The organism is Acuticoccus kalidii (assembly GCF_021556395.1).
GTDB lineage: Bacteria > Pseudomonadota > Alphaproteobacteria > Rhizobiales > Amorphaceae > Acuticoccus > Acuticoccus kalidii.
The window spans coordinates 115343-173013 of the sequence record NZ_JAKGCS010000007.1; the positions used below are offsets into that span (position 1 = coordinate 115343).

At 66.4% G+C, this 57671-nt stretch carries 45 protein-coding genes and 1 tRNA gene (2 of these 46 running past the window's edge); 27 read left to right on the forward strand and 19 right to left on the reverse strand.

The features are described from left to right. From L1787_RS04115 to gmd, 3 genes are all read right to left on the reverse strand, one after another. On the reverse strand, positions 1–739 hold the 5' end (the start) of the coding sequence (locus L1787_RS04115; protein ID WP_235707266.1) for a glycosyltransferase family 4 protein. 1811 nt of this gene lie to the left of the window's left edge; only the first 739 of its 2550 coding nucleotides appear in the window; its start codon is at positions 737–739; its stop codon lies off the left edge, out of view. A gap of 114 nt (positions 740–853) precedes the next feature. Beyond that, positions 854–1792 (reverse strand): GDP-mannose 4,6-dehydratase, encoded by a 939-nt coding sequence (locus L1787_RS04120; protein WP_235707267.1) that lies wholly within the window; start codon positions 1790–1792, stop codon positions 854–856. 58 nt (positions 1793–1850) lie between these two features. Continuing rightward, positions 1851–2828, reverse strand: a complete 978-nt coding sequence (gene gmd, locus L1787_RS04125) for a GDP-mannose 4,6-dehydratase (protein ID WP_235707268.1) — start codon at positions 2826–2828, stop codon at positions 1851–1853. A 245-nt stretch (positions 2829–3073) separates the two neighbouring features. Here gmd and L1787_RS04130 point away from each other — a divergent pair, with 245 nt between their 5' ends. From L1787_RS04130 to L1787_RS04145, 4 genes are read left to right on the forward strand one after another with little or no spacing between them, the layout of a single operon-like run. Next, positions 3074–3871: a sulfotransferase family protein gene (locus L1787_RS04130; protein ID WP_235707269.1), complete on the forward strand. Its 798-nt coding sequence runs from the start codon at positions 3074–3076 to the stop codon at positions 3869–3871. Further along, entirely contained in the window at positions 3871–4722 is an 852-nt protein-coding gene (locus L1787_RS04135) for a hypothetical protein (protein WP_235707270.1), read from the forward strand. Before L1787_RS04130 ends, L1787_RS04135 begins: the two co-directional genes overlap by 1 nt. Next, positions 4719–5798: a hypothetical protein gene (locus L1787_RS04140; RefSeq protein WP_235707271.1), complete on the forward strand. Its 1080-nt coding sequence runs from the start codon at positions 4719–4721 to the stop codon at positions 5796–5798. The genes L1787_RS04135 and L1787_RS04140 overlap by 4 nt, the downstream gene beginning before the upstream one ends. After that, on the forward strand, positions 5795–6832 hold the full coding sequence (locus L1787_RS04145; protein ID WP_235707272.1) for a glycosyltransferase family protein: 1038 nt from the start codon (positions 5795–5797) through the stop codon (positions 6830–6832). Before L1787_RS04140 ends, L1787_RS04145 begins: the two co-directional genes overlap by 4 nt. Positions 6833–8561: 1729 nt before the next feature. Here L1787_RS04145 and L1787_RS04150 read toward each other — a convergent pair. The 5 genes from L1787_RS04150 to L1787_RS04170 form a co-directional block, all read right to left on the reverse strand. Continuing rightward, positions 8562–9074, reverse strand: a complete 513-nt coding sequence (locus L1787_RS04150; protein ID WP_235707273.1) for a methylated-DNA--[protein]-cysteine S-methyltransferase — start codon at positions 9072–9074, stop codon at positions 8562–8564. 565 nt (positions 9075–9639) lie between these two features. After that, positions 9640–11085, reverse strand: coding sequence for a pyruvate dehydrogenase complex E1 component subunit beta (locus L1787_RS04155; RefSeq protein ID WP_235707274.1), 1446 nt, complete (start codon positions 11083–11085; stop codon positions 9640–9642). 111 nt (positions 11086–11196) lie between these two features. After that, positions 11197–12222 (reverse strand): pyruvate dehydrogenase (acetyl-transferring) E1 component subunit alpha, encoded by a 1026-nt coding sequence (pdhA, locus tag L1787_RS04160; protein WP_255720234.1) that lies wholly within the window; start codon positions 12220–12222, stop codon positions 11197–11199. 416 nt (positions 12223–12638) lie between these two features. Further along, positions 12639–12992 carry an FtsB family cell division protein gene (locus L1787_RS04165; protein ID WP_235707275.1) on the reverse strand — a complete coding sequence of 118 codons (354 nt, stop codon included), beginning with the start codon at positions 12990–12992 and terminating at the stop codon, positions 12639–12641. A gap of 250 nt (positions 12993–13242) precedes the next feature. After that, positions 13243–14184, reverse strand: a complete 942-nt coding sequence (locus L1787_RS04170) for a glycine--tRNA ligase subunit alpha (protein ID WP_235707276.1) — start codon at positions 14182–14184, stop codon at positions 13243–13245. Between the two features lie 140 nt (positions 14185–14324). On the opposite strand from L1787_RS04170, the gene L1787_RS04175 reads away from it, so the two are divergent. Beyond that, positions 14325–14585: a hypothetical protein gene (locus L1787_RS04175; RefSeq protein WP_235707277.1), complete on the forward strand. Its 261-nt coding sequence runs from the start codon at positions 14325–14327 to the stop codon at positions 14583–14585. A gap of 17 nt (positions 14586–14602) precedes the next feature. Here L1787_RS04175 and L1787_RS04180 read toward each other — a convergent pair whose 3' ends face one another. The 4 genes from L1787_RS04180 to glmU all read right to left on the reverse strand — a co-directional run bounded on the left by L1787_RS04180 (position 14603) and on the right by glmU (position 19350). Beyond that, a complete protein-coding gene (locus L1787_RS04180) occupies positions 14603–15424 on the reverse strand; it encodes a DUF502 domain-containing protein (RefSeq protein WP_235707278.1) in 822 nt (273 codons plus the stop codon). A 59-nt stretch (positions 15425–15483) separates the two neighbouring features. Then, a complete protein-coding gene (gene glmS, locus L1787_RS04185) occupies positions 15484–17310 on the reverse strand; it encodes a glutamine--fructose-6-phosphate transaminase (isomerizing) (protein WP_235707279.1) in 1827 nt (608 codons plus the stop codon). Positions 17311–17555: 245 nt separating this feature from the next. Next, on the reverse strand, positions 17556–18008 hold the full coding sequence (locus L1787_RS04190; protein ID WP_235707280.1) for a hypothetical protein: 453 nt from the start codon (positions 18006–18008) through the stop codon (positions 17556–17558). Continuing rightward, positions 17953–19350, reverse strand: a complete 1398-nt coding sequence (glmU, locus tag L1787_RS04195) for a bifunctional UDP-N-acetylglucosamine diphosphorylase/glucosamine-1-phosphate N-acetyltransferase GlmU (protein WP_235707281.1) — start codon at positions 19348–19350, stop codon at positions 17953–17955. The genes L1787_RS04190 and glmU overlap by 56 nt, the downstream gene beginning before the upstream one ends. 171 nt (positions 19351–19521) lie before the next feature. Here glmU and L1787_RS04200 point away from each other — a divergent pair, with 171 nt between their 5' ends. The 3 genes from L1787_RS04200 (at position 19522) to L1787_RS04210 (ending at position 23264) form a co-directional block, all read left to right on the forward strand. Beyond that, entirely contained in the window at positions 19522–20667 is a 1146-nt protein-coding gene (locus L1787_RS04200) for an aq_1923 C-terminal domain (RefSeq protein ID WP_235707282.1), read from the forward strand. Next, positions 20664–21641, forward strand: coding sequence for a P1 family peptidase (locus L1787_RS04205; protein ID WP_235707283.1), 978 nt, complete (start codon positions 20664–20666; stop codon positions 21639–21641). Before L1787_RS04200 ends, L1787_RS04205 begins: the two co-directional genes overlap by 4 nt. Before the next feature lie 408 nt (positions 21642–22049). Then, positions 22050–23264 (forward strand): acyltransferase family protein, encoded by a 1215-nt coding sequence (locus L1787_RS04210; RefSeq protein WP_369415055.1) that lies wholly within the window; start codon positions 22050–22052, stop codon positions 23262–23264. Between the two features lie 84 nt (positions 23265–23348). On the opposite strand, the gene L1787_RS04215 is transcribed toward L1787_RS04210, so the two are convergent. Next, entirely contained in the window at positions 23349–26813 is a 3465-nt protein-coding gene (locus tag L1787_RS04215) for an indolepyruvate ferredoxin oxidoreductase family protein (protein ID WP_235707285.1), read from the reverse strand. A gap of 114 nt (positions 26814–26927) precedes the next feature. Between L1787_RS04215 and L1787_RS04220 the strand changes: the two genes are divergently transcribed. Next, on the forward strand, positions 26928–27416 hold the full coding sequence (locus tag L1787_RS04220; RefSeq protein ID WP_235707286.1) for an Lrp/AsnC family transcriptional regulator: 489 nt from the start codon (positions 26928–26930) through the stop codon (positions 27414–27416). On the opposite strand, the gene L1787_RS04225 is transcribed toward L1787_RS04220, so the two are convergent. Both L1787_RS04225 and L1787_RS04230 read right to left on the reverse strand, forming a co-directional pair. Then, complete coding sequence (locus tag L1787_RS04225; protein ID WP_235707287.1) at positions 27396–27548, reverse strand: hypothetical protein; 153 nt, start codon at positions 27546–27548, stop codon at positions 27396–27398. The genes L1787_RS04220 and L1787_RS04225 overlap by 21 nt on opposite strands. Before the next feature lie 129 nt (positions 27549–27677). After that, complete coding sequence (locus L1787_RS04230) at positions 27678–29288, reverse strand: peptide chain release factor 3 (RefSeq protein ID WP_235707288.1); 1611 nt, start codon at positions 29286–29288, stop codon at positions 27678–27680. A 210-nt stretch (positions 29289–29498) separates the two neighbouring features. On the opposite strand from L1787_RS04230, the gene L1787_RS04235 reads away from it, so the two are divergent. After that, positions 29499–30407, forward strand: a complete 909-nt coding sequence (locus L1787_RS04235) for a DUF1932 domain-containing protein (RefSeq protein WP_235707289.1) — start codon at positions 29499–29501, stop codon at positions 30405–30407. 486 nt (positions 30408–30893) lie between these two features. Continuing rightward, positions 30894–34700: a vitamin B12-dependent ribonucleotide reductase gene (locus L1787_RS04240; protein WP_235707290.1), complete on the forward strand. Its 3807-nt coding sequence runs from the start codon at positions 30894–30896 to the stop codon at positions 34698–34700. Between the two features lie 82 nt (positions 34701–34782). Here the strand turns inward: L1787_RS04240 and L1787_RS04245 are convergent, their stop codons facing one another. Continuing rightward, positions 34783–35439 carry a hypothetical protein gene (locus L1787_RS04245; protein ID WP_235707291.1) on the reverse strand — a complete coding sequence of 219 codons (657 nt, stop codon included), beginning with the start codon at positions 35437–35439 and terminating at the stop codon, positions 34783–34785. 201 nt (positions 35440–35640) lie between these two features. Between L1787_RS04245 and L1787_RS04250 the strand changes: the two genes are divergently transcribed. Then, complete coding sequence (locus L1787_RS04250; RefSeq protein WP_235707292.1) at positions 35641–37317, forward strand: methyl-accepting chemotaxis protein; 1677 nt, start codon at positions 35641–35643, stop codon at positions 37315–37317. A gap of 232 nt (positions 37318–37549) precedes the next feature. Here the strand turns inward: L1787_RS04250 and aspS are convergent, their stop codons facing one another. Then, positions 37550–39325: an aspartate--tRNA ligase gene (gene aspS, locus L1787_RS04255; protein WP_235707293.1), complete on the reverse strand. Its 1776-nt coding sequence runs from the start codon at positions 39323–39325 to the stop codon at positions 37550–37552. A 222-nt stretch (positions 39326–39547) separates the two neighbouring features. Here aspS and L1787_RS04260 point away from each other — a divergent pair, with 222 nt between their 5' ends. Beyond that, positions 39548–40081, forward strand: a complete 534-nt coding sequence (locus L1787_RS04260; protein ID WP_255720235.1) for a 2'-5' RNA ligase family protein — start codon at positions 39548–39550, stop codon at positions 40079–40081. Here L1787_RS04260 and L1787_RS04265 read toward each other — a convergent pair. Then, complete coding sequence (locus L1787_RS04265) at positions 40071–41228, reverse strand: reprolysin-like metallopeptidase (RefSeq protein WP_235707294.1); 1158 nt, start codon at positions 41226–41228, stop codon at positions 40071–40073. The genes L1787_RS04260 and L1787_RS04265 overlap by 11 nt on opposite strands. A 229-nt stretch (positions 41229–41457) precedes the next feature. Here L1787_RS04265 and secG point away from each other — a divergent pair, with 229 nt between their 5' ends. From secG to kdsA, 3 genes are all read left to right on the forward strand, one after another. Further along, positions 41458–42048, forward strand: coding sequence for a preprotein translocase subunit SecG (secG, locus tag L1787_RS25930; protein WP_235707295.1), 591 nt, complete (start codon positions 41458–41460; stop codon positions 42046–42048). 94 nt (positions 42049–42142) lie between these two features. After that, positions 42143–43771 (forward strand): CTP synthase, encoded by a 1629-nt coding sequence (pyrG, locus tag L1787_RS04275; RefSeq protein WP_235707296.1) that lies wholly within the window; start codon positions 42143–42145, stop codon positions 43769–43771. Further along, complete coding sequence (gene kdsA, locus L1787_RS04280) at positions 43772–44602, forward strand: 3-deoxy-8-phosphooctulonate synthase (protein WP_235707297.1); 831 nt, start codon at positions 43772–43774, stop codon at positions 44600–44602. Positions 44603–44605: 3 nt separating this feature from the next. Here kdsA and L1787_RS04285 read toward each other — a convergent pair whose 3' ends face one another. Further along, entirely contained in the window at positions 44606–45544 is a 939-nt protein-coding gene (locus L1787_RS04285) for a LysR family transcriptional regulator (RefSeq protein ID WP_235707298.1), read from the reverse strand. A 181-nt stretch (positions 45545–45725) separates the two neighbouring features. Here L1787_RS04285 and L1787_RS04290 point away from each other — a divergent pair, with 181 nt between their 5' ends. The 11 genes from L1787_RS04290 to L1787_RS04340 all read left to right on the forward strand — a co-directional run. Continuing rightward, positions 45726–46820, forward strand: coding sequence for an ABC transporter substrate-binding protein (locus L1787_RS04290; protein WP_235707299.1), 1095 nt, complete (start codon positions 45726–45728; stop codon positions 46818–46820). Positions 46821–46910: 90 nt separating this feature from the next. Next, a complete protein-coding gene (locus tag L1787_RS04295; RefSeq protein WP_235707300.1) occupies positions 46911–48635 on the forward strand; it encodes an ABC transporter permease in 1725 nt (574 codons plus the stop codon). Next, positions 48628–49710 carry an ABC transporter ATP-binding protein gene (locus tag L1787_RS04300; RefSeq protein WP_235707301.1) on the forward strand — a complete coding sequence of 361 codons (1083 nt, stop codon included), beginning with the start codon at positions 48628–48630 and terminating at the stop codon, positions 49708–49710. The genes L1787_RS04295 and L1787_RS04300 overlap by 8 nt, the downstream gene beginning before the upstream one ends. Before the next feature lie 22 nt (positions 49711–49732). Beyond that, complete coding sequence (locus tag L1787_RS04305) at positions 49733–50950, forward strand: CaiB/BaiF CoA transferase family protein (protein WP_235707302.1); 1218 nt, start codon at positions 49733–49735, stop codon at positions 50948–50950. Further along, on the forward strand, positions 50947–51843 hold the full coding sequence (locus L1787_RS04310; protein WP_235707303.1) for an HpcH/HpaI aldolase/citrate lyase family protein: 897 nt from the start codon (positions 50947–50949) through the stop codon (positions 51841–51843). Before L1787_RS04305 ends, L1787_RS04310 begins: the two co-directional genes overlap by 4 nt. After that, a complete protein-coding gene (locus L1787_RS04315) occupies positions 51840–52697 on the forward strand; it encodes an HpcH/HpaI aldolase/citrate lyase family protein (protein WP_235707304.1) in 858 nt (285 codons plus the stop codon). The genes L1787_RS04310 and L1787_RS04315 overlap by 4 nt, the downstream gene beginning before the upstream one ends. Positions 52698–53006: 309 nt before the next feature. Beyond that, positions 53007–53082: transfer RNA gene (locus L1787_RS04320), tRNA-Lys, on the forward strand. A 323-nt stretch (positions 53083–53405) separates the two neighbouring features. Next, positions 53406–54311 carry an EamA family transporter gene (locus L1787_RS04325; RefSeq protein WP_235707305.1) on the forward strand — a complete coding sequence of 302 codons (906 nt, stop codon included), beginning with the start codon at positions 53406–53408 and terminating at the stop codon, positions 54309–54311. Between the two features lie 135 nt (positions 54312–54446). Further along, complete coding sequence (locus L1787_RS04330) at positions 54447–55895, forward strand: sensor histidine kinase (protein WP_235707306.1); 1449 nt, start codon at positions 54447–54449, stop codon at positions 55893–55895. Between the two features lie 9 nt (positions 55896–55904). Continuing rightward, positions 55905–56366 carry a response regulator gene (locus L1787_RS04335; protein WP_235707307.1) on the forward strand — a complete coding sequence of 154 codons (462 nt, stop codon included), beginning with the start codon at positions 55905–55907 and terminating at the stop codon, positions 56364–56366. Positions 56367–56546: 180 nt separating this feature from the next. Beyond that, on the forward strand, positions 56547–57671 hold the 5' portion of the coding sequence (locus L1787_RS04340) for a pyridoxal phosphate-dependent aminotransferase (protein ID WP_235707308.1). It continues 93 nt past the right edge of the window; the window shows 1125 of its 1218 coding nt (coding positions 1–1125); it begins with the start codon at positions 56547–56549; its stop codon lies beyond the right edge, outside the window.

The window sequence follows — 57671 nt, forward strand, 5'->3', positions numbered from 1 at the left end:
GCAGCGGGCGGCGGTTGCCGCCATAATGGTCGATATACCAGCGCAGATACGCGTTCTTGGCGGCTTCCGATCCGTCGAGCGGATGGGTCTCGTCCTTGCGCAGGCGCTTGTGGGTGAAGTCGAGATAGGGCGAGATCGCGCGCCGCTCGTCCCCGCGCGCGCCCTCGAAGGAGAACATCCGCTCGTGGAGCGGGAAGCGGCCGGGCTCGCGCTTGTCGGGCCGGAGGGCGCCACCTTCGAGCGCGGTGACGGCGCTCGCGACGACGGCGGCCTCCAGCGTCGCGCGCATCGCATCGCCGAGCGAGGTGGTGATCGTCGGATCCTTGCGCAAAGTGAGGCTCGTCAGCCATTCCCGCTCGCCGCCATGGCCCAGAACGGCGACGTCGATCACACGGTCGCTCTGCGTCGCGGCCTTCGCGACCGCCTTCGGCACGGTCCACGAGAAGCCGCACACCCGCGGCCCGCGACCCGCGCGCTCCACGTCGGCGCGCACGAGATCGGCCTTCGCAACGCCGATCGGAATGCCGTCGACGAGGAACTCGATCGTCAGGGCACGCGACAGATCGTGCGTGTCGGCAACCCAGCCAGCGATCTCCGCGGCGGTGAATCGGTCGACATGGAAGTTGAAGCGCGGCTCGGCGCGGCTCTGATCGGGCACCGCCTGGGACGCGGTCTCGGGTGTCGCCCCCTCCCCGCCCGCCGTCGGATCCTGCGGCACGATCGAATGCTGGTCAGCCATGACGGCCTTCTCCTTCGCATGTGCGAGACACGCGCACATCTCGCCCCCGTCCGGGCCGATCAATGGTCGTACAACGCCAATTTTGTAAAGTCATCGAGGCATCGACGCCTCCGTTCAACCCGGAACGACGACCTTCAGCCGCTTTCGCTGGTCGTCGAGCACTTCTTTCAACGTTTCGATGATGGGCCGGTGCGGCGGCCAGTCCATCAAGGTCGAAAGGAAGGCCGTCGATGCCGTCGCCACCGGGATCTCGTTGGGACGCAGCCGCGACGGATCGATCTCGACCGAAACCTCGACTTTAGCGAGTGAGCACAGCAAGTCGAGGATTTCGCGGATCGACATCGCCTCGCCGCGGGCGACGTTGACGATCGCCCGCTTCGGCAGCCTGTCGGCCGCCTTGAGGATCCCGATATAGGCGTTCGCCACGTCGCGAACGTCGAGGAAATCGCGCTTGGCGTCGAGATTGCCGACGCTGATCGTCGGCGGGACGAGGCCGGCCTCGATCCGGGCGAGCTGCGCGGCGAAGGAGGCGACGACGAACGTTTCCATCTGGCCGGGGCCGGTGTGGTTGAACGGGCGCGCGATGAGGAGCTGATTCGTGTCGGTGAGGATCTCCTCGAAGACGAACTCCGAGGCGAGCTTGGAATTGGCGTACGGCCCGTGCGGCATCGGCGGGGTCGTCTCGTCGGCCGGGCCGTGCTTGAGGTTCGAGCCGTAGACCTCGGCGGTCGAGGCGAGGAACACCGTCGCCTCCGGCGCGTGCCGGGCGATCGACTTCGCGAGCCAATAGGACCCGTCGCGATTGTCCCGCCAGACGCTGCTCGGCGAGCGGTTGGCCTTCGCGACCGAGGAGTGGGCCGCGAGGTGGACGACGATGCCCGGCTTGACCGTGCGAATGAGGTCGTCGGTCGCCGACGGATTGGTGAGCTCCACCGCGTACCCGCCTTCGGGCACCGGCGCGAGACGCACCAGCTTGACGAGCGCGCGGCCCGGAAAGGTCGCTTCGAGCCGCGCAGCCACGTAAGGCGCGACGAACCCGGCACTCCCAGTCAACAGTATCGGGCCATTGCTCACGCCGTCGGTCCTCGTCTCTCTCAATGGTCGGTCCGGACTAGGCGCGCATGTGGCGTTTGATGTCGGCTTCGACCATCTCGTGGATCATGTCTTCGAGCGACGTTTTCGCCTCCCAGCCGAGCGTCGAGCGGGCCTTGGTCGCGTCACCGAGAAGAATGTCGACTTCGGCGGGCCGGAAGAGCTCGGGATCGATCACCAGGTGGTCGTCCGGGTTGAGTTGGACGTACTCGAACGCGATCTTGACCATGTCGCGAACCGACGTGGTCCGGCCGGTCGCGACGACATAATCGTCGGGCCTCTCCTGCTGCAACATCAGCCACATCGCCTCGACATAGTCGCGGGCGTGGCCCCAGTCGCGCTTGGCGTCGATATTGCCGAGGCGCAATTCGTTCGCGAGGCCGAGCTTGATGCGCGCCACGCTGTCGGTGACCTTGCGGGTGACGAACTCGATGCCACGCAGGGGCGATTCGTGATTGAACAGAATACCCGAGGACGCGTGCAACTTGAAGCTCTCGCGGTAGTTCACCGTCATCCAATGGGCGAAGAGCTTGGCGACGCCATAGGGTGAGCGCGGATAGAACGGCGTCTTCTCGCTCTGATGCGCCTCTTGGATGAGGCCGAACATCTCCGAGGAGGAGGCCTGATAAAAGCGCGTCGTCGGCGAGACGATGCGAATCGCCTCGAGAACGTTCGCTGCGCCAACACCGGTGACGTTCGAGGTCAGGATCGGCTGCTGCCAGGACGATGCGACATAGCTCTGCGCGCCGAGATTATAAACCTCGTCGGGTTTCGAGGTCTCGACCGCACGGATCAGGCTCGACACGTCGGTGAGGTTCGCGTCGACATAACGCACGTCTTTTTCGATCCCGAGCCAGCGCAGGCGGTGATCGGCAATGCCGAAATGGCTCGAACGCCGCACAACGCCCCAGACATCATAGCCTTTGTCGAGCAGATTCTTCGCTAGATAAGCGCCGTCCTGCCCGGTGATGCCGGTGATGAGCGCGTGACGTGCCATGTAGATCCTCGTACAGAAATTCGCCGGAGTGCTGCGAGAGCAACGCCTTGGCGCGAACGCGCGGAACGTGCGTGCGCACGGCCCATAACAAAGCCCCGCACCAGGGACAATAGGCGCACTCGGCGCCCTCCCCACTCCACCAGAGCCAACATAATCGCGACGAAGGTCGTGCGTTTGCACAAAATAGCGTGTACGAGCGCCGCCGGGCTCGTTTAAGTTGTGCTTCCGGCGCGTGGAGCATGCGGATGCAAATCGTCATACTCGGGTATCATCGCAGCGGAACTTCGGCCGCGACGCAGCACCTCGCGCACTGCGGGCTGTTCGTCGGGCACGATCTCCTCGGCAGCAAATCGTCCAACCCACGCGGCCATTTCGAAGACCGCGTCTTTATGAATATCCACGAACGCATCTTGCGGGAGAATGGAGAGCGTTGGCTCGCCGCCGAACCGATCGTGCCGGTGATCACCCCTGCGGTCCACAATCACGTGGTCGCTGCCGTCGCCGAACGCGACGCTGCGCATGCGGTTTGGGGTTTCAAGGATCCGCGGGCCTGCCTCTTCGTCGATTTGTGGCGGACCGTCCTGTCGCGCCCACGCTTTTTGATCTGTCTCAGGCACTATTCGGCGTGCATCGATTCGATGGTGCGCCGCGCCCTCGAATCGGTCCGCACGAGTGAGCGCCACAACGCCCACATCCATATGCGCCTCGCCGCGGACGAGGAGCGGATCGCCCGCTCCTGGATGAGCCACATGCTCCCCCTTTTGCGCCTCGTGCGCAGCAATCCGGACGCCGTCCACATCGTCGATATGTCGTCGCTCGACCCCGAAACGTCGATCGGCGGCGCCCTTGCGGAGCGGTTCGGTGCCCCCCTCGCCGATCGTCCCGTTGCCGAAACCTTCGAGCCTGACCTCTTCTCCTCGCGCCTCGATCGCGAAATCCGCCTCACCGCCGAAACGCGGCGGACGGCCGACCGGATCTGGCAGCGTCTCCTCGCAGCCCGGCACAGCCTGGCGGTAGGGCCGGGCCTTGCGGGAGCCTCCTGATGGATCTGCCGGCCGAACACCGTGCGAGGCCGTATCGCTTCACCCGGCGCATTCTCGGCTTTCATCAGCAAAGCCGCCCCGTTCGCGGCCTCACCCATGCGCGCAGCGCCATCGAATGGACCGATGCGGAGTGCGATCTCTATCGCCCCGGCGTCGACGGGCTGATCGTCCAGGACCTGCGCACGTTGAGCGACCAGATCTACCCGCTGATCGCCGCGACGCCGACCCTCTTCGTCCTGTCCGATCGGGACCGGCCGCACTTCCTCGTCCTTCTCCACCATCGCACCGTCGTCCTGACGCCGGCCGACGCCGTCTTCGTGGACGGTCCGCCGCGGGGGGATCGCCTCCAATCGATGATCGGCGACAGCCACGTTGCGGGCCCGGATGACTGGATCATGGCGGATGGGGCGATGCGCGCCATACCCGCGAGCCTTGCCCCCTTCGCCGAAGTCGCCAAGGTCGAGTTCGGCGAGATCGCCCGCCGTGTGGCCGCGATCCCGCTTCCCCGCGTCCAGCATTTCTGGGCGCCGGTCGGCCCCGTCGCCGCCTTTGCCCCGATCTTCATCGGCCCGATGTCGGCGGTCCGCGTCGACGAGGGGCCGTTCGCGGGCCTCGCGCCGACCCTTCTCCTCGTCGATCCGGAGCATATGGGCGATCTTGCCGATCGCCCCCTTCCCCAGTCGACGATCGTGGTGATGCCGTTCGCCCTCGCCCGCGGGCGTCCGATCGACCATTTGCTCGCCGACCTCGCCGAGATGCGGCGCGAACCCTTCCATCTTCACGACCTCGTCACCCTCGGGGACGTCGGCGAGGCGAGCCTTGGCTGTCTTTATGGGGAGTTCGTGGTGTGAGCCTTTGTGTCATCGTCGCCAATATGACGCCCGCCCATTTCGGCTGGGGCGTGCGCGCGCCGAGCCTGCGGGCCGAGCAGCTCGCCCACCTTGCCCGCGCGGTCTATGACGAGGTGCGTTTTCTGATTTTCCTGAGCCGCTTCAATCTCCTGCGTCAGGAGCGCGGCTTTGCCGTCCTCGCATCGAGCCGGGAGGACACGACCGTCATCCCCGCCTCCGCCTTCACCACCTATGCCGAGCGCCTCGCGCCGGCGACGTTCGTCTTCACCCAGGCCGAATTCGCCGAGGAGGCGGCCTTCGCCGCGGCCCGCCACACCGTCGTCTACGATATCCTCGCCCCGCGCGCGAAAGAGCTCGCGGCCGGCGGGGCCGCCGATGCAGCGCTACAAACCCATCACGACCAGCACCGCCGGATGATCGCCTGTGCGCGCCGCGTCCTCGTGAACGGCGCCCGCTCGGAGCGCCTCTTCGCCGACGATCTTCAGGGCGCCGATACCGCTCTGTGCCCCCTCGCGCCGGAACCGCCGACGATGGCGCGCACGGCGGGCGACACACTGATCTTCGGCGGCAAGCCCCAACGCTGGACGCAAAGCGCCCCGCTTTTCGAGGCGATGGCCGCCTACCTCACCGCACGGCGCGACGTTCCGGCCATCATGATCGCCGAGCCGCCGAAGCCGAACGAGGCCCATGCGGCCGCCTATTCGGAGCTGTTCCTCGCGCCGAACGTCACGCCGCTCTGGAATATCTCCCACCACAATTATCAAGAACTCCTCAGCCGCGCCGCCGGCTATATCGATTGGGCGCCGCTCAGCGACGAGCGGACCTATGCGACCTCGACCCGGATCCTCCAGGCGATCGCCGCGCGCGTCCCGGTCCTCCATCAAGCCGGCACCGCGCTCGACGAATTCTTCGACGTCTTTCCTGGAATGTGCATCGAAGGGCCGATCGAGCCGCGCCATGTCGCCGCCTTCGCCGAACGCGCGATCGCGGGCGGCTATGACCGCGAGGTCGAGGCCGCCGCGGGGCGCCTCGCCGCCTTCCGCACCGCACCCGTCTTCGAAGGACTGGCCGCATGAGGGTGATCACCGTCCTCAGCAAGGCCGACACCTGGTCGGTCCAGACACTGCTTCTCACCTATGCCCGTCATGCCGAAGCGTGCGGGATCGAGGCGCAGCGCGTCGCCCTCGAGGACGGGGCGCTCGCCAACGCCCCGAAGGGTATGGGCCCCAAAAGCGCCGCGCGTGGCGCCGCCGGCATGGCGGGCGACCTCGCCGTTTTCAATCCCGAGCCCGGCGACGTCGCGCGGCTCGCCGATATCGAACCCGGGCGGCACGACGTCGTCATGTTCGCCGAACCGGCTGTCCACCGCGCCGCCGTCGCCCATTATGGCCGAACCCAGCCGCGCTTCGTGCAGGTGCTCTCCACCGCCCGCTTTTCCGCCCAAACAGACCACGGCTATGGCTACCGCCTTCTGGCAAAGCCGATCACGCGCATCGCGCCCTCTCGGGCGCTCTTCGACGCGGTGAGCCCGCACGTGGAGGCGATCGACCGTCTCGTCTGCATCGAAAGCGAACTGCAGGCCGCGCACCACGTCCGCGTGCCGCGCGACCCGCGCGACGGATCGAAACGCAAGATCGCGATCGCCGCCTCCGACGGCGAGGCCCCCGCGGCGATACTCGATGAGGCGATTCGGCGAGGGTTGCACGCCGATCCCGTCGTCATTTCGGCAAATGCTGACGCGGAAACGCGCGCAATGCGTTTCGCCGCGGTCGATATTTTTCTCGCGTGGCCTGGCGATGGAGAGTGGATCCATCGCCCGTCCCTCGAAGCGATGGCCGCCGGGGCTGCATTGATGATTCCCGACGGCCCGGCTGTCCGGTCCCTCCCGGACGGGGCCGAAACACAGATCATCATCGAGCGCGATCATGGGGCGGCGGTTGCCGCGCTCCTCGGGCTCGGCGCCGATGGGGGGCGGATCGAAATGACGGGGCGTGCGGCCGCCCGCACCCTGTCGCATCCCCCGACGGTGACGGAGCGTCGCGCCATCGGGGCGCTGCTCGCGGGCCTTGCCGATGAGCCGTCGCGCCAGTTCGCGGACGGCGTCAGTTGATGCGCCCCGACATACCGACCGCGGCGGACCATCGCGGAGGCGGCAAGCTTCGCCACAGGCCGATGGTGTTTCACGGTGGGTGGCGGGCTCGTCGGGGGCGTCTTTTCCATTCCATCATGGCCGCGTTCGGTTGGGCGGGCGTGATGGCATGGCACACCGTGCTCCTGCGCGCCGTCGGGCCGTTGGGCGCGGCGGGTTGGTCTTTCGTGCCATCGGGTGCGGTGGGCGAGCCCGGCAAAGCGAAGGCATCGGCCCTCGCCCGGCGCACGCTTGGGCCGAGGGCAGATGCGATCGAGCCGAGGAAAGGCCGCATGAGCAACAGATTGCACATCGTCCGCCAAGCCGCTCTCAAGATGGCGGGCCGCTTCGCGCCGACCGCCTCCACGGAGACGGTTCAACACGTCCGCACCGCCCCGACCCGTCCGAACCGTGACGCGATGCCCGCGATTGCGAACCGCTGGACCGAGGCCGAACCGGACACCGCGCGCGCTGCCGGTGCCGGGCCGGATGATGCTCACCCCGCGCCCCAATCGCGCGGGTTCACTCTCATTTCGGATAGGTCCGCCTCGCCGCCCCGTTCTCTCCGATCGATAGGCCGGCCGGAGCGACCATCGACGCAGATGAACTTGGAGGTCGTCGAGCCCTGGGCCGGCGCGACGACCGATCCGCCCGCGCCCCCGCCGCAGGACAGCGAGCCTGCCGAAGCCGCACCGGCTTCCGGCCGTGCCGGTCGATCTGGTCGCGACGAGCCCCGCACTGAAACCGCACCGAGGCGCGCCGTGCCACATGCCTCGGGGGAATGGGAGGCCGGCTCACAATCTGAAGACCGTGCCGATCCGAGCCCGCATTCCCGCCGCGACGCCGCGGACTCCGATACGGCAAAAACGTTGCCGGAGCCGGACGGCCATCCGCCGACCATCGCCGAACCGAGCGACGCACCGGATCTTCCTCCCGGCGCCGCGAACGCGTTGGCGGAATGGCGCGCCGCGATCGAGCCGCTCTTCGACGAGCGATATTATCTGGCAATGCGGTGGCGCAGCGGACCCCACCGCATCGCCGGTCGAGCACTATCTGCAGATCGGGTGGCGCCAAGGTCTCGACCCGGCCCCCTGGTTCTCGAGCAAGGGCTATCTCGCGATCAATCCCGACGTCGCCGATGCCGGTATCCCGCCCTTCGTCCATTACGTCCTTTATGGCCGAAACGAAGGCCGCACCATCCGGCCGACCGACGATGTCGCCCCCGCCGCAACACGACCCGCCCCCGCGCCACCGCCGCAGCGCGAGGAGCCGAAGGTGAGCGCCGACCTCCTCACGCTCCGCCGCCGCGAAAGCCGCAATGGCGCGCTTCACACCCCCCGCCGGATCGAGCGGTGTCTCGATCGAGGGATATGAGCCCGCGGGGGGATAGGTCGACGTAAAGCTCCGGCGACAGTGGGCACGGCTCGCCGCGATGTCGCACCGAAAGGTTTGCGGGACGGTTTACGGAAAAGCGTGGGCACTCAATGACGGATGTTCGGCATCGTTCGCACGGCGATATGGCCGGGGGCGTCGAGCTCGCCGTATTCGGTGCGCTGCCGGTCACGCGACGGCTCATTGACGGTCATCGTCTCACGATGGCCGCTCCGCATCAGCGCCGCGATCGGCGGCCCGCGTCAGAACTCCAAAGTTGGGCGTGCCTGTTCGCCTTCGCGATGACCGCATCTCGGCCGCGGACGGCGCAATCTCGGCTTCAGAGGAGCGTCAGCGTCGTGTGACCGGCGACGCGCGCTTCGAGGTCCAAAAGGTAGCGCTTCGTCGCGATGCCGCCGCCGAAGCCGGTGAGCTTTCCCGTGGAGCCGATGACACGGTGGCACGGCAGAATGATCGGCAGCGGATTGGCCCCATTCGCAGCGCCAACCGCCCGGCTCGCCCCCGAAGCGCCCAGCGTCAGCGCAAGGTCGCCATATGAGCGCGTCTCGCCGTAAGGGATCGTGGCGAGAAGGTGCCACACGTGCTGTTGAAAGGGCGTGCCGCGCGGGTCAATCGCGATGTCGAAGGCGCGCAGTTCACCGGTGAAATAGGCGGCGAGCTGGTCCCGCACGTCGCGAAACACGCGATCGTCGCGGATCCAGGTCGGAGCGGGCTCCATCGCGCGTGATCCGCTCGGAAATCCGAGAACCTGGAGCGCGTCCGTTTCGCCGGCGAGAAGGAGCGCGCCGATCGGGCTCTCGAAATAGGTGTAGGCGAGAGACGCCCCGCGCATGCCTTCCCCCTCGGGCCAATCGTGGCCGCCGTCAGAGTGCGTCCGGCCGGCCGCCGCGGCAAGATCCGAGCGACGTCATCCCCCGCCGGCTGCGCCTCGGCGCGCCGTGAGCGCGTCCGTCGGCGTCATGCGCGCTCCGATGCGGGTCGTTCAACGGAGCGGCTCCGGCTTGAGCTCGGGCGATCGCCGCCCGGGCCGTAGGCTCATTCGCGCGCAGCCGCCATTGTATGGAGGCGCGAGGACAGGCGGCGCGCCTGCCGGAGCGGGCGGCAACGCGGCGGACATGGTTCAGCATGGAAAACCGGAAGCGCCCTCTCCCGACGGGTCAATCCGTGCCGGCCATCGGAAGGGCGGATTATCGCGGCGCGCTTGCACCAACCGGGTGATGTCGCAGCGCCGCATTGTACGGGCCCGAAAATCTCTCATTCGCCGAAACGCCGCCTCTTCATTGAGGGGCACAAGGCCCGGCCGCGGCACCGATGGCATGAAAAACCCGCCGCGTTCGGGTGAACGGGCGGGTTTTCGCGAGGCATTTCGGCGGACGCGCCGCCGAGAGTTGACCGGCTCAGGCCGTGTAGGTGACGGCCTTCACCGCGTCGATCACCTCGCCGACATTCGGCAGAGCGAGCTTTTCGAGGTTCGCGGCATAGGGCATCGGAACGTCCTTGCCGGTGACGCGCAGGACCGGAGCGTCGAGGAAGTCGAACGCCTTCTCCATCAGCTGATAGCCGATTTCGGAGGAGATCGAGCAGGTCGGGAACGCCTCTTCGACCGTGACGCAACGGTTGGTCTTGCGGACCGACTTGATCACCGTCTCGATGTCGAGCGGGCGGATCGTGCGCAGGTTGATCACCTCGGCGTCGATGCCCATGCCGGCAAGCTCCTCGGCCGCCTTCATCGCGTAGGTCATGCCGATGCCGAAGGAGACGATCGTCACGTCCTTGCCCTTCTTCTCGACCTTCGCCTTGCCGATCGGCAGCACGAAATCGTCATCGACGGGCACATCGAAGGAGTGGCCGTAGAGGATTTCGTTCTCGAGGAAGATGACGGGGTTCGGATCGCGGATCGCGGCCTTGAGGAGGCCCTTCGCGTCCATCGCCGAATAAGGCTGGATCACGCGGTGGCCGGGCACGTGCGCGTACCAGGCCGCAAAGTCCTGGCTGTGCTGTGCCGCGACGCGGGCGGCCGCGCCGTTGGGACCGCGGAAGACGATCGAGCACTTGATAAAGCCGCCCGACATATAGTGCGTCTTCGCGGCGGAGTTGATGATCTGGTCGATCGCCTGCATGGCGAAGTTGAACGTCATGAACTCGACGATCGGCTTCAGCCCCGCAAAGCCCGCGCCGACGCCGACGCCGGTAAAGCCATGCTCGGTGATCGGGGTGTCGATCACCCGTTTGGCGCCGAACTCGTCGAGAAGGCCCTGGGAGACTTTGTAGGCGCCCTGATATTCGGCGACTTCCTCGCCCATCAGGAAGACGTCGCCGTCTTTGCGCATCTCCTCGGCCATCGCGTCGCGGAGCGCTTCGCGCACCGTGATCTGCTTCATCTCGGTGCCTTCCGGCACGTCCGGCTCGTCGGGCTGATCGTCCGGCATTTCGGCCGGTCCGGGGCCGGAGCGCGGCGCCGCCGGGGGACGGGCGGCATCGGCATCGAGGCTGCCGGTCGGTTTGGGGATGTCGCCACCGCCGGCGGCGGGTTTTTCGGCGGCCTCGGCCTTTTTGGCGGCCGGTTTTTCGGCCGCGGCACCGATATCGCTTTCGCTCTCGCCCTCGGCGAGCAGCACGGCGATCGGGGTGTTGACGGCGACGCCCTCGGTTCCTTCCTCGACGAGGATCTTGCCGAGCTTGCCTTCGTCGACGGCCTCGACCTCCATGGTCGCTTTATCGGTCTCGATTTCGGCGATCACGTCACCAGCGGATACGTCATCGCCCACGGCCTTCAGCCACTTGGCGAGTTTGCCCTCTTCCATGGTCGGGGACAGAGCAGGCATCAGGATTTCAGTGGGCATTGGGTCGTTCGGGCTCCCTTGGGGCAACGGCCCCGACGTTTCAGATTGCGGATCGTCCCGCCGGTCTCAAAAGGGCGCTGCAGCGCCCCGCGATCGAGGCTCAACGCGCCGTCAGCGCACCACGTCCGTCCACAGTTCTTCGGGCGCGGGCTCGGGCTCGGCCTGGGCGAATTCGGCCGACGCGTTGACCTCCTCGCGCACCCGCTTGTCGATCGTCTTGATGTCGTCTTCCGACATCTTGTGCTTCTTGAGAAGGATCTCGCGCACGTGCTCGATCGGGTCGTGCTTCTCGCGGTACTCGTTCACCTCGTCGCGCGAACGGTATTTCGCCGGGTCGGACATCGAGTGGCCGCGATAGCGATAGGTCAGCATCTCGAGGATGTAGGGGCCTTTGCCGGAGCGGGCGTGCGCGAGGGCCTTGCTCACCGCGGCGTGCACCTTCTCGACTTCCATGCCGTCGACCTGCTCGCCCGGGATCTCGAAGGAGCGGCCGCGCTGGGACAGGTTCGTGGTCGAGGAGGCCCGCTCGACGCTCGTTCCCATGCCGTATTTGTTGTTCTCGATCACATAGACGACCGGAAGCGACCAGAGCTTCGCCATATTGAAGCTCTCATAGACCTGGCCCTGGTTGGCCGCGCCGTCACCGAAATAAGTGAGCGCGACGGCACCATTCTCGCGATAGCGATTCGCGAAGGCGATGCCGGTTCCGAGCGAGACCTGGGCGCCGACGATGCCGTGGCCGCCATAAAAATTCTTCTCGACGGAGAACATGTGCATCGAGCCGCCTTTGCCCTTGGAATAACCAGAGGCGCGGCCTGTGAGCTCCGCCATGACCCCTTTGGGATCCATGCCGGTGGCGAGCATGTGGCCATGGTCGCGATAGCCGGTGATGACCTGGTCGCCATCCTTCATCGCCATCTGCGCGCCGACGACGACGGCTTCCTGGCCGATATAAAGGTGACAGAACCCCCCGATCAGGCCCATGCCGTAGAGCTGGCCGGCCTTCTCTTCAAAACGGCGAATCAGCAGCATCTCTTCGTAAGCGCTGCGATAGTCGTCGGCCGAGAAGCTCTTATCGACCGGCGTCTTCACGTCGACTTTTTCGTCTGTTTCGACAACGGCGCTTTCCTCGATCATCGCTTCTGTCCCGTGGTCTGTTTCACGCAACCTATCGCGTGACTGGGCCGTAGAAAAGGTAAGAGCACTCGCGGTCGGTGATGGCTGGCATGCACACGCCGGCCGCTCAGCGCTCCCGTGAGCCCTTGATGGTGCGTTCCCCTGCGTGGATGCAACGCCGGATGCGCGCCATGGGATGCGTTTTCGCAGCCACAATGTCGCAGACGACAACGCCCTGCGCAGGGGCCGCCAAGCTGGCCTTTCCGTGGTCAACCGTCAATCCGCTTCATGCTTCGGGAGGCGTTCGTCCCGACCCAATTCCAATTGCCAAACGCGTAAACGTCCAGCGTACGCATTGCAATTCATGTGGGTGTCGCGCGCATTCGCCTCAATGGCGGCGCGTGAAGCGGCCCGTTTCGGGCGCTGACGGGGGCGTCTCAGCGATTGTGCGCCGCAAGCGTCTGCGTGCCCTCGGCGAGCGGGGCGTGCATGATCACGAGCTCGTTGGGATGGGCCATATTGAGCTTGGCGCGCGCCCGCTCGTCGAGCAGATCGGCGTCGAGCGCGTCGGTGCGCAACCGCTTCACCTTCTCTTCGAGATGTCTGCGCTGGGCGACGAGCGTCACGAGCTCGACCTGCCGCGTGTGGCGCTCGGCCTTCAGGTTCTCGCGCGAAAGCTGGCTGAATTCGCCCCGCGTGCTCTGCCATCCGAAATAGAAGGCGATCGCACAAAAGAGGAGCGGCAACAGCAAGAAAGCGAAGCGGGAACGACGTCTGTGGCGCGTGGGCATCAACGAGATCCGTTAGGGCTCGACCTTTAAAGCACGTGCTCCTTAACGCGTCGTTGCCGTGATGCGGGGCGGCAAAATTGAAGGGAATTTTTCTTATCGCCGCCCGTTATCGTCGTGAAATCCGAAGAGGCGGGCGCCCTCGCCGTCCATCGATCTCTTCTGGGTTTTGCGCGCGGCTGCAGGTTCCGGGTGCGCGCGCCACTGAGGACGGGCATGCGGATTTCCGCAGCCCGTCCTTCTTTTTTGCGACTCAGGCCGCTTCCTCGTAGCCGCCGCCGGCGGTCTGGAGATAGGCCTCGCCGCAGGCCTTCGCGAGCGCGCGCACGCGGCCGATATAGCCCTGCCGCTCCGTCACCGAGATGACCCCGCGCGCATCGAGAAGGTTGAAGATGTGCGAGGCCTTGATCGTCTGGTCATAGGCCGGCAGCACCTGGCGGTGACGCCCCCCGTCGCTTTCGGGCGCGCCGGCGGCGAGGAGCGCGTGGCATTCGGCCTCCGCGTCGCGGAAATGGCGCAGCAGCATCTCGGTGTCGGCGTGCTCGAAATTGTGAGCCGAATATTCCTGTTCGGCCTGAAGAAATACCTCACCATAGCGCACCGACGGCCCCGCCGCCGTCTCGGGGACGTAAACGAGATCATAGACATTCTCGACGCCCTGCACGTACATCGCGAGGCGCTCGAGGCCATAGGTGAGCTCGCCCGAGACCGGCCGGCAGTCGATCCCGCAGACCTGTTGGAAATAGGTGAACTGCGAGACCTCCATCCCGTCGCACCAGCATTCCCAGCCGAGCCCCCAGGCGCCGAGCGTCGGGCTTTCCCAATCATCCTCGACGAAGCGGACATCGTGGACCGAAAGGTCGACGCCGATCGCCTCGAGGCTCGCGAGATAGAGCGACTGGAGGTCGGGCGGGTTCGGCTTCAAGATCACCTGGAACTGGTAATAATGCTGCAGGCGGTTCGGGTTTTCGCCATAGCGCCCGTCGGCCGGGCGGCGCGAGGGCTGAACATAGGCCGCCCGCCAGGGACGCGGGCCGAGCGCGCGCAGCGTGGTCGCCGGGTGGAACGTGCCGGCGCCGACCTCCATGTCGTAAGGCTGCAGGATCGCGCAGCCGCGCGCGGCCCAGAAATTCTGCAGCGCCAGGATCATCGCCTGGAACGAGCCGCGAGGATCGTTCGCACCAAGGTCGGACATCTCAGAACTTTCAATTCGGAACGGCAGTATCGGAATAACTCCTACAACGGCGCGTTCTCCAAGCAAGCCGGCGACGGCGCAAGCGGGCCAGAGATTGGCAGATCCGCGCACCGCGCAGGCCAAAACAACAGGAGAGCGAAATGTCCAAGATCATTCTGAGCGCCGTCGTCCTCGCCTTTTGCGCAGCCTCGGCCGGAACGGCCCTCGCCCGTGGCGACAATGGCGGCTCAGGCGGCGGCGAGGGCGGCAATGACAGCCCGTCGGTCCGCAAGATCGAGGGCCTTCCCGGCTTTCCCGAGCGGCGCCGGCCGCTGCCCGACGGCGATGCTTGCCAGCAGCAGGTGCGCACCGGCCACGACGCGCTGATCCTCGTGCGCCGCTGCGACGATATTCGGGGATAATCGCCGCGAGGCGCCGCTCAGCGCGGGTCGGCCGGCTCCGGCCGGTCGGTTTCCCACTCCTCCGGCGGCTCGTCGACGAGGCGGCCGCGAACCGGAACCTCGACACTCACCACCCGCCCCGCATCGTCGCCAGGCCGCCCGCTCGCCGAGCGCACGGCCTTCGCCCGCTGACGCGCCGGCCAGACCGGCGTGATGAGACCCGCCGAAATCACCAGCTTCGCCGCATCCTCGACCGACATGTCGAGGAGAAGCACCTCCTTGCGCGGCACGAAGAGGAGGAAGCCGGACGTCGGGTTGGGCGTCGTCGGCAGGAAGACGGAAATCGCGTCGTCTTCGTCCTCGTGCGAGAGGCGGTGGCTGATCTCGCCTTTGGCCTCCGTCGCGATGAACACGATCGCCCACAGGCCGCGCCGGGGGTATTCGACGAGACCGGCGGTGCGAAAGGTGCGGCTTCGCTCCGAGAGCGCCGTCTCGAAGATCTGCTTCAACGCGGCGTAGATATTCCGAATGAGCGGCATTCGGTTGAGGATCGATTCGCCGATCGCGATGATCGTGCGGCCGAAGATGTTCGCGGTGAAGAAGCCGAGCAGGACGAGGAAGATGACCGCGAGCACCACGCCGATTCCGGGCAACGGAAACGGCAGGTAGCTGTCCGGGTTCCACCGCGCCGGGATCCACGGCTTCACCCGACTGTCGACCCAATTGACCATCGAGGCGGTGAGATAGACCGTGATGGTGAGGGGCGCGGCGACGATGATGCCGGTGAGAAGATAATTGCGAAGGCGGTTCAACAATCCGCGCCTGCGGCCGATCCGTCCGTCGAATCTGTCTTCTTCCATACGCTCGCACCATCCCTGGAGGCCCTGTCCGCGGGGCCTCCGTTACGTGTTGAAGCGATTCATTCGACGGTGACGGATTTCGCGAGGTTCCGCGGCTGATCCACGTCCGTCCCGTTGGTGATCGCCGCATGATAGGCGAGGAGCTGGAGCGGGACCGTCATCACCAAGGGGTGGATGAAAGACGGCGCGTCCGGCATGACGAGGGTTTCCTCCGCCGCCTCGCCCGCCGCGTCCGCACCGCGCGCATCGGTGATCAAGATGATGCGCGCGCCGCGCGCGGCAACCTCTTCCATGTTCGAAACCGTCTTGGCGAAGAGATCGTCATAGGGCGCGACGACGACGACGGGGACGCTATCGTCCACCAGCGCGATCGGCCCGTGTTTCAGTTCGCCGGCGGCATAGCCCTCGGCGTGGATATAAGACAGTTCCTTCAGCTTCAGCGCCCCCTCGAGCGCGATCCCGTAGGCGGGGCCGCGACCGATGAAGAGCGCCGAGCGCGCCGGGGCGACGATCTTGGCGATCCGCTCGATCTGCGGCTCGACATGGAGCGCATCGGCGACGAGGCGCGGGGCTTCGATCAGCGCTTCGATCTTCTCGCGAGCGCTCGCTTCGTCGAGCGTCCCCCTGTCGAGGCCGGCCTTGATGGCGACGGCGGCAAGTGTCGCGAGCTGGCAGGTGAAGGCCTTCGTGGACGCGACACCGATCTCCGGGCCGGCGAGCGTCGGCAGCATGATGTCCGTCTCGCGCGCCATGGTGGAAGTCGGCACGTTGACGATCGTCGCGATCGTCTGCCCAGCGGCGCGGCAGGCGCGCAGGCTCGCGAGCGTGTCGGCGGTTTCGCCCGACTGGGAGACGAACATCGACAATTCGTCCCGCGGGAAATTTTGTGCGCGGTAGCGGAACTCCGAGGCGACGTCGAGGTCGACCGGAAGGCGCGCCAGGTGCTCGAACCAATGGCGGGCGACGAGACCGGAATAATAGGCCGTGCCGCACGCCGTCAGCGAGACGCGGCGATAGTCGGCGAAATCGATCGGGACCGCATCGCTCCGCATCGTCGCCGCGCCGATATCGAGATAATGGCCGATCGTGCGGGCGATCACCTCCGGCTGCTCGTGGATCTCCTTGGCCATGAAGTGGCGATAATTGCCCTTCTCGGCGAGGGAGATCTGGACCGGAACGGCGACGGCGGGACGCTCCACCGGGGTGCCGGATTGGTCGAAAATGTCGACCCTGGTCGGGGTGAGGATCGCAACGTCGCCGTCGTCGAGATAGATGATCTTGTCGCAGAACGGGGCGAGCGCGATCGCGTCGGAGCCGATCATCACCCCATCGTCGCCGAAGCCGATGGCGAGCGGGCTGCCGGAGCGCGCGGCGGCGAGAAGCTGCGGCTGGCCCTCGAAGGCGAAGGCGAGCGCATAGGCCCCTTCGAGCGCGCCGATCGTCCCGAGGAGCGCGGTTTTCACGTCCTCGCCGGCGGCGAGCCGCTGGGCCATCAGGTGGGCGATCGTCTCCGAATCGGTCTCGGAGGTGAGCGTCGCACCGGATTTCGCGAGACGGTCGCGAAGCGCCCGAAAATTCTCGATGATGCCATTGTGGACGACGGCGACCGGAGCCGCGACATGGGGGTGCGCGTTTGCCTCGTTCGGCGCGCCGTGGGTCGCCCAGCGGGTGTGGCCGATCCCCGTCCCGCCGACGAGCGGTTCGGTCTCCACGCGGCGCTCGAGATTGCGCAATTTGCCGGCGCTGCGGCGGCGGCTCATCGCGCCTTGCGCGTCCACAGTGGCAAGGCCGGCCGAATCATAGCCGCGATATTCGAGGCGCTTCAGGGCGTCGAGCAACAAGGGCGCCGCATCTCGCTGCCCGATGATTCCGACGATCCCACACATAGCCGCCCCTTGCCTTTCTCACGCCCGCAACTCTTGCCGACCCGGGTCAGCGAACGTCGTTCAACATGCGTGGGAACAAAACACAACGGCACCGTCGGCCGGTGCCGAGGCGCACGCATCCCCACGATCGCCGGCTGCCCGCCGGATCGGCCCGGACAGCTCTAGCGCATCATGGGGCGCTCTTCTTTCACATGGAGTTACATTTTCCCGGCCCCGCCGCGGCCGGCCCTCCACAGACAAGGGCGTCAGGAATCGGGGTCCGATTGGCGCTTGGGTGCGGGTTCGTTGACCCGCTGGGCGGCGATGCGCGCCTCCTCGCTGCCGTCGACAAGTTCCGAACGGGGCGGCTCGTGGTGATTCGCGAAGGCGATCTCCTCCTGGGCGAGTTCGGTATCGTCGACCGGCTCGGAGCGCTGGTGCGCGCCGTCATGGGCGTTCGCTTCGATCGCCTCGTCGGCGGCGACGAGGCTGTCGTCGACGAGTTCGGAGGTCTGCGGCTGGCGTTTCTCCATCGCGTAGACGGCTTCCTCGCGGGCGAAATCGCTGTCCTCGGCGAGCTCCGTTTCGAGATGGGTGCCGGAGGGCTGCGTCGCGTGCGCGGCCTCCCGTCGCTCGAAGGCCGTCATGCTCTCGGGCGCGCGGTCATGCGCGTGTGTCGCGAACACCCGCGTCAGAAGGCGCTCCAGGGTCTGCTTCATCGTGGGTCGCTCCCTCCATCGTGTCGGTCGCGGCCGCCGGCCTCGCTGGCGAGCGATCCGGCTTGTTCACCTGCCGGCCCCGCGCAATCGCGAGGGCATCGGCCGGCACGTCGTCGGTGATCACGCTGCCGGTGCCGATATAAGCGCGATCGCCGATCGCTACCGGGGCGACGAGCGCACTATTTGAACCAATGAACGCACCATCCCCGATCTCGGTTCGGAATTTGGTTTTGCCATCATAGTTGCAGGTGATCGTTCCGGCCCCGAGATTGGCCGATGCGCCGATATTGGCGTCGCCGACATAAGAGAGGTGATTGACCTTCGCCTCCGGCCCGAGAACGGCGTTCTTCACCTCGACGAAATTGCCGATCCGCGCCTTCGGGCCGATCGCCGTTCCGGGCCGCAGCCGCGCGAACGGGCCGACCGTGGCGCCCGGCGAGATCACCGCCCCCTCGATATGGCAGAAGGCGCGGATGATCGCCCCATCGTCCACCGCGACGCCAGGACCGAAGACGACATTCTGCTCGATCAAAACGTCCGTCCCGATCACGGTGTCGTGGCTGAAATAGACGGTGTCCGGGGCAAGCAGCGTCGCCGTTTCGAGCGCCTTCTGACGGGCCCGGCGCTGGAAGGCGGCTTCGGCGAGGGCGAGCTGGGCGCGGTCGTTGACGCCCATGACCTCCTCGAAGTCCGCCATCTCCCAGACGATATTATAGCCGCGCGCATGGCCGATCGCGACGAGATCGGTGAGGTAGAACTCGCCCTTGGCATTGTCGGAATCGATCGCCGCCAGCGCGTCGAGAGGTTCGCCCGCCCGGATCGCCATGATGCCCGAATTGCACAGCGTGACGGCGCGTTCGTCCGCGCTGGCGTCTTTTTCCTCGCGGATCGCGGCGACATGGCCATTGTCGTCGAGGAGGACGCGGCCATAGCCCGTCGGCGTTTCGGTCTCGAAGGCGAGGACGGCGATGTCGGCGCCGCCATGGACACGGGCGAGAACGCGGTCGATCGTCGCCGCGGCCACCAGCGGATTGTCACCGAAGAGGACGACGACGGCCTCGATGTCGTCCGCGAACGCATCCTTGGCCGACAGGACGGCGTGGGCCGTGCCGCGCGGATGATCCTGGACGTGAAGGCTCGCTTTGCCGGCGACGTCGCCGGGCCAGGTCGCGCCCGTGCCGATAACGAGCGCGGTGCGGCCGATCCCGGCAGCGTCGACCGCCTTCAGGACGTGCGCGATCATCGGCAGACCGCCAACCGGGTGCATCACTTTGGGCAGCGCCGAACGCATCCGCGTCCCCTGCCCCGCCGCCAGAACCACCGCGAGAGATCGTGAATTCAAGGCCGGCTCCCTTCGTCTGTCTTCATTCGCCCCCGCTCGCCGAATCGAATGGGGACAGGGCCTGTTCCCGCATTCGCACCGACGCAGCAAGGGTGCTTTTGTATGGCTGGATCGTTAAGCTCGCGCGACGTTCCCGTTCCGGCGACCGCCATCGCCGCCAGGAGTACATCTATGCGCTTGGTTTGCCTCGCTCTTCTCGCCTTCGCCGCCTCGCCCGCCGCCGCTTTCGAGCCGACCGGCTCCATCGTCGCCGATGCGCTCCTCAACACGCTCGAACGCAGCGGCTATCGCGACGTCACCGTCGCCTCGGTCAATCGCTCGGGCGACACGACCGCGATCGAGACGATCACCGGCACGGGCATCGACAGCGGCGCGGAGATGACGATATCGCGCGCCGAGATCGTGAACGGCGTCGTCAATGCCGACAACGAGCTCATCGCCGATACGATCGTCTATGAAGGAACGCGCGTCGAGGGGGAGAACGGCACCCCGCCCTCCACCGTCGGCCGCGTCATGATCGAGGGGGCGCGCTACCCGATCAGCGAGGCGACCGGCGAAGGGCTGACGAGCCTTTTCGGCACGTTCGAGCGGGTCACCGTCGACGATGTCAGCGCCCGGGCCGATCGCGGCGACCTCGTGACGATCGACAAAATGATGGTCGAAATCGAAGAGCGCGATCTCGAGACCGCCGCCGCGGGCCGTGTCGCGATCGAGGGGCTCGGCTTTGACGTCTCGCTCTGGGAAGAGCCCGCGGCGAGCCAGATGCGCGCGCTCGGCTACGACACGGTCGCGATCGACCTTGCCGCCTCCGGCCGCTGGGAAGCGGCGACCGGCAACGCCGTCGTGCGGGACGTGCGCGTCGCGATGGAGGATCTCGGCGCGCTGACGCTCACCGGCGACATCGACGGGCTGACCGCCTCGACCGTCGCCGCCCTACAGGTGAGCATGGAGGATCTGCCGCGGATGCTGCAGCTCCTCCAATCGGTGACGATCTCCAACCTCGCCCTCACCTATACCGACGCGGGCCTCACCCCGCGCCTTCTCGAACAATTGGCCGCCGCCAACGACGCGCCCGTCGAAGCGGTGACGCAAAGCCTCGTCGCGACGATCCCCGACGCGCTCGCGATCATCAACGCGCCCCGCTTCACTGAAATGGTGCAGTCGGCCGCCCGAACCTTCCTTGACGATCCCGGCACGCTGCGCGTCAGCGCCGCGCCGCCGCAGCCGATTTCGATCGCCCAGCTCATGGGCGCGGTGATGATGGGCCCGCAAACCCTGCCGACCCTCCTCAATCTCGAGATCAGCGCACAGCCGTGAGCCATATTCTGGACGTTCCCGGCCTCAAGGTCGGACATGCAAGCGATGACCGCGCGCCGTCCGGGGTGAGCGTCATCGTGATGGACGAGCCGGCCGTCGCCTCCTGCGCGATCCATGGCGGTGCGCCCGGCACGCGGGAGACCGACGCCCTCGCCCCCGAGGCGCTCGGCGCGCCAGTCGACGCGATCTGCCTGTCGGGCGGCTCGGCCTTCGGGCTCGCCGCGGCGGACGGGGTGCAACTCGCCCTCGCCGAGCGCGGACGCGGCTTTGCCGTGCGGGGCCATCGGGTGCCGATCGTTCCGGGCGCCATCATCTTCGACCTCAACGGCCCGCGGCCCGATTATCGCGCCCTCGGCATGGCGGCAACCGCCGCCGCGCTCGACGGCCCGGACGACCGGCGCCTCGGCACCGTCGGCGCCGGCACCAACGCGATGACGGCGGGGTTCAAAGGCGGCTTCGGCTCGGCCTCGGCGCGCGTCGGCGCGGCGACGGTCGGCGCGGTCGCGATCGTCAACGCCGTCGGATCGGTGACGGCGGCGAACGGGCCGTGGTTCCGTGCCGCCCCCTTCGAGGTGGGCGGCGAGTTCGGTGGCCTCGGCACCGCGCCGGAGGCGGATTTTGCGACCATCCGCACCAAGCACGGGGCGGCGCAGGGCTCGAACACCGTGATCGCGGCGATCGTCACCGACGCGCGCCTCACCCGCGCAGAGGCAAAGCGCCTCGCAATCACCGGCCATGACGGCTTCGCGCTGTCGATCTTCCCCTCCCACACGATCCTCGACGGGGACACGTTGTTCGTGGCGAGCACGGGGCGCGTTGCGGGTCCAGCCGATCCGCGCGAGCAGGTCGCCCTGGCGGCGACGGCGACCACGGTGCTCGCCCGCGCGATCGCCCGCGCGGTCTATGAGGCGAGCCCAGCCGACGGCGACCGCTTCCCGACATGGCGTAGCGTCTACGGCGCCTCACACGGCTGACGGCCGGCACGACCACGTGTCGGCGAACGGGAAAGATTGAGCCGGGTTCGATCCCCGCGCGACAGAGCGCCTCGCGCCGCAACACCGCTCGCTTTGAATAGTCCGCCTCCGGGTCCGCCTCGATCCGGCGCGTTCGGTAGCCCACGCCCTCGCACAGTCCGCCGTGACGGATTTGTGATCTTTCGTTGTCCGCATTGCGGATGACCGGCGATGCGGGCGCCCTCGCGGAGGATATTCAGCTTCATTATAGGCGAGGACTTCGGTTCATCACCCAGCCATGTGTCGATCCCGTGGCACACCGAGGCATAAAAAGGGTTTCCCCTTTTAATTCCTAAACCCGTACGATACAGGCTTCGAGATTGCCTCCAGCGTTGCCGGATAGCCTCGTCGAGTCGGAGAAATTTCCCTGTGAGAGGACATCGTTTTACGACCCTCGACAGCTTTCGTGGGCTGTTCGCTGTCGCTGTTGCCTTATTTCATTTGCCGGTTGCCTACAGCGTCCAGGGCAGTCCGCTTCTGCGCTACGCCTATCTCTACGTGGACTTCTTTTTCGTCCTGTCCGGCTTCGTGATGTCGTTCGCGTTCTCGCAGGCGATCACCACACGGACGATGCTGCCCTTCATCGTGCGCCGCTTCGGCCGGTTGTGGCCGCTGCACGCCTCGATCATCCTCGGCTTCGTCCTCATCGAGGCGCTGCTTCTTCTCGCCCCCGCCCCGCCGCCGGGAGAGGCCGGGGCCAAGATCCCCTTCACAGGCGCCTTCAGCCTCGACCTTCTCGCCCAGCAGCTCCTCTTCCTCGACGGCTTCGGGCTATCGGAGATCATCGGCTGGAATATTCCGAGCTGGTCGATCAGTGCCGAATTCTGGGTCTGCGTGCTGTTCGCGCTGGTCTTCGCCGCCTTCCGCAAACAAGGCGTCGTGGTAATGGGCGGGCTCGGCGCCGTCGCGGGGCTCGTGATCGTCGCCTTCGCCGATGGGACGATGGACACCAATATCGACCTCGGCTTCGTGCGCTGCGTCTATGGTTTCGCCGCCGGCTGCGTCACCTTCGCGATCTACAGGCGGCGCCAGGACGCCTGGTCGAACTCGGCGGTGGAGATCGCCATGGTGGTGGCGGCGCTCCTTTATGTCTGGGCGGCCGGGCCGAACGTATGGGGCTATGCCGCGCCGCTCGTCTTCAGCGTCGTGATCTATGTCTTTGCGGTGTCGACGGACGGGATCGTGTCGCGTCTCCTGCGCGCCCGCTGGCTTCAGACGATCGGCGAGCGCTCCTATTCGATCTATCTCATCCATTCGCTCGTGATCTACCTGATGCTCATCGTCTGCACCGGCATCGAGCGGCGCACAAGCATCGAGATCATCGGCGCCGTTCCCGGCCAAGTGATCCCCGTGATCGACGCCGCCGGGCCTTATGCTCTGTGGGTGAACAATGCGATCACGGCCTTCTACGTCTTCCTCGTCGTCTATCTGGCCGGCGTCACCTACCGGCGGATCGAGGTGCCGACGCGCAATTTCTTCAACCGCATCGCCGGCCGCGTGCGTCCGGTCTCCGACGGGACGGGCGGGATCGCGGCGGCCGAGGCCGCGGCCCCTGTCGTGAAGGGGGGCGCCGCCGGGCGTTGAGGCACTTTTCCCCGCCGGGGTGCGCGCCAAAGAAAAAGCCGCCCGAGGGCGGCTTTTTTGTGTGAGGTCGGGGCGCAGGTCGGCCTACTCGGCGGCCATCGGCAGCGCGTGGCTCTCTTCGAGCTGGCTGATCAGCACGTCGCGCTTTTTCATGGCGGCGCGGCGGTTCTCCTCTTTCACCGGCCCGAACCCGCGCACCGTCTGCGTGACGCGGACGAGTTCGCACAACAGACCGTAAGGCGCATGGCCGAGCTCGGCCTCCGCTCGCGCGATATCGGCGAAGACGAGATCGATCAGCGCCCGCTCGCTCTGCCGCTCGGCGCTGCGGCCGAACGGATCGAAGCGGGTGCCGCGCAAGCCCTTGAAGCGCGTCATCACCCGCAAGAGCGGAAACACCCACGGGCCGAACGCGCGTTTCTTGGGCCGGCCGGTCGCCGGATCGGTGCGCGAGATCAGCGGCGGGGCGAGCATCAGCCGGATCGATTTCGGATCGTCGAACTCGGCCTTCAGCTTGTCCCAATAAGCGGGATCTGAATAAAGCCGCGCGACCTCGTACTCGTCCTTGTAGGCCATCGCCCGGAAAAGGCTCTCGACCGCCATCGAGGTGAGGCGCAGGCTCGACTGGCCGCGCGCGGCGTCGGCCGCCTTCAGCCGCTCCACCGTCGCGGTGAAGCGCTCGGCATAGGCGGCATCCTGATAGGCGGTCAGCTCCTTCGCGAGGTGGGCGATCCGCTCCTCGAGCGGCACAGGCTCCACCGTCGCCCGCTTGCCGACCGCAGACAGGATCGCCTCCGGGTTCGCCGCGAGGATGCGGCCGGCGTGGAAGGCGGCGATATTCGGCTTCACGGCCGCGCCGTTGAGGGTGATCGCCTCGATGATGGCTTCTTGCGAGATCGGCAGCCCACCCGACTGATAGGCGACGCCGACAAGCATCATGTTCATGAAGATCTGATCGCCGAAGAGCTGCTCGGCGACGAAGGCGGCGTCGACCGGCTCAAAGGCCTTCGTCCCGTCCTTCAGCGTCTTCGTCATGCGCATCTCGTCGAAGGAGAGGACGCGCTTGGTCACGAACTCGGCCGTCGGCTGCACCTTGGTGTTGGCGACGGCGAGGGTGCGGTCGGGCGATAGCATCGACAAGGAATCGGCGTTGCAGGCGACCAGCATGTCCGATGCGATGATGGTGTCGAGCGAGGCGGCGGGAATGCGCGGCCCGGCGATCGCCATATCGGCGGGGGCGAAGCGGACATGGCTCGTCACCGGCCCGTTCTTCTGGGCAAGGCCCGTCATGTCGAGCGTCGAGACGGTAATGCCGTCGACATGGCCCGCCATCGCGAGCACCGCGCCGACGGTCGTGACGCCGAAGCCACCGATCCCGGTGATGAGGACATTGTGCATCCCGGTGAGGGTCGGCAGCGTGGGCGCAGGCAACGCGTTCGCGAGGCCTTCGACGTCGAGCGCCACGGTGTCGACCTTGCGAAGGCCGCCCCCTTCGACCCAGGCGAAGGACGGACAAAAGCCCTTCACGCAGGAATAATCCTTGTTGCAGGTGGATTGGTTGATCGTCCGCTTCTCGCCGAATGCCGTCTGAAGCGGCTCGACCGAGATACAGTTCGACTGAACCGAGCAGTCGCCGCACCCCTCGCAGACCCTGTCATTGATGAAGAGGCGGCGGGCCGGATCCTCGTAAGTCCCCTTCTTGCGGCGCCGGCGCTTTTCGGCCGCGCAGGTCTGATCGTAGATGATGGCCGAAACGCCCGAAAAGGCCGCAAGCTCCTCCTCGATCGGCAACAGCTCGTCGCGGTGGAGGACGGGCACGCCGCGGGCGATATCGCGCCGGCCTTCATAAAGTTCCGGCCGCTCGGAGAGGACGACGATCCGCTCGACCCCCTCCGCCTCGAGCTGACGGGTGAGTGCGGGCACCGTGAGCGGCCCGTCGACCGGCTGACCGCCGGTCATCGCGACTGCATCGTTGAAGAGGATCTTGTAGGTGACGGGCACCTTCGCGGAGATCGCCTGACGGATCGCGAGGATGCCGGAATGATAATAGGTGCCGTCACCGATATTGACGAACATGTGCTTGTCGCGGCTGAAGAGCGACTCGCCGACCCACGGCACACCCTCCCCGCCCATCGCGACCTGGCCGTCGGTGGTGCGGTTGTTGATCTCCGTCATCGCGTGGCAGCCGATTCCGGGCATCGCGCGGGCGCCCTCCGGCACTTTGGTCGAGGTGGAATGCGGGCAGCCGGAACAGAAGAAGGCGGTGCGCTGGCCGCCTTCGGCATGGCCCGCCGCCCATGCGGCGCGCTCGACGAGCTGCATCGCGGTGCCGCGCATCTGGAGATCGTCTTCCGCACCCGGAATGACGGCGAGCAGCGCCTGGACGATGTCCTGCGGGCGCAGCTCCAGCACGTCGGACAGGAAATGCTCCCCGTTCGGCCGGTGCTTGCCCCAGATGGCGGGGCGCAATCCGTCGGGAAGGCCATAGAGCGCATCTTTGATCTGCGGCTCCATGAAGGCCCGCTTGTGCTCCATGACGACGAGCGTCTCTTTCCCGCGCGCAAAGCGGGTGAGCGCCACGGGGTCGAGCGGCCAGGGCACGGCGACCTTGTAGACGGCGATGCCGAGGGCGCGCGCCCGCTCCTCGTCGATCCCCATGAGGTCGAAGGCCTGGAGGAGGTCGCGATAGACCTTGCCCGTCGCGACGAAGCCGATGCGGCCGCGCTCGCTGCCGAAGGTCACGCGGTCGAGATTGTTCGCCCGCACATAGGATTGGACGGCGGGAAGCCGGTGCTCGCGCATCAGCCGCTCGGTCTCCAGGCGGTTGCCGAGAAGGAGCGGCCGGTTGATCTCGTGCTCGCGGCGCGGATCGTCCGCCTCGGGACGCACGAATGTGAGCCGGTCGGGATCGACGTCGACGAGGCCCGAAGCGTCCATCGTATCGGCGACGCAGATGATGCCGGTCCAGTTGCCCGCATAGCGGGAGAGCTGGATGCCGTGGATGCCGTAATCGAGCACGTCCTGCAGGTCGCAGGGATTGAAGAAGGGCATCTCGAAATGCTGGAGCGCGAATTCCGATTGCGCCGGCAGGATCGAGGATTTCGCGAGGAGATCGTCGCCGCAAAGGGCGAGCGCGCCGCCATGGCGGGCGGTGCCGGAGGCGTTCGCCTGCTTCAGCGCGTCGCCTGCCCGGTCGACGCCGGGGGCCTTGCCGTACCAGATGCCGACGACCCCGTCATAGTCGGAGCCCTTGCCGTGAAGGGAGATCTTTTGCGTTCCCCACACGGCGTGAGCGCCGAGCTCTTCGTTGACGCCGGCGCGAAAATGGATGTCGAGCGGCAAGAGGCGCTTTTCATTGCGCACCAGCTCCTGGTCGACACCGCCGAGCGGGGAGCCGCGATACCCGGAAAAGAACGCCGCCGTCTTGAGCCCGGCCGCGTCGTCCATTCGCCGTTGATCGATCGCAATACGCAGCAGCGCTTGGATCCCGGTCAAATAAACCCGGCCACGGTCCAGCTCGTACTTGTCGTTCAAGCTCACGTCGCGAGTCATCGAATCGCCCCTCTTGGGTCGGTAATCGTCTCCCTTTAAAAGTGTTCCATCTTGAGTAGATTTTTCATGCTAAATGAGGCACTGGATCGCTCATGTGAGCAAAATGGTTCGCCTATGTCGGGTCAGGACGAAAAATTCTCCCTCGATGCGATGGATCTGCGCATTCTCGCTGTCATGCAGACCGACGCATCACAATCGGTGGGTGATATCGCCGCCTCGGTCGGCCTCAGTCAGACCCCCTGCTGGCGTCGCATCAAGCGGATGAAGGACGCCGGGATCATCACGAGTATCGTCGCGACGGTCGACCGGGAGGCCGTCGGCCTCGGTTTCACATCCTACGCTTTCGTCAAGCTTGCGCTGCCGAGCCGGGACAATATGGAGGCGTTCGACCGCCTCGTCGCCCGCTGGCCCGAAGTCGTGACGTGCGAGCGCGTGACCGGCGCGGTCGACTATCTCATCAAGGTCGTGACGACCGACATCAAGGAATATGACGCCTTCCTGCGCGACCGTCTTCTCAATGGCGATCTCGTCAGCGACGTGCAGTCTCGTATCGTGGTCGCCACCGTGAAGGAGACGACGGCGCTACCGCTCCCGCATCTGTGAGGGCCGGCGGCGGGCGACGACCCGGCGGCGAACCGGCTCGCGGCGCGCGGCCTCGGCCATGAGGCGTTGGGTCATGAGAAGCGCGAGGACCGTCACGCCGGTCACGCTTGCTGCGGTTAGGATCATGGTCATCACTCGAACCTCTTCCACCACGCTATGAGGGGAATGTAAGGCCGGGTTCGCGCCATTGCCAGGCTGCGGGAACAGCACCGAGCGAGCCCCATCGCGGCCGGAATGAAAACCATCCCGGCCGCGGGCGGATCAGCGCATCTCCTTCGTTTCCAGAAAACGGATATCCGGATTGCGCTCCTTGACGTAGTTGAGCTCCCACATGTTGCGGGCGAGATAGACCGGATCGCCGTCCACGTCGTCGGCGACGGTTGACTTGTTGCTGTCGACGAAGGTCTTGACCGCCTTCGGATCGCCGCCCAGCCAGCGGGCCGTGGCGTAGGGGGCGGGCTCGAAATCGATCGCGACTTTGTATTCCGCCGCCACGCGCGAGGCCATCACGTCGAGCTGAAGCGAACCGACGACGCCGACGATATGATCGCCGCCGAGGTGGGTGCGGAAGACCTGGGCGAGCCCCTCCTCCGACAGATCCTGAAGCGCGCGGCGCATCTGCTTGGTCTTCATCGGATCGCCGAGGCGCACGCGGCGCAGGATTTCCGGCGCGAAGCGCGGCAGGCCCGTATAGCGCAGCATCCCCTTTTCGGAGAGCGTGTCGCCGACGCGCAGCGTGCCGTGGTTCGGAATGCCGATGATGTCGCCCGCCCACGCCTCTTCGGCGAGCTCGCGCTCTTCGGCGAGGAAGAAGATCGGCGCGGTCACGGCAAGGCTCTTGCCGCCGCCGGCCTGGTTGAGCTTCATCCCGCGCGAGAAGCGCCCCGAGCAGATCCGCGCAAAGGCGATCCGGTCCCGGTGGTTGGGGTCCATGTTCGCCTGCACCTTGAAGATCAGCGCGCTGACCTCATCGGTGTTGGGATCGACGCGCGTCTCGCCCGCCGGTTGCGGACGTGGCGGCGGGGCCCATGCCGACAGCCCGTCGAGGAGATCGGCGACGCAAAAATCGCGCAGCGCCGAGCCGAAAAAGACCGGCGAGAGGTGCCCCTCGCGATAGCTTTCCATATCGACGGCCGGCAGCGCGCCGCTCGCAAGTTCGGCCTGCATCCGGAACTCTTCGAGGACGGAGGCCTCGACCTCCTCGTCGAGCCGGGGATCGTCGACGCCGGAGAGTTGCACCGTGTCGCCATAGCCGGTGCCGCCGCCTTTCTTGACGCGGTGGAAGGCGTTGGTCGTCAGATTGAAACAGCCGTGAAACTGCCCGCCCATGCCGACCGGCCACGTCACCGGCGCAAGCTCCAAAGCGAGCTTGTCGGCGATTTCGTCGAGCAGCTCGAACGGGTCGCGGCCTTCCCGGTCCACCTTGTTGACGTAGGTGATGATTGGAATGTCGCGCAGGCGGCAGACCTCGAAGAGCTTCAAGGTCTGCGCCTCGATGCCCTTCGCCGCGTCGACCACCATGACGGCCGAATCCACCGCGGTCAGCGTCCGGTAGGTGTCCTCGGAAAAGTCCTCGTGGCCCGGCGTGTCGAGGAGGTTGAAGACGTTGCCGTTGCGCTCGAACATCATCACCGAGGACGACACGGAGATGCCGCGCTTCTTCTCGATGTCCATCCAGTCCGAACGCGTGCGCCGCCGCTCGCCACGCGCTGCGACCTCGCCGGCAAGGTGGATCGCGCCGCCGAACAGGAGGAGCTTCTCCGTCAGCGTCGTCTTGCCGGCGTCCGGGTGCGAGATGATCGCAAAGGTGCGCCGGCGCGCGATTTCGGGCTTCAGCCCGGCGTCGGCGGGCATCGTGGCGAGTGTGTTCATGGGCGTGATGTAACCGTCCTCGTGCCCTTTCGCCAGCGTCGCGAATGCATGGCGCGGGCGCGGGATATGCGCCCGTGCGCCGCGCCTTCTCCGGTCGCCGTCTCACCACCTGGGGCTGTGTTGCGAAATGCCGGTCACAGGTGACATGAAAGGGCGGAACATGCGGGGGTCCGCCGCGGTGCGTTTCGCGCGGGGATCAGAGGAGAGACGATGGACGCGCTCAAGATTGCCCTGTTGGGATTTGGCGAAGCCGGCGGCGCGCTGGCCGAAGGATGGGACAAGGCGGCTTATGACACGCTCGCCGCCTACGACATCAAACTCGCCGACCCGGCGAGCGCAGCCGCGATGCGCGCGCGGATCGAAGAGCGCGGCGCCCGCGCCACCGAACTCGCCGAGGCGGTCAGCGACGCCGATCTCGTCGTCTCCGTCGTCACCGCCGACCAGGCCTTGATCGCCGCGAAGGCCGCCGTGCCGCATATGAAGAAAGGCGCCCTCTTCTTCGACTGCAATTCCTGTTCGCCCGGCACCAAGCGCCAATCGGCCGAGGTGATCGAGGCGGCCGGCTGCCGCTATGTGGACGTCGCAGTGATGGGGCCGATCTATCCCGAGCGCCATAAGGTGCCCCTCCTCATCGCCGGCCCCCATACGGCTGAGGCGATGGCGGTGATCGAGCGCCTCGCGATGAAGGCCGGCATCGTCGAAGGCCCGGTCGGCAGCGCGTCGACCGTCAAGATGGTGCGCTCCATCATGATGAAGGGCATGGAGGCGCTGTTTGCCGAGCTTTTGTTGTCGGCGACCAAGAGCGGCGTCGACGAGCGCGTCGTCGCCTCGCTCGACGTCACCTTTCCGGGCTTCGGCTTCACCGAGCGCGGCGCCTTCGCACTGGAGCGGGCGCTGGTGCACGGCAATCGCCGCGCGGCCGAGATGAAGGAGGTGGCGCGCACGGTCGAGGAGCTCGGCCTTCCCAATCCGATGGCGACGGCGACGGTCGAGTGGCAAGCCCGGCTCGGCGCGCTTCAAGGTGTGGACCGTTCAAACATCGACACCACAAAATATGGTGCGACGTGCAAGGCGATCCTCGCAGCTCTCGATGGGGAAAAAAGCGGGAAGGCCGCCTGACCCCATCGCGGGCATCGCCAAGCCCACCCTTTGTGCACACTTTTGCGGCGCCGTGCGATCCTTCGCGCGGCGCCGTTTTCGTCGGCAGCGGATCGCCTCCCGAAGCGCGCCGCTACGTTGAAAAACCGGCCGGCTGACCGCGATTCCGCGGCTGGAAATTTCTGTCTTCGCTGATGAATTTTGCCTGGAAAACGCGTGCAAGCGGAATTTGCAGAATGAGAACAAAAGAGGTACAAACACGCTTGCGGAAATGGTTCCGGTGCATGTTCCTCGGGCATTCCGCGGTAATGTCTCTTTAACGATTACCACGGCATTTAGTTGGGAATGCGGTGCGGGTACACCATATATGGTGTGTGGGAGCGGTGTGGAGTTTAGGGGATAACCCGAATCAGTCCACAGGAAGCTGGCCTTGCCCCGCTTCCAACCGAAGCCCAAGCCGAGCACCTTCCAACGCGTCCGAAGCGGACCTTGAGCGAAGGAAGAAAGATGCGGATCGAACGACGCTACACGACAGACGGTCAGTCCCCATATGACGGCATCGAATTTCGCAAGGCCGTCTCGGAAATCCGCAATCCGGATGGGTCGATCGTCTTCCGCCTCGACAATGTGATGGTGCCGGCGTCCTGGAGCCAGGTCGCGACCGACATCATCGCCCAGAAATATTTCCGCAAGGCGGGCGTTCCGGCGAAGCTGAAGCCCGTCGAGGAAGAAAGCGTGCCCGTCTGGCTGCGTCGCTCCGCGCCGGACGAGAGCGCGCTCGCCACGCTCCCCGCCGACGACCGCATCGTCGGCGAGACCGATTCACGCGCCGTGTTCGACCGCCTCGCCGGCGCCTGGACCTATTGGGGTTGGAAGGGCCGCTATTTCGACACCGAGGACGACGCGCGCGCTTTCTTCGACGAAATCCGCTTCATGCTCGCCAGCCAGAAGGTGGCGCCGAACTCCCCGCAATGGTTCAACACCGGCCTTCATTGGGCCTATGGGATCGATGGGCCGAGCCAGGGCCACTATTATGTGGACCCCGACAGCGGCGAGCTCGTGCGCTCCAACTCGGCCTATGAGCATCCGCAGCCGCACGCCTGCTTCATCCAGTCCGTCGCCGACGATCTCGTCAATGAAGGCGGCATCATGGACCTTTGGGTGCGTGAGGCGCGGCTCTTCAAATACGGCTCGGGCACCGGCTCCAACTTCTCGGCGATCCGCGGCGCGGGCGAGCGGCTGTCGGGCGGCGGCAAGTCCTCCGGCCTCATGAGCTTCCTCAAGATCGGCGACCGCGCGGCGGGCGCCATCAAGTCGGGCGGCACCACGCGCCGCGCGGCCAAGATGGTCGTCGTCGATGTCGACCACCCCGACATCGAGGAATATGTCGACTGGAAGGTCCGCGAGGAGCAGAAGGTCGCCGCGCTCGTCACCGGCTCCAAGATCGTCAGGAAGCACCTCACCGCCGTCATGAAGGCGTGCGTGAACTGCGAGGGCTCGGGCGACGATTGCTTCGACCCGGCGAAGAACCCGGCGCTGAAGCGGGAGATCCGCGCGGCGAAATCGGCGCAGGTGCCGGAGAATTACGTGCGCCGCGTCGTCCAGTTCGCGCGTCAGGGTTATACGACGATCGAGTTCCCGACCTTCGACACCGACTGGGATTCGGAAGCCTATCTCACCGTCTCCGGCCAGAACTCCAACAACTCGGTGCGGGTGACGGACGACTTCCTCAACGCCGTCGCCGAGGACAAGCCCTGGGATCTCACCTGGCGCATCACCGGCAATGTCGCCAAGACGATCCAGGCGCGCGATCTGTGGGAGCGGATCGGTCATGCCGCGTGGGCCTCGGCCGACCCCGGCATCCAGTTCCACACCACCATCAATGACTGGCACACCTGCCCCGCCGGCGGTCCGATCAATGCGTCGAACCCCTGCTCGGAGTACATGTTCCTCGACGACACGGCGTGCAATCTCGCCTCGCTGAACCTTCTTCAGTTCCGCGATGCCGACGGCGCGTTCGAGGTCGACCTCTTCGAGCATGCGGTGAAGCTGTGGACGATGGTTCTCGAAATCTCCGTCATGATGGCGCAGTTCCCGTCGGCCGAGATCGCCGAGCGCTCTTATGACTACCGCACGCTCGGCCTCGGCTTCGCCAATATTGGCGGGCTCCTGATGGTCTCCGGCATTTCCTACGATTCGGACGAGGGCCGGGCGATCTGCGGCGCGATCAGCGCGATCATGACGGGTGTCGCCTATGCGACCTCGGCGGAGATGGCCCGCGATCTGGGCGCCTTCCCCCGCTATGACGAGAATTCCGAATCGATGCTGCGGGTCATCCGCAACCATCGCCGCGCCGCCCATGGCGAGGCGGGCGGCTATGAGCGTCTGTCGACCCGCCCCGTCCCGCTCGACAAGGCGTCCTGCCCCGATCCCCGTCTCGTCGCCCATGCCGGCGCGGCCTGGGATCGCGCGCTCAATCTCGGCCAGAAATACGGCTACCGGAACGCGCAGGCGACGGTGATCGCGCCCACCGGCACGATCGGCCTTGTGATGGACTGCGACACCACCGGGATCGAGCCGGACTTCGCCCTCGTGAAGTTCAAGAAGCTCGCCGGCGGCGGCTACTTCAAGATCATCAACCGCGCGGTGCCGGCCGCCCTCACCAAGCTCGGCTATGACGCCGAGCAGCGCGAGGCGATCATCGGCTACGCCGTCGGCCACGGCACGCTGAAGGGCGCGCCGCACATCAACACCAGGAGCCTCGCCGAGCGCGGCTTGACGGCAAAGGCGATCGAGTCGGTCGAGGCGGCGCTCGCCTCCGCCTTCGACATCCGCTTCGCCTTCAACAAGTGGACCATCGGCGAGGACGTGCTGACGAGCGTTCTGAAGGTCGACGCGGCGGCGCTCAACGATCCGAAGTTTGACGTTCTCGGCGCGCTCGGCTTCTCCAAGGAGCAGATCGACGAGGCGAACATCTTCGTCGCCGGCGCGATGACGCTCGAGGGTGCGCCGCACCTCAAAGACGAGCACCTGCCCGTCTTCGACTGCGCCAATCCCTGCGGCCGTCTCGGCAAGCGCTTCCTCTCGGTCGACAGCCATATCCGCATGATGGCGGCGGCGCAGCCGTTCATCTCCGGCGCGATCTCGAAGACGATCAACATGCCGAACGACGCGACTGTCGAGGATTGCATGGCGGCTTATGAGCTGTCCTGGAAGCTCGCGATCAAGGCGAACGCGCTCTATCGCGACGGCTCGAAGCTGTCGCAGCCCCTCTCCGCGCAACTCCTGTCCGATGACGAGGACGAGATCGAGGAGCTGATCGCCGAGCCGGCCGCCAAGCGGGCGACGCAGGTGGCCGAACGGCTCGTCGAGCGGGTGGTGGAGCGCGAGGTCATCTCCCGCCAGCGTGAGCAGATGCCCGATCGCCGCAAGGGCTACACCCAGAAGGCCATCATCGGCGGCCACAAGGTGTATCTGCGCACCGGCGAGTTCGACGACGGTCGCCTCGGCGAGATCTTCATCGACATGCACAAGGAAGGCGCCGCCTTCCGTGCGATGATGAACAACTTCGCCATCGCGATCTCGCTCGGCCTTCAGTATGGCGTGCCGCTCGAAGAATATGTCGACGCGTTCACCTTCACCCGCTTCGAGCCGGCCGGCTTCGTTCAGGGCAACGAGGCGATCAAGAACGCGACCTCGATCCTCGACTATATCTTCCGCGAGCTCGCGATCTCCTATCTCGACCGTAGCGATCTCGCCCACGTCCAGCCGGACGATACCGGGGCGACGGGCGTCGGCCGGGGCGTCGCGGGCGATAAGCCGGCGCCGCAGATGGTGAGCCACGGCCTCGTGCGCGGCCAGCGCTTCCGCCTCATCCGCGCCGATGCGCCCGAGGCGAAGGCGGTCGACGTGATTGCGAACGCGATCAGCCGGGTGAATGGCGGCCAGGCGCAGGCGCTCGCCGAAGCGCCGGCCCCGAGCCGGGCGACCGCGCCGCGCGCCGAGGCCGAGATGGTGACGACGAGCCTCGAGACCGTCGGTGGCTCCGGCGGGTATGAGGCCGCCTCCCCGATCGATGAGATCCGGGCCGAGGTCGCCGCCCTTCTCGGCCTTGCCGACGAGGCAACCGCCGCGGTGGAGGAACCCGCCATGGCGCCGACTGGCCCGCGGGAAACCGCGGCCGAGCGCTCGATGCTCGCCCGCCTCAAGGGCTTCGAGGGGGATCCGTGCGGCGAGTGCGGCAACTTCACCCTGGTGCGCAACGGCACTTGCCTCAAGTGCGACACCTGCGGTTCGACGAGCGGATGTAGCTGACGAAAAACGCCGCCGCGTGGGAACGCGGCGGCGTCGTTTCGGTCATCAGAGCCCCGCCGGTCCCGCCGGCGGGGCTTTTTCGTCACTGAAGGCGGGCGAGGCGCGCCTGGAGGCGTTCGACCTGCTGCTGGAGATCGGCGATGCGGGCGTCGCGCCGATCGATCAGGGTGCGCAGCTCGTCGAGACGGTCGCCGCGGCGCTGGGCGCGGGCGCGATTATCCTCAAGGCGCGATGAGCGGTTGTCGACCTGCTCCTGGAGGCGCGTGATGTCCCGCTCCTGCGCGAAGACGACGGCTTCGAGATCGGCGAGCTGCTTGTCGCGACGGGCGAGCGTGGAGCGGAGCTGGTCGACGCTCTGGGAGAGGTCGGCGACATGCTCGTCACGGACCGCGACGGTGCGGCGGAGCTGTTTTTCGATGTTCGAGAGCTCCGAGACGCGCTGATCGCGCACCTTGATCACCCCGGCGAGCCGGTCGACCTGCGCCTCGAGGTTGGCGATGTGCTGGGTCTGGCGGTCGCGCGCCTCCTGCGAGCGGCGAAGGGATTCGGCGAGATCCTTGTTGCGGTCACGCTGCTGCAACAGCTTGTCGACGGTATCCTGCCGGCCGGCCTGGGCGAGCAGGATCTTGGACGGCGCGCCGCCATAGGCCGTGCCGCCGCGCACGAAGCCGTCGGCGTAGGCGAAGCTCGGCAATGCGGCGGCCAGCAACGCGATTGCGGCCCATGTGGTGGTCTTCACGATGACATCCTCCACTCAGAAGCGATTTTGAAGGACCATAGCGGGCGAAGGTGAACGCACCTCGAACGCGGCCGAACCGATCCGATCGTCGGCATGGCAAGCCCCGCCCCAGCGCGGCAGGCCATCAGAAACGTTGCGACCATGCAGGGGCGTCACAGTCGCCGGCGCCGCAGTTTCATTCCGTCGACCAAAGGCCGCCACATGAACGACATCAGTCTCCGCACCAAGCTCCGCGTGATCATGTTGATCCTCGCCGTCCTCACCGTGTCCCTCGGAGTCTTCTCCGTCGATCGGATGAGCGTGATCAACGCGAAGTCCACGTTAATTTCCGATGTGATCGCCCCGCGTGTCGAAAGCCTCAACGTGGCCAATACGGCGACGTCGGATTACCGGATCGCACAGGCAACGCATGTCCTTTCCACGAGCCGAAGCCAGATGGCGGCAGTCGAAAGCAGCATGGCCGAGCTCGGCAAGCGCGTCGACGATCGGCTCGGCGGCCTCGCCCGGCAGGACCTCACGGGCGAACAGCGCGCCCGCCTCGATCGCGTCATCGCCGGATGGAATGATTACGTGAAACGAAGCAGCGCCATGGTCGAAACCTCCCGGCGCAACGAGAACGATTCCGCGCTCGCCATGTTCCTCGATTCGACGGCACTGTTCGACGAATTCTCGCAGATGATGGTCGATCTCATCACCGAATTTCAGCAAGAAAGCGCCGCCGCAAACGCGGACGGGGACCAAACCTACACCCTGTCCCGCATCGTCGTGATTACATCCCTCGCCTTGGTGGTCGTCGTCTATATCACCGTGTCGATCTTCTTCGACCGCGCTGTCGGAAAGTCGATCACCTCGATGACCGACACGATGACGAAGCTTGCCGACGACGACATGACCGTCGAGGTCCATGGACGCAATCGCGGCGACGAGATCGGCGCCATGGCGCGGGCCGTGCAAATCTTCAAGGAGAACGCCGTCGCCCGCAAGTCGCTCGAGGCGGCACAGCAGGAAGAGGAAGCCAAGCGCCAAAAACGCCTTGCCCAGATGGAGGAGCTCTTGTCGAGCTTCGAGGCGACGGTGTCGGATTCGCTCCAGACGGTGGCGTCGGCCGCGACCCAGCTCAACACCACCGCCAACGAGATGATGACGATCTCGCAGACCACGAGCCAGAGGGCCGAGGTGTCGACGACCGCCGCCGAACAGACCTCCTCCAACGTACAGACGGTGGCGACCGCGACGGAGGAGATGAATTCATCCCTCCAGGAGATTTCCCATCAGGTGAACCGCGCATCGGGCATCGTTCGCAGCGCGGTGGACGAGGCGCAGCGCACCAACGGCACGATCAAGGGGCTCGCAACGGCATCCGAGCGGATCGGCGAAGTGATCAGCCTCATCGCCGATATTGCCGAGCAGACCAACCTCCTCGCCCTCAACGCGACGATCGAGGCGGCGAGAGCGGGCGATGCCGGCAAGGGGTTCGCGGTCGTCGCCTCGGAGGTGAAGAGCCTCGCCGAGCGGACAGGCAAAGCGACGGAAGAGATCGCGAGCCAGATCGAGACGATGCAGGGGGCGACCAACAACGCGGTCGGCGCGATCGAGAGCATCGGCGCGACGATCGATTCCATCAACGAGATCACGACCGCGATTTCCGCCGCCGTCGAGGAGCAGAGCGCGGCGACTTCGGAAATCGCCCGCAATGTCACCCAAGCGGCGGGCGGCACCGAAGCGGTGTGCACCAATGTGGTTCAGGTGAGCGAAGGCGCCCGGCAAACGGGCGATGCCGCGAACCAGCTCCTCGACGCCGCCGGGACGCTGTCGCGCAGCTCGGACCAGTTGACCGACGAGGTGACGATGTTCCTCGGCAAAGTGAGAGCCGCCTGATCGGGCGAATACCGGCGAGACCCTTGCCTGTCGCGCCGGTCACGGACCGGCGGGGGCGGCCCGGTCCCACGCCATATGGCCGGGATGCCGGGTTCGGACGCTACGATCGATACGCTGGCCAGCCGTCCGGCGGTCCATCCGGTCCGGCGGTTGAGCGGAATGGCGTCGCTTCGCCATTCAAGGCCCCGCAACGCATGCCGGGCGGCCCGCAAAGGCCGCCCGGTTCGCCGTCTCAGTCCGGCAGGTTGAGGCGAAGGTGCAGTTCGCGAAGCTGGGCCGCCGTCACCGTCGACGGAGCGCCCATCATGAGATCCTCGGCACGCTGGTTCATCGGGAACAGCGTCACGTCGCGCAGGTTCTCCTTGCCGCAGAGCAGCATTACGATCCGATCGACACCCGGCGCGATGCCACCATGCGGCGGCGCGCCATACTGAAGCGCGGACAGCATGCCGCCGAACTTTTCCTGCAGCACCGCCTCGTCATAGCCCGCGATCTCGAACGCGCGGCGCATGATCTCCACCTTATGGTTCCGGATCGCGCCGGAGGAGAGTTCGATACCGTTGCAGACGATATCGTACTGGAAGGCGTCGATCGTCAGCGGATCCTTCTCGTTCAGCGCCTCGAGGCCGCCTTGCGGCATCGAGAAGGGGTTGTGCGAGAAATCGATCTCGCCGGTCTCCTCGTTGCGCTCGAACATCGGGAAATCGACGATCCAGCAGAACGCGAATTGATCCTTCTGCGAAAGGCCCAGCTCGTCGCCGATCTTGTTGCGCGCCTCGCCGGCGAACCGCATGAAGTGCTCGGGGTTGCCGGCAACGAAGAAGACCGCGTCACCCGCCTCGAGGCCGAGCTGATTGCGCATCGCCTCGGTCCGCTCCGGGCCGATATTCTTGGCGACCGGGCCGGCGCCTTCCGCCTCGCCCTCGCGCCAGAAGATATACCCGAGCCCCTTCTGCCCCTCGCTTTGCGCCCAGTTGTTCATCCGGTCGCAGAACGCACGGCTGCCGCCGGTCTTGGCCGGGATCGCCCACACCCGCACGCGCGGATCGGACTCGATCATCGAGGCGAAGACCTTGAAGCCGGAGCCGGCGAAGTGCGCCGTCACATCGGCCATCTCGATCGGGTTGCGCAGATCGGGCTTGTCGGAGCCATATTTCGCGAGCGCCTCGCGATAGGGAATGCGCGGGAAGACCTCCGTGACGGGCTTGTCCTCGGCGAACTCCTTGAAGAGATCGCGCAGGACCGGCTCGACCGCGTTGAACACGTCCTCCTGCTCGACGAAGCTCATCTCGATGTCGAGCTGGTAGAATTCGCCCGGCGAACGGTCGGCGCGGGCGTCCTCGTCGCGGAAGCAGGGGGCGATCTGGAAATAGCGGTCGAAGCCCGCGATCATCACGAGCTGCTTGAACTGCTGCGGGGCCTGCGGCAACGCGTAGAACTTGCCCGGATGAAGGCGCGAGGGCACGAGGAAGTCGCGCGCCCCTTCCGGCGACGAGGCCGTCAGGATGGGCGTCTGGAACTCCATGAAGCCCGCCTCGGTCATCCGCCGGCGGATCGAGGCGATGATCTGGCTGCGCTTGACGATGTCCTTGTGGAGCGTCTCGCGGCGCAGATCGAGAAAGCGGTATTTGAGGCGCGTCTCTTCCGGATAATCGGGCTCGCCGAAGATCGGCAGCGGTAGCTCGGGCGCCTTCGACAGGACCTCGATCTCGCGGGCAAACACCTCGATCTTGCCGGTGGGCAGGCGGTCGTTGATCTGCGCGCCGTCGCGCAGCTTGACCTCGCCGTCGATCCGCACCACCCATTCCGCGCGCACCGTCTCGGCGATCTTGAAGGCGGGGGAATCGGGATCGGCGACCACCTGGGTGATGCCATAATGGTCACGCACGTCGATGAACAGGAGGCCGCCATGATCGCGCACCCGGTGCACCCAACCGGAGACGCGGACATTCGAGCCCGCATCGTCGGCGCGAAGGTCGGCACAGGTATGGGAGCGATAGCGGTGCATGGTGCATCTCTTCAGAAGCGGGGGAGGAACCGAGGGCATGGGGCATCCTGCGCGCCCCATGTCAAGCGTCCATCCACGCTTGCCAGTCCCGAGCGAACGCATGACGCCGTTTTTCGCCGGATTTGAACGCCCGCCGCGCGGCTACCCTTCCCCGCCCCGCGCATGGCAGTCCTGTCCGCGCCGCCGCCGGCCGCACCTCGATCCGCCAATTCGGGCCACGAAATGAATGCGATTCGGGAGCCGGCGCCGATCATCGTGACGTTGCAGTTGGACGCGGCGACCGCGGCTCGGTTCGAGGCCGAGCGGCGCGCTCATTTCCCGCCGGCGATCAATCGTGTCGGTGCGCATCTCACGCTCTTTCACGCTTTGCCCGGCAGCGAAGAGACGCGCGTCATGGACATGATTGGCAGGGCGGCGCAACGCGCCCCCTTCCCGCTTGCCGTCGAGGGACTGATGCGCCTCGGCCGCGGCGTCGCCTACCGGATCGCCTCACCCGATCTCGTCGGACTGCGCGGCCGGCTCGCCGAGGCCTTTCACCCCGTCCTGACGCCGCAGGACCGGGAGCGGTTTCGACCGCACGTCACAATACAGAACAAGGTGACGCCGGAGATCGCACGCGAGACCCATGCGCGCCTCTGCGCAACATTCGAGCCCTTCACGGCGCGCGCGGAGGGATTGCAGCTCTGGCATTATCGAGGCGGGCCCTGGTCGCCCCTTGGCGCCGTTCCGTTCGCCGTTTCGCCGGTCAGGCGATGAAATCGGCCTGATCGAAGGCGATCGAGGCCGCTCCCGCGATCACCACGAGGCCGGGCCCGGTGTCGAGGACCATGTTGTCGCCGGTCGGGGTCAAGCGCTGGAGCGCCTCGGCGGCGCTCATGTCGAGGGCGCGAATGTCGATCTGGTCGCCCTGGCCCGGGTGGAAATCGGAGAGGATCTCGGTGCCCTTGTCGCCGCCGACGACGAAGATGTCGGCGCCCCGATGGCCGATCAGGCGGTCGTTCCCGCCGCCGCCTTCGAGCGTGTCGTCGCCCGCGCCGCCGAAGAGGATGTCTTCGCCCGAGCCGCCATGGAGATAGTCGTCGCCCGGTTCGCCGAAGAGGCGGTCGGTGCCGTGGCCGCCAAAGGCGCGATCATCGTCGAGCCCGGCGCGGAGGCGGTCATCGCCGCCATTGCCGAAGAGCGTGTCGCGCCCATGAAACCCATAGAGGAGATCATTGTCGGCCCCGCCGGTGAGACGGTCGGCCCCCTCCCGGCCGAACAGCCTGTCGTTTCCCGCACGGCCGAGGAGGACGCTGTCATCGTTGACGCCGATCAGCGTATCGACGCCCGTCGAGCCGACGACCTTCAGCGTGTTCGATTTCGCGAGGAAGTCGACAGAGACGCCGTCGAACGCGCCAGGTGGGCCGTAGAGGGCCTTGAGGGCTTGCTTGTCGAAGCGCTGAAACGCGGACTTCGCCCCGTCCGCGTCATTGTAACTCATCAGGGTGTTGTTGGTGTTGTCGAGCCGGAGGGGAAGGTTGGGCGAATCATCGAACGGGTGCTTGAGGCCGAGCGCGTGGCCGAACTCATGCAACAAAATCTCGTAGCCGTACGTGCCTTTGGCGAAGCTCTCGAACGAATCGTTCATCGTCAGCTCGCCATAGGAATTCGGATATCGCGCCGAGCTATAGGGATAATGTGCCCATGAGACGCCGTCCGCTTCGGTGTTGTAGCTGATCGACACCATCGCGTCGGCCTTCGCTCCGACCTCGACGAGCGCGATTCCCGCGACGCTCTCAATATGCGGCACAGCGAGGCGAACGGCAGTCTTCAACATATTGTTTGCAGGGAGCTGATCGAACGGCAGGTCGCGCATCGGGGCGAACTCATAGGTGACGATGACCGGGGCTCCGATCTTCGTCATCCCGTTCAGCCGGTAGTTGCCACCGGCGATCACACTGCAGTAATGGCACATGCGAACATCAACCTCGTACGCGGCGCTAGGCGTCTATTCCTAGCAAAGAACGGTCGGTTTGGCGTCGCACCCAGTGTGTCTTTGCCGCCGCATGGCGGAAAGGCGATGCGTGGACGGTGACATCGGCGCCCGGGATCGCTAGATGTCCCGTCGTACCGACCCGAGTAGGCCCTCTGCAATGACAACAGTTATCATCGTCATCCACCTGATGATCGTGATCGCAATGATCGCGGTGATCCTCCTCCAGCGCTCCGAAGGCGGGGCGCTTGGCATTGGAGGCGGCGGTGGTGGCGGCGCGATGTTCTCCGCCCGCGGCAGTGCGAACCTGTTGACCCGGATGACGACGATCCTGGCCGCAGCATTCTTCGCAACCTCGCTTGCGCTGGGCTTGCTCGCGAAGTCGCAGCAGGGCGCGCCGTCGATTCTCGATCGCGGCGGGGTCGATGCGCCTGCGGCCTCGACCCCGCTCGGCGACGACGCGTCGCGCGGCACCGGCGAGGGCATTCTCGATTCGCTGCGCGAATCGTCGGGTGACACGGCGCCGAGCGCGCCCGCCGATGGTGCGGCAGCGCCCGCCCCGTCGACTGGCGCTCCGACCGCACCGAGCGGCGTTCCGGCCGCGCCGAGTGGCTCGCCGAGCGTTCCGGCCGGCACGCCGACCGGACCGGCCGGTTTCCCGACCGTTCCGAGCGGCGCCCCGTCGGCTCCGACCGGCGGCTCGTCCAGCCCGGCGGCGCCCAGCAGCCCGCAAGTCCCGTCGGGCGAGTGAGCACCGGGCCCGCCTCACTCTCCGCCTTCCCGCCGGGGCGTCTCGCCCCGGCCCTCGGTGTCCTCCCCCACCCTCACACGATGATGAGTCTATCGTGACGCGCTACGTCTTCATCACCGGCGGCGTGGTGTCGTCCCTTGGCAAGGGGCTCGCCTCGGCCGCTCTCGGCGCGCTTTTGCAGGCGCGTGGCTATTCGGTTCGCCTTCGCAAGCTCGATCCGTACCTCAACGTCGATCCGGGGACGATGAGCCCCTATCAGCACGGCGAGGTGTTCGTGACCGATGACGGCGCGGAGGCCGACCTCGATCTCGGCCACTATGAGCGCTTTACGGGGCGCGCTGCCAATCGGCACGACAACATCACCACCGGCCGGATCTATCAGGATATCATCGCCAAGGAGCGGCGCGGCGACTATCTGGGCGGCACCGTCCAGGTGATCCCGCACGTCACCGACGCGATCAAGGCGTTCATCGTCTCCGACAACGACGATTACGACTTCGTGCTCGTCGAGATCGGCGGCACGGTGGGCGATATCGAGGGACTGCCCTTCTTCGAGGCGATCCGGCAGCTTTCGACCGAGCTTCCGCGCAACGCAACGCTCTTCATCCACCTGACGCTGATGCCCTTTATCGCCTCGGCCGGTGAGTTGAAGACGAAGCCGACACAGCACTCGGTGAAGGAGCTGCGCTCGATCGGCATCCAGCCCGACATCCTGCTCGTCCGCTGCGACCGTCCGATCCCGCCGAACGAACGGCGCAAGCTCGCCCTCTTCTGCTCGGTGCGGGAGACGAGCGTCATCCCCGCGCTCGACGTCTCGACCATCTACGACGTGCCGATCGCCTATCACCGCGAAGGGCTCGACGACGAGGTCCTCACCTGTTTCGGCATCGAGAACGCGCCGACCCCGTCGCTGACGGGTTGGGCGGAGATCTCGAAGCGCGTGCGCACGCCGGAGGGCGAAGTCACGATCGCCGTCGTCGGCAAATATACCGAGCTCAAGGACGCCTATAAGTCGCTGATCGAGGCGCTCGCCCATGGCGGCATCGCGAACAATGTGCGCGTCAACCTCGATTGGATCGAATCGGAGGTGTTCGAGACGGAGAACCCGGCCGCGCACCTCGAAGGCGTCAACGGGATCCTCGTGCCGGGCGGCTTCGGCGAGCGCGGTTCGGAGGGCAAGATCGCGGCGGCCGGCTTCGCACGGCGGCACGGCGTTCCCTATTTCGGGATCTGTTTCGGGATGCAGATGGCCGTGATCGAGGCCGCACGGCATCTCGCGGACCTGCCCTCGGCAAGCTCCACCGAATTCGGCCCGACGACGGAGCCGGTCGTCGGCCTCCTCACCGAATGGCTGAAGGGCAACGAGCTGGAGCGTCGCCGCGAAGGTGGCGATCTCGGCGGCACGATGCGGCTCGGCGCCTATCAGGCCAACCTCAAGACCGGGACGAAGATCGCCGATATCTACGGCTCGACCGAGATCCACGAGCGGCACCGCCATCGCTATGAGGTCAACATGGCCTACCGTGAGGCGCTGGAATCCGCCGGCATGGTTTTTTCCGGCACGTCTCCCGACGGGGTGCTGCCCGAGACGGTGGAGCTCGTCGACCACCCCTGGTTCATCGGCGTCCAGTTCCACCCGGAACTCAAATCGCGGCCGTTCGAGCCGCACCCGCTCTTCGCCTCCTTCATCGAGGCGGCGATCACCCAATCGAGGCTCGTTTAGATGATCCACAAGGTTGCCGTCGGCGACGCATCCATCGCGAACGATGCGCAGATCGTCCTGATCGCCGGGCCGTGCCAGATGGAATCGCGCGCCCATGCCCTCGAAATGGCGAGCGCGCTCAAGGAGATGTCCGTCGCGCTCGGCATCTCGGTGATCTACAAGACGAGCTACGACAAGGCGAACCGGACCTCGCTCAATGCGGCGCGGGGCATGGGCCTGTCGGCCGCGCTTCCCGTCTTCGCCGAGATCCGCGAATCGATCGGCCTGCCGACGCTGACCGACGTGCACGAGGCGGCGCAGTGCGCCCCCGTCGCCGAGGCGGTCGACGTCCTCCAGATCCCGGCCTTCCTGTGCCGCCAGACGGATCTTCTCCTCGCCGCCGCCGCGACCGGGGCCGCGGTGAATGTGAAGAAGGGCCAGTTTCTCGCCCCCTGGGACATGCGGTTCGTCGCCGAGAAGCTCGCGGGCGGCGGGGCGGAGCGCATCCTCCTCACCGAGCGCGGCGCCTCCTTCGGCTACAACACCCTCGTCTCCGACATGCGGGCTCTGCCGATCATGGCGGAGACCGGCTGGCCGGTGATCTTCGACGCGACACATTCCGTTCAGGCCCCCGGCGGGCTCGGCGGCTCCTCGGGCGGCGACCGGACGATGGTGCCCTATCTCGCCCGCGCGGCGGTCGCGGCAGGGTGCGCCGGCGTCTTCATCGAAACGCACGAGGCGCCGGACCGTGCGCCCTCGGACGGCCCCAACATGGTGCCGCTCGCGCAGTTGCCCGCCCTCGTCTCCACGCTCCTCGAGATCGACCGCCTGGTGAAGGTCGAGGCGGACTGACGCTCAGGTCGTCTGACGCGAGACGCTCGCGCCGCGCCAGACGCCCTCATCGACGAGCCGTTCGGCGGTCTCGACCAAAAGGCGCTTCACCTCCTCGCATGCACGGGTCCGCCCCCTGACGGCCGATGTGGCGAGGGAGACGGTGCGCGTCACCAAAGGAGCCGTCAGCCGCCGCGCGGCCATGCGGCCCGCCTGGATCTCCTCATAGACCGGCCCGCGCGGCAGCACGGTGAAATAGCCGTCAAGCTCGGTGATCATCTTCATCGTGCCCAGCGAATCGATCTCCACCACGACGTTGGGCCTGACACCATTCTCGAGCGACACACGGTCCACGTGGCGGCGCAGCGCATGGGTGGCACCCGGCATTGCGAGGGGGACGTGCTCCAGGGTCTTCAGCGGCACTTCGTCGAGGCCATGACCATCGTCGACCGGGGCGCCGACCAGGAAGAGCTCCTCGCAGATCATCGATTCGATATCGATGGTCCGTTCCGGCCGCGGATCATAGAGGAGGCAGATATCGAGCCGGCCGGCCGCCACCCACTCCTGGAGAAAGCCGGAGAGGCTCTCGATCACGTGGAGTTCGACGGCCGGAAGACGCTCGCGCCAGGCCCGAATCAGAGGGCGCGCGAGGACGGCGTTCACCGATGTCGGCAACCCGACGACCACCCGCCCCGTAACGACGCCGCCGCCGCGGCCGACGACCTCCGGCACCATGTCAAATTGCCGCAAGATGGCGCTCGCCTGATGCAGGAGCCGCTCACCCGCTTCGGTCGGACGGGCGCCTTGCGTATCGCGCCTGACGAGGGTGACGCCGAGCGTCTCCTCCAAGGCGCGCACGTGCCGGCTGAGGGCCGGCTGGGCCACCGAAAGATGGCGCGCGGCCCCCGAGAAGCTGCCGAGCTCCACCACGGCAACGAAATAGCGAAGCTGTCTGATATCCATGGGCCATACCGTTTCGGCATGGACCATAGGCTAAAACAGTATTTTTGATCTAGCGCGATTTATTCGCAGACTGGTCGTGTCGGGTCGCGCCGTGTCCACGGTCCCGACCAAAGGGAACAAATGATCGGTGGGTCTACCGCCGATAGTGGAGAAAACGCTCATGATAAATCGCTCGCGCTCGATGACGCGCGTGGCAGCCGGCGCGTGGCTGATGCTGTCGACCGCAGGCTTCGCCTATGCGCAGGACGTCCCGTCTTATTATCCGGACGACTATCAAGAGATCATCGAAGCCTCCCGGGGTGAGGGACAGCTTCTCATCTATTCGAACATGGCGCAGTACAACTGGGCGCCGGTGATCGAAGGCTTCAACAAGCTCTACCCGTGGATCAACGTCTCGACGCTCGATCTTGAAAGCGACGAGGTCTTCACCCGGTATTATGCCGAGGCGAATTCGGGGGCGAACACCGCCGGCCTGATGGTGAGCGCGACCGTGGACGGTTGGCGCAACTTCATGGACGGCGACAACGCCCTCGACTACCGCTCGGCCGAAGCCGACCAGCTCCCCGATTGGAGCATCCCGGTCGACAATCTCTACACCGTCTCCACCGACCCGATGATCATCGTCTACAACCAGATGACGGTGCCGGAGGATCAGCGGCCGAAGGGAATCGCCGATCTGGCTCGGATCGTCGAGGAATCGGGCGACGCGCTGCGTGGCAAGTTGACGACCTACAACGCGGCGCAGACCTCGTTCGGTCAGGCCATCGATCTCGTCTATCTGCGCGCCCATGGTGACGACGGCTGGAAGTCGTTCGAGACGATCGGCTCCCTCACCCGTTCGGAGGTCTCCTCCGGGCCGATGCTCGCCAAGCTGCAGGCCGGCGAATATTCGATCGGCTACTTCATTTCCGGCATCGTGTTCTTCCCCAAGCTCGAAAACGCGGCGAGCGCGAAGATCATGGGCTGGAACTTCATCGAAGACGGCACGCCGCTCTTCATGCGTCAGATGGCGATCCCCGAGGCGAGCGGCACGCCGGCCTCGGCCAAGCTGATGCTCGACTACATCCTGTCGCAGGCCGGTCAGACGGCGTTCGGCATCGGCGGCCTCACGCCCTATCGTGAAGGCGTCTCGAAGGACGATGTCGCCTTCTACACCTACGATGCGATCAAGGAAGAGATCGGCGAGGACAACATCCTCCTCATCGACTACGACGACGAGCTGATCGCCTCCGACGACTTCATCGAGCGCTGGCGGGAAACCTTCAGCCCGAAATGAGGATCCCGGCCGGGGCCGATGCGCCCCGGCCGGCCGTCCCCGGTGTCGCGCGGCCACGGCCCGCACTCTGCCCCTTTCCAAGGATGAGACATGGCAATCGACGCGCTTTCAGCGCCGAGCCGCGTGCGCGCGAGGCGTTTTGATCGCAACACCGCGATCCAGATCCTCGTAGCTCTGACGACGCTCGCGCTCGTGGTCTTTCCGATCGTTCCGGTCCTCTACCAGGCGGTTCTCGATCGGCCGCTCTACGACGCCAACGCGTCCCTCTCGCTCGGCAATTTCGTCCGCCTCCTCGACACGCCCCGCATGGGGGAGGTTCTCCAGAACACGGCCTATTTCGCGGTCCTCACAACGGTGATCGCGCAGGTTATCGGCGTCGTCACCGCGATCCTCGTCGGCCGGACGGACATTCCGGGCCGCGCCTTTTTCGGCGAGATGCTGCTCTGGCCGCTCTTCCTGTCCCACCTCGTGATCGCCTTCGGTTGGTTCACGATGTACGGCCCGTCCGGCTATGTGACGATGTTCGTGCGCGGGATCATCGGCGTCGAGCCATGGAATCTTTATACCGTCACCGGCATGGGCATCGCCGCCGGCATCGCCCAGGCGCCGCTCGCCTATCTTTATTGCATCGTCGCGACGCGGAACGCCGATCCCAATCTCGAGGACGCCGCCCGCACCGTCGGCGCGAGCCCCTTCCGCATCCTCACCCGCATCACGCTGCCTTTGATGCGCCCGGCGATCATCTTCGGGGTGATCATGAACTTCGTGATCGCGATCGAGATGCTGTCGATCCCGCTGGTCTTCGGTGGACCGCTGCAGATCGAGCTCTTCACCACCTACCTCTATCATGAGGTCTTCGGCCAGACGACGCCGGACTATGGCCTCGTCGCGGCGGCCTCGCTGGTGCTGCTCCTTCTCGTCGTCGGGTTGATGGTGTTGCAGGGCCGGCTGATGCGCAACAACCAGCGCTTCGTCACGGTCGGCGGCAAAGCCTCCCGTCCGCGCCGCTTCACGCTCGGACGCTGGCGCTGGGTCGCGTTCGGTGTGCTCCTCGCCTACGTCGTCCTGGCGGTGATCGTGATCCTGGGCGGGCTCATCCTGCGGTCATTCACGGTGTTTTTGTCACCGCTGATGCCGCTGTGGGAGGTGCTCACCTTCGACAACTATCAGATGCTCCTCTCTTACCCGGTCTATATGCGCTCGATCTGGAACACGATCGCGATCGCGACCGTGGGCGCTGCGATCGGGACGGTGTTGATCGCGCTCGTCGCCATCGTCGCCAACCGGTCGGAGTTCCGCTGGCGCCGGCAGCTCGAATATGTGGCGATCCTGCCGCGCGCCATTCCGGGCTTCATCGCCGGTATCGGCATCTTCTATGCAATGAGCCTGTTTCCGCCGCTCGGCTGGCTGCGCAACACGATCTGGCTCCTGATGATCGCCTATATCATGCGCTATCTGCCGACCGGTTACGGCGCGGTCTCCCCGGCCCTTGCCCAGCTCGGCGCCGATCTCGACCGCAGCGCGCGCACGGTGGGGGCCGACTGGTGGCGCACCTCGCGCTCCATCGTGCTGCCCCTTCTCACCCCGGCGCTGTTCTCCTGTTACGCGCTGCTCTTCATCCATTTCCTGAAGGAATACGTCACCGCCGTGTTCCTCTTCGCCCCCGGCAGCGAGGTGATCGGGACGACGATGCTGCAATTCTGGACCAACGGCGACAATGGCCCGGTCTCTGCGCTCGCCTCCGTCCAGATCCTGATCACGGTCGTCTTCGTCACCGCCGCGCGAAAGATCCTCGGAGTGAAAATCTATGGCTGAGCTCGTGGTCAACGGCCTCACGCGGTCCTTCGGCGACGTGCGCGCCGTCGATGGGATCGACTTCACCGTCGCCGACGGCGAGTTCCTCACCCTTCTCGGCCCGTCCGGGTGCGGCAAGTCGACGACGCTCGCGGCCGTCGCCGGTCTCGATAAGCCCGATGGCGGGCGCATCACGCTCGGTTCCGACGTCTTCTTCGACGCCGCGGATGGAACCTTCGTGCCGTCCGAGCGGCGCGAGATCGGCCTCGTCTTCCAGTCCTACGCGCTCTGGCCGCATCTCACGGTGCGGCAGAATCTGGAGTTTCCGCTGAAACTTCGGAACATCAAGCGCAAGGACCGGGCGCAGCGCATCGAGGAGGCGCTCGGCCTCGTCGAGATGACGGCCTACGCGGACCGCTATCCGCACGCTCTGTCGGGCGGCCAGCAGCAGCGCGTCGCCCTCGCCCGCACCCTCGTCTACCGGCCGGGACTGCTCCTCCTCGACGAGCCGCTCTCCAACCTCGACGCCAAGCTGCGGGAGCGGGCGCGCACCTGGCTGCGCCACCTTCAGAGCCATGTGCGGGTGACGACCGTCTATGTCACCCACGACCAGGCCGAGGCGCTCGCTTTGTCGGATCGCATCGCGGTGATGAACGGGGGCAAGATCGCCCAGCTCGCCGACCCGCACACGATCTACGACCGTCCGGCCGACGCCTTCATCGCCGACTTCATCGGCTCCAGCAATTTTCTTTGCGGGACGGTGACGGAGGCCGACCACGGCACCGTCAAGGTCGATCTCGACGGCGCCGCCGCGCTGATCGCCCCTTCGGCACGGCCGCTCACGGCCGGGACCCGGGTGCGCGTGTCGGTGCGGCCGGAGCAGATCGAGATCGTGGAGCCGGGCACCGCCGGGCCCAACGTCTTCCCGGTCACGATCGAGGAGCGCACCTTCCTCGGTGCCTACAACACGCTCGAGGTGAAGGCCGGCGAGAACGCCTTCCGCGTCGAGTGCCGCCGCGTGCCCGACACCGACATGATCCACGTCCACATCCCCGAGACCGCCGGCATCGTCTTCCCCGAGACGGCCAGCCGCTGACCGCCCTTCCCGAGGACTATTCATGGGTATTCCCTCCATCGATTTCGATCCCGACGCCGATTGCCCGCTCGACGGCGTCCGCGTGCTCGACTTTTCCCGTCTCGTCGCCGGCAACATGCTGTCCCTCCAGCTCGCCGATTTCGGCGCCGAGGTCGTCAAGGTCGAGGTGCCGGGGACGGGCGACACGCTGCGCCATTGGCGCAACAACGGCCATGACCTTCACTGGAAGGTCTATGGCCGCAACAAGAAGAGCATCACGCTGAACCTCAAGGACCCCGACGCGCGCGAGATGGTCCTCAAGCTCGTTCCGCATTTCGATGTGATGACCGAAAGTTTCCGCTTCGGTTATCTGGAGCGGATGGGGATCGGGCCGGACGAGCTGATGAAGGCCAATCCCAATCTCATCCTCGTGCGCGTCTCGGGCTTCGGGCAGACGGGTCCCTACAGCACGCGGCCGGGCTTCGGCACCCTCGTCGAGGCGATGTCGGGCTTTGCCTCCAATAACGGCTTCGAGGACCGCGAGCCGGTGCTGCCGCCGCTCGCGATGGCCGACATGATCGCCGGCCTCTATGGCGCGATGGCGACCGTGATCGCGGTGCGCAATGTGGAGCAGAAAGGCGGCAAGGGGCAGGTCGTCGATCTCAGCCTCCTTGAATCGATCTTCTCGACGCTCGGGCCCGAGGCTGCCGTCCACACCGTCACCGGGCGGGTGCGCAAGCGGGTCGGCAGCGGTTCCGAATCGTCCTCCCCCCGCAACGTCTATGCGACGAATGACGGCGGATGGGTGGCGATTTCCGCCTCCACCCAACGCATGACCGAGCGCCTTTTCACCGCGATCGGGCGGCCCGAGATGATCACCGATCCGCGTTTTGCGACGAATGCCGACCGGGTGGAGCACCGCCAGGAGGTCGACACCGTGGTCGGCGCCTTCATCAAGGCGAAGTCGCTGAAGGACGCGATCGCCTTTTTCGAAGAACAGGGGATCACTGCCGCGCCGGTCTACGATATCAGCCAGTTCCTCGCCGATCCGCACGTTCAGGAACGCGGCATCGTGGTGAACATGCCCGACGCCGATCTCGGCGAAGTGGCGACGCACAACATCACGCCGCGTCTGTCCGGCACGCCCGGCCGCTTCCGCCGCCCGCCCCCCGAAATCGGCGAGCACAATGAAGAGATCTGGGGCCGCATCGGCTATTCGCCGGCCGATGTCGCCGCGCTCGCCGAACGAGGCACGATATGAACGCTGCGCTCCCCGCCTGGCGCTCCCTCCTCTACGTTCCGGTCAATGTCGAGGCGTTCGTCGCGAAGGCGCATCTGCGCGGCGCGGACGCCATCATCCTCGACCTTGAAGACAGCATCGCCGTCGCCGACAAGGCCGCCGCGCGCGGTCTCGTGCGCGCCGCGGCGGCGCGGGTCGGGGCGAACGGGGCGGATGTCCTGGTGCGCATCAACCGGCCTTTGTCGCTCGCCGTCGCCGATATCGCGGCGGCGGTCGCTCCGGAGGTCGCGGGCCTGCTGCTACCCAAGATCGACAGCGCCTCGCACGTGCGCCTCCTCGCCGAGCTCGTCGACGAATGCGAGGCGGCGGCCGGCATGAAGCCCGGCCACACACGCCTCATCCCGATGATCGAGACGGCGGAGGCCTTTCCCCGCATGGCCGAGATCGCGGCGGCGCATCCGCGCAATGTCGCCCTGTCACTCGGCGGCGAGGATTTCGCGCTCGCGACCCATTCGGAGCCGACGCCGGAGGTGCTTCTTTATCCGAAGCAGGCGCTCGTGATCGCCGCCCGTGGCGCCGGACTGCTGCCGATCGGCCTCATCGGCACCGTCGCCGACTACAAGGACGTCGACGGCGTCCGCGAGGTCGCCCGCCGCTCGCGCCGTTTCGGCTTTGCGGCGGGAACCGGGATCCATCCGGGCGTCGTCGCCGCGCTCAATGACGGGTTCGGGCCGAGCGAGGACGAGGTCGCGAGCGCCCGGCGCATCGTCGCCGCGTTCGCGGCGGCGGAGCAAGCGGGCCGCGGCTCGGTCGAGGTCGATGGCCGCATGGTCGATATTCCGGTGGTGGAGCGGGCGAAGGCGGTGATCGCCCGCGTCGAAGCGCTCGCCGCCAAAGCGAAGGACGTCATATGAAACCGAACCGGACCTATCTCTTCGTTCCGGGCACCGAGGAGCGGAAGACGGAAAAGGCGCTCGCGAGCAGCGCCGACGCCCTGATCCTCGACCTCGAGGACGCGGTGGCGATCTCCGAAAAGCCGCGTGCCCGCGACATGGTGCGCGAACGGCTGCGCTCCGTCTCACCGGAACGCCAGGTCTTCGTGCGTGTCAACGACATGGAGACCGGGATGACGGCGGAGGATCTGCGCGCCGTCTGCGTCGGCGGGATCGCCGGCATCATCCTTCCGAAGGTCGAGGGCGCGGAGACGATCCGCTCCGTCTCGAAGATGATCGACAATCTGGAGCGCGCCGAGGGTCTGCCCGCCGGGCGGATCGTGCTCAACGCGATCATCGAGACCGGGCGCGGCATCGCCCACGCCGTTTCGATCGCGGAGGCGGGCGGCCGGCTCAACGCGCTGATGTTCGGCGCCGGGGACTATACGGCCGATATCGGCATCCCGACGGCCAATGTCGGCCCCCACATCCTCCACGGCAAGATCGCGACGGTGATCGCATCGCGCGCCGGCGGACTCGCCCCGCCGATCGACACGGTGTTCTTCGACGTGACGGATGCGGAGGGCCTCGCGGCCGACTGCGCCGAGGCGAAGGCGCTCGGCTATTTCGGCAAAGCGGTCATCCATCCGAACCAGATCGAGACCACCAACGCCGCCTTCACCCCGGACGAGGCCGAACTCGCCGGTGCGCGGCGCATCGTCGACAGCTTCCGCGAGGCGGAGGCGCGCGGGCTGGGCGCGGTGACGGTGGACGGCAAGCTCGTCGACTACGCCATGGTGAAGACGGCGGAAAAGACGCTCGAACGCGCCCGCTGAGGCGAACGCGCGCCGGGCCGGGTCGGATGACCCCGCCCGGCCACGTATTCGCGAACCGGCCGGCACAGTCCGCATCGGTCGGCGGACCGCCGGTTCTCCACATGGCAGCGCTTGCCCTTTGGCGAAAAGGGCTGATATAGGACCGGCACGTCGCCGCCGCGCATTCCGCTCGGAATTGCGCGGGGGCTTGGCGGACGGTCGCCGTATCATGTGCCGCTTGGTCGGTCCGTGGTACGATCGGCGGGTCGACGGAAATGGACCGAAACGGACCGTTTCCCGTCCCGGTTTCGATCGGACCGCCTCATATTGGCGCCTGTAGCTCAGCTGGTAGAGCATCCGACTTTTAATCGGACGGTCAGGGGTTCGAGTCCCCTCGGGCGTACCACTTTCTCACCGGGCGTCCTCTCCCCCATCCCCTTTCGCGCCCCGTGCGACACCGCACAGGACGACAGCGCGGCCCGCCCCTCGTCTCGCTGAGGCGGCCGAAACCACCTTGCCATTCCGGTTGGCCGATCAACGGAAAAGCGTCCCGTCGTCCAACCAAGCGCCGACAATTTGCGCCATGCCTCGTTGCTCGCGGCGCTCGGCCGGCGCTCCCGGCGGACGATCGCGGCGTGCGGGCCTTTACCGACGTCGGATCGAGGCGCATTCTGAGCGCTCCCGGTCTCCGACCGGCGCATTCCGGCCCGCCACTCGATTGCCTTCCCGATGACCTTCATCCCGATCTGGGTGTTGACCACCCTCGCCGCTGCGGCCGCGCAAACCGCGCGCAACGCCATGCAGCGCCATCTCACCGCGACCGTCGGAACGCTCGGCGCGACGCTCGTGCGCTTCCTCTACGGCTTTCCCTTCTCGGTGCTGTTTCTCATCCTCGCCGTCGGCGTGACCGGTGAGGCGGTTCCGGGACCGAGTGGGCTCTATATCGCGCAGGTCGTCTTCGCCTCCGCCTGCCAGATCGCCGGAACGGCGTTGATGCTGGCGGCGATGCGCATCACCTCCTTTTCGATCACCGTCGCCTACACGAAGACCGAGCCGGTACTCGTCGCCCTGTTCGGCTTCATGGTGCTCGGCGAGCGGCTGGGCGCGGTGTCGATCACCGGCATCGTCGTCGCGACGCTCGGCGTGATGGTGATGTCGCAGGTGAATGGCACCACCCTCGTGCGCAGCCTCGCGGCGCGGCCGGCGCTGTTCGGCCTCGCCTCGGCGGCCTCCTATGCGGCGGCGGCTGTCGTCTTCCGCGGCGCGATCCTCTCCCTGGACGATGGCAGCGGGCTTATCCGCGCGACGACGACCCTCGTCTGGGCGCTCGCCAGCCAGTGCGTGATGCTCGGCGGCTGGCTCCTCATCGTCGACCGGCGCGCCGTCATCGCGACGCTCGTCGCCTGGCGTCAGTCCGTGTTTGCGGGCGGCATGGGCGCCCTCGCCTCGCAGATGTGGTTCATCGGCTTCTCGCTGACCTCGACGGCGAACGTGCGCACATTGGGACTGGTGGAGGTGCTGTTCGCGCAACTCGTCTCGCGCCGCCTCGCGGAGGTGACGACGCCGCGGCAGATCATCGGCATCGTGATGGTGGTCGCGGGTGTCGGGGCCCTTCTTGTCGGGCACGCGCTTTAGGCGGGCGCGCTCCGAACCGGCAGCGGCCGTTTGTGCGGCGCCGGGCGGATGGTCCTTGCGGTCAGCCAGGGCAAAGGAAAGCGGCTTAGAAGCGATGTCGCCTTACGGCCCCGCGAGCAGTCGAGGTCCGACCGGATGCCCATTTCCGCCAGTGAGCCGGCCTCGATCGGCAGCACCCACCTGCCCTATGGCCCGACCCCGGTTCCAGGCCTTGCGGACGAGTTCGCCAAGCTCGTCGCCCTCGGTGCGCTGGAGCCGCTCGCCGAGACGGAGCGCTCGGACGGGTTCTGGCTCTGGGATCTCGAACGGCCGGAGGCCTGCTTCTTCTCTGCCGACCTCCTGAAAGCGCTGGGATATGATCCGCACGAGCGCGCCCAATCCGTGCTCGATATCGGGACGATCGCCTTCGTCGAGGATGCGGAACGGGTGCGGGCGAACGTCGTGTCGCGCACCGAAAGTCACGACCCGATCAACGCACAGATGATGCGCTGCATGGAAAAGAACGGGACCATGCGGCTCGTGCGCTGCCTCGCTTACGCGATCCGCTCCGAGGGCGTGCCGATCCGCATCCTCGGCAGCATGCGGTTGGTCCCCTGTGCAACGGGCGACGAACTGACGAGCCGGCTGTCCGACATCCTCACCCTGTCCCGAGAGGCGATCATCGTCTGGTCGGCCCATTGCGGCGTCCGGCGATGGAGCAGCGGCGCGGAGAGCCTTTACGGGATCACCGAAGCCGCGGTGAAGGGAAAGGCCCATTTCCCGACGCTCAAACCGCGCTTCCCTATCGATTGGGAGCGGATCGAGGCAAGGGTGCGCAATGGCGAAACCTGGTCCGGCGAGGTCTCGTGGACGCGCCCTGACGGGACCGTCATCGTGACGGAGACACAGCTTCAACGCTTTTCGATTCGTTGCGGCGAGACGCTTTTCCTCCAGATCGACCACGACATCACCCCGCAGGTCCGCCTCGCCGAACGCCAGCACATCCTGACGCGCGAACTGCGACACCGCGTGAAGAACCTTTTTGCGGTGATCCGGTCCCTCGTCCGCCTCTCGGCGAGCGGGCAGGACGACGTCCCCGCATTGGTGCGCGATCTTGACAACCGCATCGCCGCCCTCGCGGCCGCCCATGTCGTCAGCCTCGGTTACCAGACGAACGATGGTGCCCCGCTTCAAGAGGTGCTTCAGGCCGTCCTCGGCCCCTATCCCGCATCTGGCGAGGCCTTGCGCCTCGACGGCCCGTCGGTCTGGGTGCCGCAGGAGAAGATCACGCCGCTCGGCCTCATCCTCAACGAGCTCGCGACCAATGCGCTCAAATATGGCGGATGGGCGAGCCATTCGGGCCATGTCGAGGTGGCGTGGACGCTGACCCGCGATGACGGGCCGGACGGCCCCACGCGGATCACTTTGTCCTGGCGGGAAGAAAACCCGGACTTCAAGCCGCCCGCGGAGGTGGCGGTCGGCTTCGGGACACGGCTCCTCCAGATGAGTTCCGCGCAACTCGGCGCAGAGGTCGTCCGCACGTGGCATCCGTCCGGTCTCCTCTGCACCTTCACGTTCGATATTTCAGCTCCATCGGAGACATGAGATTTTGCCATGCCCCACCCCCTCGACTGCGAAATCCGGTCCGACCAGCGGACCGATGACCCCCTCCGCCCGACCCGCATCCTGATCGCGGAGGACGAAGTCCTCGTCGGCTACACGCTGCAGCTTCTTCTGATGTCGGAATTCGACTGCGAGGTGCTCGGCCCGTTCATGCGCGTTTGCGATGCGCAACGGGCGGTCCTCGAGAACGAGATCGACTTCGCCATTCTCGACGTGCGGCTCAGAGACGGAGAGATCTACCCGGTCGCCGACATCCTCTTTCAGCGCAACATCCCCTTCGTCTTCCACAGCGGCCACGCCGAGGAGGAGGCGATCGGCGCCGCCTATGACGGTGCCCCCCTCCTCGACAAGCCGGCGAGCGACAGCGCGATCGTCCGCGCCATTCGCGAAGCCCTCGTCGAACCCTTCAAGGTTTCCACGCCCGAAATGACGAGCCGCGACCGCGCGCGATGATCGCGCCCCGCGCGGGAACGTCGCACCGCGCGGCCCGCGTCCTGCATCGCCTTGTGTTCCGGCGCGCCACAAAGCGGCCGTCTCTCCCGTGGGACGACAACGCAAACCGCTGTTGGCGTATTCCAGACGTGACATCGCCACCAAAGCACGGCAGTGCGAAGGGGCGATCGGAGACGGGACATGAAATACGCACAACGGGCGCTCGACATCGCGCCATTCTTCGCGATGGAATTTTCAAAGCGGGCCGCCGCACTCGAGGCCGCCGGCCACAATGTGGCGAAGCTCAATATCGGCGAGCCGGATTTCGGCGCTCCGCCGGCAGTGCTCACGGCGATGGCCGATATCGCGAAGAGCGGCCAGCTGCCTTATACCGACGCTCTGGGCCTGCCCGCCCTTCGCGAGGCGATTGCCGGCTTCTACCGCTCCGCCCACGGGCTCGACATCGACCCGCAGCGGATCGTCGTCACGGCGGGTGCGTCGGCCGCTCTCCTCCTCGTGACGGCGGCGCTCGTCGATCCCGGCGACGAGGTGATCGTCGGCGACCCGTCCTATCCGTGCAATCGGCATTTTCTGTCCGGCTTCGGGGCGAGGGTGAAGCTCGTGCCGACCCGCGTCGAATCACGCTTTCAGCTTGATGCGGAGACGGTGCGCGCGAATTGGACCCCGGCAACGCGCGGGCTGATGATTGCGACGCCCTCCAACCCGACCGGCACGTCGATCGTCCCCTCCGAGCTTGTCGAGACGTGCGCCTTCGCCGAAGGAAAGGGTGCCTGGCGCATCGTGGACGAGATTTATCTCAATCTCAGCGATGCCGACGCGGCGGGCAATCCGCCTCAGAGCGCGCTCGCGGTCGATCCGGGCGCGGTCGTCATCAACAGCTTCTCGAAATATTTCGGCATGACGGGCTGGCGGCTCGGTTGGTGCGTGCTGCCTGAGGACATGGTGCGGATCATGGAGCCGCTCGCGCAGAATTATTATATCTGCCCGTCCGCTCCCGCCCAGCGCGCGGCGCTTCAATGCTTCACCCCGGAATCGATCGCCGTCTGCGAGGCGCGCCGCGCCGAGTTCCAACGGCGCCGCGCCTTCGTCCTGTCCCGCCTCGCAGAGATTGGCCTTCCGGTGCCGGTTCCGCCCGACGGCGCGTTCTATGTCTATATCGACATTTCCGCGACGGGCCTCGACGCCATGCGCTTTTGCGAGCGCGCCGTCGAGGAGGCCCACGTCACGCTGACGCCGGGGCTCGATTTCGGTCACAGCGGGGCGGACAAATTCGTCCGCCTCTCCTACGCAGCCTCGATGGAGGAT

What these genes read in the sequence shown, in the direction of transcription:
- gmd (WP_235707268.1), bottom strand. Translation starts at nt 2,828, where the DNA reads ATGGCACGTCACGCGCTCATCACCGGCATCACCGGGCAGGACGGCGCT.
- L1787_RS04130 (WP_235707269.1), top strand. Translation starts at nt 3,074, where the DNA reads ATGCAAATCGTCATACTCGGGTATCATCGCAGCGGAACTTCGGCCGCG.
- L1787_RS04135 (WP_235707270.1), top strand. Translation starts at nt 3,871, where the DNA reads ATGGATCTGCCGGCCGAACACCGTGCGAGGCCGTATCGCTTCACCCGG.
- L1787_RS04145 (WP_235707272.1), top strand. Translation starts at nt 5,795, where the DNA reads ATGAGGGTGATCACCGTCCTCAGCAAGGCCGACACCTGGTCGGTCCAG.
- L1787_RS04150 (WP_235707273.1), bottom strand. Translation starts at nt 9,074, where the DNA reads ATGCGCGGGGCGTCTCTCGCCTACACCTATTTCGAGAGCCCGATCGGC.
- L1787_RS04155 (WP_235707274.1), bottom strand. Translation starts at nt 11,085, where the DNA reads ATGCCCACTGAAATCCTGATGCCTGCTCTGTCCCCGACCATGGAAGAG.
- pdhA (WP_255720234.1), bottom strand. Translation starts at nt 12,222, where the DNA reads ATGATCGAGGAAAGCGCCGTTGTCGAAACAGACGAAAAAGTCGACGTG.
- L1787_RS04165 (WP_235707275.1), bottom strand. Translation starts at nt 12,992, where the DNA reads ATGCCCACGCGCCACAGACGTCGTTCCCGCTTCGCTTTCTTGCTGTTG.
- L1787_RS04170 (WP_235707276.1), bottom strand. Translation starts at nt 14,184, where the DNA reads ATGTCCGACCTTGGTGCGAACGATCCTCGCGGCTCGTTCCAGGCGATG.
- L1787_RS04175 (WP_235707277.1), top strand. Translation starts at nt 14,325, where the DNA reads ATGTCCAAGATCATTCTGAGCGCCGTCGTCCTCGCCTTTTGCGCAGCC.
- L1787_RS04180 (WP_235707278.1), bottom strand. Translation starts at nt 15,424, where the DNA reads ATGGAAGAAGACAGATTCGACGGACGGATCGGCCGCAGGCGCGGATTG.
- glmS (WP_235707279.1), bottom strand. Translation starts at nt 17,310, where the DNA reads ATGTGTGGGATCGTCGGAATCATCGGGCAGCGAGATGCGGCGCCCTTG.
- L1787_RS04190 (WP_235707280.1), bottom strand. Translation starts at nt 18,008, where the DNA reads ATGAAGCAGACCCTGGAGCGCCTTCTGACGCGGGTGTTCGCGACACAC.
- L1787_RS04200 (WP_235707282.1), top strand. Translation starts at nt 19,522, where the DNA reads ATGCGCTTGGTTTGCCTCGCTCTTCTCGCCTTCGCCGCCTCGCCCGCC.
- L1787_RS04215 (WP_235707285.1), bottom strand. Translation starts at nt 26,813, where the DNA reads ATGACTCGCGACGTGAGCTTGAACGACAAGTACGAGCTGGACCGTGGC.
- L1787_RS04220 (WP_235707286.1), top strand. Translation starts at nt 26,928, where the DNA reads ATGTCGGGTCAGGACGAAAAATTCTCCCTCGATGCGATGGATCTGCGC.
- L1787_RS04225 (WP_235707287.1), bottom strand. Translation starts at nt 27,548, where the DNA reads ATGACCATGATCCTAACCGCAGCAAGCGTGACCGGCGTGACGGTCCTC.
- L1787_RS04230 (WP_235707288.1), bottom strand. Translation starts at nt 29,288, where the DNA reads ATGAACACACTCGCCACGATGCCCGCCGACGCCGGGCTGAAGCCCGAA.
- L1787_RS04235 (WP_235707289.1), top strand. Translation starts at nt 29,499, where the DNA reads ATGGACGCGCTCAAGATTGCCCTGTTGGGATTTGGCGAAGCCGGCGGC.
- L1787_RS04240 (WP_235707290.1), top strand. Translation starts at nt 30,894, where the DNA reads ATGCGGATCGAACGACGCTACACGACAGACGGTCAGTCCCCATATGAC.
- L1787_RS04250 (WP_235707292.1), top strand. Translation starts at nt 35,641, where the DNA reads ATGAACGACATCAGTCTCCGCACCAAGCTCCGCGTGATCATGTTGATC.
- aspS (WP_235707293.1), bottom strand. Translation starts at nt 39,325, where the DNA reads ATGCACCGCTATCGCTCCCATACCTGTGCCGACCTTCGCGCCGACGAT.
- L1787_RS04260 (WP_255720235.1), top strand. Translation starts at nt 39,548, where the DNA reads ATGAATGCGATTCGGGAGCCGGCGCCGATCATCGTGACGTTGCAGTTG.
- L1787_RS04265 (WP_235707294.1), bottom strand. Translation starts at nt 41,228, where the DNA reads ATGACGAAGATCGGAGCCCCGGTCATCGTCACCTATGAGTTCGCCCCG.
- secG (WP_235707295.1), top strand. Translation starts at nt 41,458, where the DNA reads ATGACAACAGTTATCATCGTCATCCACCTGATGATCGTGATCGCAATG.
- kdsA (WP_235707297.1), top strand. Translation starts at nt 43,772, where the DNA reads ATGATCCACAAGGTTGCCGTCGGCGACGCATCCATCGCGAACGATGCG.
- L1787_RS04285 (WP_235707298.1), bottom strand. Translation starts at nt 45,544, where the DNA reads ATGGATATCAGACAGCTTCGCTATTTCGTTGCCGTGGTGGAGCTCGGC.
- L1787_RS04290 (WP_235707299.1), top strand. Translation starts at nt 45,726, where the DNA reads ATGACGCGCGTGGCAGCCGGCGCGTGGCTGATGCTGTCGACCGCAGGC.
- L1787_RS04295 (WP_235707300.1), top strand. Translation starts at nt 46,911, where the DNA reads ATGGCAATCGACGCGCTTTCAGCGCCGAGCCGCGTGCGCGCGAGGCGT.
- L1787_RS04300 (WP_235707301.1), top strand. Translation starts at nt 48,628, where the DNA reads ATGGCTGAGCTCGTGGTCAACGGCCTCACGCGGTCCTTCGGCGACGTG.
- L1787_RS04305 (WP_235707302.1), top strand. Translation starts at nt 49,733, where the DNA reads ATGGGTATTCCCTCCATCGATTTCGATCCCGACGCCGATTGCCCGCTC.
- L1787_RS04310 (WP_235707303.1), top strand. Translation starts at nt 50,947, where the DNA reads ATGAACGCTGCGCTCCCCGCCTGGCGCTCCCTCCTCTACGTTCCGGTC.
- L1787_RS04315 (WP_235707304.1), top strand. Translation starts at nt 51,840, where the DNA reads ATGAAACCGAACCGGACCTATCTCTTCGTTCCGGGCACCGAGGAGCGG.
- L1787_RS04325 (WP_235707305.1), top strand. Translation starts at nt 53,406, where the DNA reads ATGACCTTCATCCCGATCTGGGTGTTGACCACCCTCGCCGCTGCGGCC.
- L1787_RS04330 (WP_235707306.1), top strand. Translation starts at nt 54,447, where the DNA reads ATGCCCATTTCCGCCAGTGAGCCGGCCTCGATCGGCAGCACCCACCTG.
- L1787_RS04335 (WP_235707307.1), top strand. Translation starts at nt 55,905, where the DNA reads ATGCCCCACCCCCTCGACTGCGAAATCCGGTCCGACCAGCGGACCGAT.